The 55,662-nt window shown below is 36.1% G+C and carries 39 protein-coding genes and 2 tRNA genes (1 of these 41 only partly in view); 17 read left to right on the top strand and 24 right to left on the bottom strand.

Annotated elements, in window-relative coordinates; genetic code table 11:
• Positions 1-594: 594 nt before the first annotated feature.
• From ABD692_RS15785 to ABD692_RS15770, 4 genes are all read right to left on the bottom strand, one after another.
• Positions 595-668: transfer RNA gene (locus ABD692_RS15785), tRNA-Asp, on the bottom strand.
• Between the two features lie 197 nt (positions 669-865).
• Positions 866-939 (bottom strand) — tRNA-Asp (locus ABD692_RS15780).
• A 103-nt stretch (positions 940-1,042) separates the two neighbouring features.
• Positions 1,043-2,116 (bottom strand): peptide chain release factor 1, encoded by a 1,074-nt coding sequence (gene prfA / locus ABD692_RS15775; protein WP_344768480.1) that lies wholly within the window; start codon positions 2,114-2,116, stop codon positions 1,043-1,045.
• A 284-nt stretch (positions 2,117-2,400) separates the two neighbouring features.
• Positions 2,401-3,147 (bottom strand): UDP-2,3-diacylglucosamine diphosphatase, encoded by a 747-nt coding sequence (locus ABD692_RS15770; RefSeq protein ID WP_344768478.1) that lies wholly within the window; start codon positions 3,145-3,147, stop codon positions 2,401-2,403.
• Positions 3,148-3,360: 213 nt separating this feature from the next.
• On the opposite strand from ABD692_RS15770, the gene ABD692_RS15765 reads away from it, so the two are divergent.
• The 3 genes from ABD692_RS15765 (at position 3,361) to ABD692_RS15755 (ending at position 7,058) form a co-directional block, all read left to right on the top strand.
• A complete protein-coding gene (locus tag ABD692_RS15765) occupies positions 3,361-5,400 on the top strand; it encodes a prolyl oligopeptidase family serine peptidase (protein WP_344768476.1) in 2,040 nt (679 codons plus the stop codon).
• 276 nt (positions 5,401-5,676) lie between these two features.
• Positions 5,677-6,687: an NAD(P)/FAD-dependent oxidoreductase gene (locus ABD692_RS15760; protein WP_344768474.1), complete on the top strand. Its 1,011-nt coding sequence runs from the start codon at positions 5,677-5,679 to the stop codon at positions 6,685-6,687.
• A gap of 44 nt (positions 6,688-6,731) precedes the next feature.
• A complete protein-coding gene (locus tag ABD692_RS15755) occupies positions 6,732-7,058 on the top strand; it encodes a 2Fe-2S iron-sulfur cluster-binding protein (RefSeq protein ID WP_344768472.1) in 327 nt (108 codons plus the stop codon).
• Positions 7,059-7,358: 300 nt separating this feature from the next.
• On the opposite strand, the gene ABD692_RS15750 is transcribed toward ABD692_RS15755, so the two are convergent.
• The 5 genes from ABD692_RS15750 to ABD692_RS15730 form a co-directional block, all read right to left on the bottom strand.
• On the bottom strand, positions 7,359-9,965 hold the full coding sequence (locus tag ABD692_RS15750; protein WP_344768469.1) for a glycoside hydrolase family 2 protein: 2,607 nt from the start codon (positions 9,963-9,965) through the stop codon (positions 7,359-7,361).
• Between the two features lie 45 nt (positions 9,966-10,010).
• The gene (locus tag ABD692_RS15745) at positions 10,011-12,257 is read right to left on the bottom strand and encodes a GH92 family glycosyl hydrolase (RefSeq protein ID WP_344768467.1); all 2,247 of its coding nucleotides are present in this window, start codon (positions 12,255-12,257) and stop codon (positions 10,011-10,013) included.
• Positions 12,258-12,350: 93 nt separating this feature from the next.
• Positions 12,351-13,679: an alpha-L-fucosidase gene (locus ABD692_RS15740; RefSeq protein WP_344768465.1), complete on the bottom strand. Its 1,329-nt coding sequence runs from the start codon at positions 13,677-13,679 to the stop codon at positions 12,351-12,353.
• Positions 13,680-13,699: 20 nt separating this feature from the next.
• On the bottom strand, positions 13,700-15,391 hold the full coding sequence (locus tag ABD692_RS15735) for a S41 family peptidase (RefSeq protein WP_344768464.1): 1,692 nt from the start codon (positions 15,389-15,391) through the stop codon (positions 13,700-13,702).
• Positions 15,392-15,581: 190 nt separating this feature from the next.
• The gene (locus ABD692_RS15730) at positions 15,582-15,797 is read right to left on the bottom strand and encodes a hypothetical protein (protein WP_344768462.1); all 216 of its coding nucleotides are present in this window, start codon (positions 15,795-15,797) and stop codon (positions 15,582-15,584) included.
• A gap of 167 nt (positions 15,798-15,964) precedes the next feature.
• On the opposite strand from ABD692_RS15730, the gene ABD692_RS15725 reads away from it, so the two are divergent.
• Positions 15,965-16,567: a porin family protein gene (locus ABD692_RS15725; RefSeq protein WP_344768461.1), complete on the top strand. Its 603-nt coding sequence runs from the start codon at positions 15,965-15,967 to the stop codon at positions 16,565-16,567.
• A gap of 119 nt (positions 16,568-16,686) precedes the next feature.
• Entirely contained in the window at positions 16,687-19,116 is a 2,430-nt protein-coding gene (locus tag ABD692_RS15720; RefSeq protein WP_344768459.1) for a TonB-dependent receptor, read from the top strand.
• A gap of 1 nt (position 19,117) precedes the next feature.
• On the opposite strand, the gene ABD692_RS15715 is transcribed toward ABD692_RS15720, so the two are convergent.
• From ABD692_RS15715 to ABD692_RS15700, 4 genes are all read right to left on the bottom strand, one after another.
• The gene (locus ABD692_RS15715) at positions 19,118-21,508 is read right to left on the bottom strand and encodes a T9SS type B sorting domain-containing protein (protein WP_344768458.1); all 2,391 of its coding nucleotides are present in this window, start codon (positions 21,506-21,508) and stop codon (positions 19,118-19,120) included.
• A 102-nt stretch (positions 21,509-21,610) separates the two neighbouring features.
• Positions 21,611-22,426 (bottom strand): DUF4397 domain-containing protein, encoded by an 816-nt coding sequence (locus ABD692_RS15710; protein WP_344768456.1) that lies wholly within the window; start codon positions 22,424-22,426, stop codon positions 21,611-21,613.
• Between the two features lie 10 nt (positions 22,427-22,436).
• The gene (locus ABD692_RS15705; RefSeq protein ID WP_316754653.1) at positions 22,437-24,008 is read right to left on the bottom strand and encodes a RagB/SusD family nutrient uptake outer membrane protein; all 1,572 of its coding nucleotides are present in this window, start codon (positions 24,006-24,008) and stop codon (positions 22,437-22,439) included.
• An 11-nt stretch (positions 24,009-24,019) separates the two neighbouring features.
• Entirely contained in the window at positions 24,020-27,118 is a 3,099-nt protein-coding gene (locus ABD692_RS15700) for a SusC/RagA family TonB-linked outer membrane protein (RefSeq protein ID WP_316754655.1), read from the bottom strand.
• Positions 27,119-27,353: 235 nt separating this feature from the next.
• Between ABD692_RS15700 and ABD692_RS15695 the strand changes: the two genes are divergently transcribed.
• Complete coding sequence (locus ABD692_RS15695; RefSeq protein WP_316754658.1) at positions 27,354-28,100, top strand: DeoR/GlpR family DNA-binding transcription regulator; 747 nt, start codon at positions 27,354-27,356, stop codon at positions 28,098-28,100.
• A gap of 304 nt (positions 28,101-28,404) precedes the next feature.
• On the opposite strand, the gene ABD692_RS15690 is transcribed toward ABD692_RS15695, so the two are convergent.
• From ABD692_RS15690 to ABD692_RS15680, 3 genes are all read right to left on the bottom strand, one after another.
• The gene (locus tag ABD692_RS15690) at positions 28,405-29,709 is read right to left on the bottom strand and encodes a RagB/SusD family nutrient uptake outer membrane protein (RefSeq protein ID WP_344768452.1); all 1,305 of its coding nucleotides are present in this window, start codon (positions 29,707-29,709) and stop codon (positions 28,405-28,407) included.
• A gap of 19 nt (positions 29,710-29,728) precedes the next feature.
• Positions 29,729-32,866, bottom strand: a complete 3,138-nt coding sequence (locus ABD692_RS15685) for a SusC/RagA family TonB-linked outer membrane protein (RefSeq protein WP_344768450.1) — start codon at positions 32,864-32,866, stop codon at positions 29,729-29,731.
• A 66-nt stretch (positions 32,867-32,932) separates the two neighbouring features.
• Positions 32,933-34,129 (bottom strand): anhydro-N-acetylmuramic acid kinase, encoded by a 1,197-nt coding sequence (locus ABD692_RS15680; RefSeq protein ID WP_344768449.1) that lies wholly within the window; start codon positions 34,127-34,129, stop codon positions 32,933-32,935.
• A 155-nt stretch (positions 34,130-34,284) separates the two neighbouring features.
• Here ABD692_RS15680 and nagB point away from each other — a divergent pair, with 155 nt between their 5' ends.
• Together nagB and ABD692_RS15670 are read left to right on the top strand one after the other, a co-directional pair.
• The gene (nagB, locus tag ABD692_RS15675; protein ID WP_316754667.1) at positions 34,285-36,210 is read left to right on the top strand and encodes a glucosamine-6-phosphate deaminase; all 1,926 of its coding nucleotides are present in this window, start codon (positions 34,285-34,287) and stop codon (positions 36,208-36,210) included.
• A gap of 138 nt (positions 36,211-36,348) precedes the next feature.
• A complete protein-coding gene (locus ABD692_RS15670) occupies positions 36,349-37,491 on the top strand; it encodes an acyltransferase family protein (protein ID WP_344768446.1) in 1,143 nt (380 codons plus the stop codon).
• On the opposite strand, the gene ABD692_RS15665 is transcribed toward ABD692_RS15670, so the two are convergent.
• Positions 37,492-39,036 carry a glycoside hydrolase family 10-like protein gene (locus ABD692_RS15665; protein ID WP_344768444.1) on the bottom strand — a complete coding sequence of 515 codons (1,545 nt, stop codon included), beginning with the start codon at positions 39,034-39,036 and terminating at the stop codon, positions 37,492-37,494. It abuts the gene before it with no gap.
• A gap of 206 nt (positions 39,037-39,242) precedes the next feature.
• Between ABD692_RS15665 and ABD692_RS15660 the strand changes: the two genes are divergently transcribed.
• On the top strand, positions 39,243-40,145 hold the full coding sequence (locus ABD692_RS15660; RefSeq protein WP_316754674.1) for an oligosaccharide--protein glycosyltransferase subunit 2: 903 nt from the start codon (positions 39,243-39,245) through the stop codon (positions 40,143-40,145).
• A gap of 11 nt (positions 40,146-40,156) precedes the next feature.
• On the opposite strand, the gene ABD692_RS15655 is transcribed toward ABD692_RS15660, so the two are convergent.
• The 4 genes from ABD692_RS15655 to ABD692_RS15640 all read right to left on the bottom strand — a co-directional run bounded on the left by ABD692_RS15655 (position 40,157) and on the right by ABD692_RS15640 (position 45,985).
• On the bottom strand, positions 40,157-43,882 hold the full coding sequence (locus tag ABD692_RS15655; RefSeq protein WP_344768442.1) for a sensor histidine kinase: 3,726 nt from the start codon (positions 43,880-43,882) through the stop codon (positions 40,157-40,159).
• Between the two features lie 90 nt (positions 43,883-43,972).
• Positions 43,973-44,854, bottom strand: coding sequence for an ACP S-malonyltransferase (gene fabD, locus ABD692_RS15650; protein WP_344768440.1), 882 nt, complete (start codon positions 44,852-44,854; stop codon positions 43,973-43,975).
• Between the two features lie 85 nt (positions 44,855-44,939).
• Positions 44,940-45,563 (bottom strand): GTP cyclohydrolase I FolE, encoded by a 624-nt coding sequence (gene folE, locus ABD692_RS15645; protein WP_316754681.1) that lies wholly within the window; start codon positions 45,561-45,563, stop codon positions 44,940-44,942.
• Between the two features lie 11 nt (positions 45,564-45,574).
• On the bottom strand, positions 45,575-45,985 hold the full coding sequence (locus ABD692_RS15640; RefSeq protein ID WP_316754683.1) for a 6-pyruvoyl trahydropterin synthase family protein: 411 nt from the start codon (positions 45,983-45,985) through the stop codon (positions 45,575-45,577).
• A 133-nt stretch (positions 45,986-46,118) separates the two neighbouring features.
• Between ABD692_RS15640 and mqnB the strand changes: the two genes are divergently transcribed.
• Positions 46,119-46,742: a futalosine hydrolase gene (gene mqnB / locus ABD692_RS15635; protein WP_316754685.1), complete on the top strand. Its 624-nt coding sequence runs from the start codon at positions 46,119-46,121 to the stop codon at positions 46,740-46,742.
• A gap of 40 nt (positions 46,743-46,782) precedes the next feature.
• On the top strand, positions 46,783-47,610 hold the full coding sequence (locus ABD692_RS15630) for a menaquinone biosynthesis family protein (protein ID WP_344768436.1): 828 nt from the start codon (positions 46,783-46,785) through the stop codon (positions 47,608-47,610).
• Between the two features lie 17 nt (positions 47,611-47,627).
• Here ABD692_RS15630 and ABD692_RS15625 read toward each other — a convergent pair whose 3' ends face one another.
• From ABD692_RS15625 to ABD692_RS15615, 3 genes are all read right to left on the bottom strand, one after another.
• Positions 47,628-48,323, bottom strand: coding sequence for a response regulator transcription factor (locus ABD692_RS15625; protein ID WP_344768435.1), 696 nt, complete (start codon positions 48,321-48,323; stop codon positions 47,628-47,630).
• Positions 48,324-48,514: 191 nt separating this feature from the next.
• Positions 48,515-50,350 (bottom strand): sensor histidine kinase, encoded by a 1,836-nt coding sequence (locus ABD692_RS15620; protein ID WP_344768433.1) that lies wholly within the window; start codon positions 50,348-50,350, stop codon positions 48,515-48,517.
• Between the two features lie 250 nt (positions 50,351-50,600).
• A complete protein-coding gene (locus tag ABD692_RS15615) occupies positions 50,601-50,969 on the bottom strand; it encodes a DUF3127 domain-containing protein (RefSeq protein WP_316754691.1) in 369 nt (122 codons plus the stop codon).
• A gap of 70 nt (positions 50,970-51,039) precedes the next feature.
• On the opposite strand from ABD692_RS15615, the gene ABD692_RS15610 reads away from it, so the two are divergent.
• The 6 genes from ABD692_RS15610 to ABD692_RS15585 all read left to right on the top strand — a co-directional run.
• Complete coding sequence (locus tag ABD692_RS15610; RefSeq protein WP_316756812.1) at positions 51,040-52,218, top strand: THUMP domain-containing class I SAM-dependent RNA methyltransferase; 1,179 nt, start codon at positions 51,040-51,042, stop codon at positions 52,216-52,218.
• A gap of 316 nt (positions 52,219-52,534) precedes the next feature.
• Complete coding sequence (locus ABD692_RS15605; RefSeq protein ID WP_344768431.1) at positions 52,535-52,816, top strand: helix-turn-helix domain-containing protein; 282 nt, start codon at positions 52,535-52,537, stop codon at positions 52,814-52,816.
• Between the two features lie 77 nt (positions 52,817-52,893).
• On the top strand, positions 52,894-53,538 hold the full coding sequence (locus ABD692_RS15600; protein WP_344768429.1) for an HD domain-containing protein: 645 nt from the start codon (positions 52,894-52,896) through the stop codon (positions 53,536-53,538).
• A 102-nt stretch (positions 53,539-53,640) separates the two neighbouring features.
• Positions 53,641-54,168, top strand: coding sequence for a hypothetical protein (locus ABD692_RS15595; RefSeq protein ID WP_344768427.1), 528 nt, complete (start codon positions 53,641-53,643; stop codon positions 54,166-54,168).
• 89 nt (positions 54,169-54,257) lie between these two features.
• Entirely contained in the window at positions 54,258-55,517 is a 1,260-nt protein-coding gene (locus ABD692_RS15590; RefSeq protein WP_344768425.1) for a putative DNA modification/repair radical SAM protein, read from the top strand.
• An 18-nt stretch (positions 55,518-55,535) separates the two neighbouring features.
• On the top strand, positions 55,536-55,662 hold the start of the coding sequence (locus tag ABD692_RS15585) for a TIGR03915 family putative DNA repair protein (protein WP_344768423.1). It continues 638 nt past the right edge of the window; only the first 127 of its 765 coding nucleotides appear in the window; the start codon lies at positions 55,536-55,538; its stop codon lies beyond the right edge, outside the window.

The raw sequence follows: 55,662 nt of genomic DNA, 5'->3' as shown, positions 1-55,662 counted from the left end.
GTCCAAAATAATAATGTTGAACAAAATTAAATAAACTTCTCAACTCCCCAACTTTTTTGCTTGATCCTAGAGTACGGCTAATCGAAAGTTTCAGAAGCCTAGCGAAAATTTTGCCGAAACCTGGTTAATGTCGATGTATTTCAGGGAAAACAAAAAAGCCCAACTTTTCTCAAGTTAAGGTATTTGTTGTCCCAAACAAGGTCGCGAGCACTCGAACCCTTCCCCAATGATATTGGGGATGACAGGCAACATTATCACTCTAAACTATTTAATCGTGAAATTTTACTTTTTGAGGAGCCAATAGGTTGATAAACCTGAGCATGGCTATATTTTTTTAGCACCTTTTCTCTAATGAATCCACTTTTTTTTCCGAGCTTGCTTCTTCGAGATAAACAAAAATCCATAGCATTTTTAAACTGGGTATATTCGATTCTCCATTGTTATGTTGGATAAGTCTGTAGGGTGGATTTCAGTAAAGCCTTTATAAAAGATCCATCTTTTTCACTTTGAATAATATAAACATAGAAAGCCTTACAATAAAATTAAGCCAAAAAACAAAAAAGCCCTAACTTTTCCAAGTTAAGACTTCGTTTGCGGAATGGACGGGACTCGAACCCGCGACCTCCTGCGTGACAGGCAGGCATTCTAACCAGCTGAACTACCACTCCATTTGTTCTTCTTTAAAGTTAGAACCTCTTCCCCTTTCGGGATGGCAAATATAGATACTAATTTCAGTTTATCACTATTCTAAGCTAGATTTCCCCTTTTAAAACCGTAACCTACTGAATGTCATTCTAATTATTTTCATCAGAAAAGGCATTGAAACAAAAAAGCCTCAACTTTTTTCAAGTTAAGGCTTTTGTTGCGGAATGGACGGGACTCGAACCCGCGACCTCCTGCGTGACAGGCAGGCATTCTAACCAGCTGAACTACCACTCCTTTTGTTCTTCTTTAAAGTTAGAACCTCTTTCCTCTTTCGAGGTTGCAAATATAGAGACAATATCTTAATTCGCAAACTTTTTTTTCAAATAATTACAACACCTTAAGTTACAGCGCCTTCTTGCATCTTCTCAGCATTCTCTGCAAACTGAAGCCCATCAATAATTTCCTGAATCTCACCATCCATGATCGTTGGCAGGTTATACATTGTTAATCCGATGCGATGTTCGGTTACTCTTCCTTGCGGATAATTATAAGTTCTAATCTTAGCCGAACGATCTCCGGTAGATACCATCGTTTTACGTTTAGCTGCAATATCACCATTTTTCTTTTGCAATTCGATATCGTAAAGCTTACTACGCAACATCTCCATTGCAATAACCCGGTTACCCAATTGCGAACGCTCTTGCTGGCAAACTACAACTATCCCCGAAGGCTTGTGCGTAAGCTGAACCTTTGTTTCAACTTTGTTTACATTCTGTCCACCAGCACCACCTGAACGTGAAGTTTGTAATTCTATATCAGCTGGATTAATGTACAAATCAATCTCTTCTGCTTCTGGCAGTACCGCAACAGATGCTGCCGAAGTATGTACACGCCCTTGAGTTTCGGTATCTGGAACACGTTGCACACGATGCACGCCACTTTCGTATTTTAATTGACCATACACGTCATCTCCGCTAACTTTTAAAATTACCTCTTTATAACCACCAGCAGTTCCTTCAGTTACATCAACCGTTTCAACTTTCCATCCTTTGGTTTCAAAATAACGGGTGTACATGCGGTATAAATCGCCTGCAAATAGAGCTGCTTCATCGCCGCCAGTACCACCACGAATCTCAAATACAGCATTCTTAGCGTCTTCAGGATCTTTCGGAATCAACATCAAGCGAATGTTGCTTTCCATTTCTTCTTGTTGCTTTAACAACAAATCTAACTCCTCTTTTGCCATTTCACGCATTTCGGGGTCTTTCTCAGCCGCTAAAATTTCTTTATTGGCTTCAATATTACTCATCACATTTTTGTAGATTTTGTATTCATCTACAATTTTGCCTAAATCTTTATATTCTTTATTTAAAGCTGCAAACCTCTTCATATCCTGAATTACATCAGGATTACTTAATTGCTCCTCAACATCTTCCCAACGCAGCTTTATGGCCTCTAATTTATCTAACATAGTATAATCAAATTGAAATTCTTTACCATCTGAAAAATAACAAATAGATAAAGAAATGCAAAAATAAGTAAAAAAGCCGAATGCATAGGCAGATTAAAGAATTGGCTTATTAAAAGATCTTGAAAATGAAATGATTGTTGCTTTAACAATTAGTAAATTCTGATAATGACATGAAAAAATCAATACTTTATTCTCGAGATTCAAAAACTTAAGAAATCTAGTTCTAAGCCTATATTTTTTACATACCTCGGATGGTAAAAAATGATATAGTAATCGCGAAAAACTTATTCTGTATTAAAATATTCGAGTTTTAAATCAACCCCATCAAAAACAGCATAAGAACTGTAATTAAGCCACTCGCCTGTATTTACATAGCGACTACCATTACCTAAATCTAAATCGAGGGGTAAATGCCTGTGTCCATAAATAAAGTAATCGAAGTGTTCTTTTTGCAAAATTTCTCTTGAGTAAATAGCTAACCATTCATATTGATCACCAAAGAATACCTCCTCTGCGCCTTTTCTTTTTTTACTGTTTCCACTCCAGCCGTTAGCGATACTAATACCCAAATTTGGGTGCAATCGGGCAAAGAGCCATTGGCAAAGTTTACTTCTGAAAATTTTACGTAAAAACTTATATTTTCGATCGCCAGGTCCTAAACCATCACCATGATGAAGGTAAAATTTCTTCCCCGAACGTTCCATGATCATTTCATCGCTGATAATTTTCATCCCGATTTCTTCGGTAAAATAGTTGCGAACCCACATATCGTGGTTGCCTTTAAAGAAATAGATTTTTATTCCTGAATCGGCCATTTGTGCCAACTTCCCTTGCAATCGAATAAATCCCTTTGGGATTACCTTTTCGTATTCGAACCAGAAATCGAAAATATCGCCCATTAAAAATAGTTCGGCGCAATTAGGCTCAATGAAATTTAACCAATTTACAATCCGCTCTTCGCGAACACGACTATCAGCATAGTTGGGTGCGCCTAAATGAAAATCGGAAGCGAAATAAATATTTTTACTCATGTACAGTTTCAAAGGTAAAGGAAAAAGAGGAAAGCAGAAAAAGATTAAACCTGAAAGGCTAAAGTAATAAAGCCTAAACCAGTCTAGCCAAAGAGAAAAACATATATTAGTAAATAAATTGCCGAAATGAAAAAGCAAATCATATTAAGCTTCTTTGCTCTAAGTTTATTTGCCTTTGAGTAGGACAGAGAAAGCTCCAGAAAAACACTATTAATGATTTATCCAGAAACTAAAAAAGATTATACCACCGATAATTACTTTGGAACAAGAATTGCAGATCCATATCGCTGGTTAGAAAATGATACTTCAACAGAAACAAAAAATTGGGTTGACGAAGAAAACAAAATCACCCAAAACTACCTTGAGCAAATTCCATATCGAGAGGATATAAAAAATCGCTTAACCGAAATATGGAACTATCCTAAAGAAAGCGCACCATTTAAAGCTGGAGAATATTATTTCTTTACCAAAAATGATGGCTTGCAAAATCAAAGCGTTTGGTTTATAAAGAAAGGTTTGGAAGGTAAGGAAGAACTTTTTTTAGATCCTAATAAACTATCTGCTGATGGAACGGCATCGGTTTCCTTATTAGGCTTTTCACATGATAAAAAATACATTGCCTATTCGATAGCGCAATCGGGTTCTGATTGGAGCAATATTTACGTTATGGAAGTTGCCAGCAAAACAAAATTAGCCGACGAGTTAAAGTGGACGAAGTTCTCTGGCGCAGCCTGGAAAGGTGACGGCTTTTACTATAGTCGATATGATGAACCAACTAAGGGTATGGAACTTTCGGGCGCCAATAAGTTTCAAAAGGTTTACTTCCATAAGTTAGGCGAAGCACAAACCGCTGATAAATTAATTTTTGAAGATAATACAAATCCAAATTTATATTTTGGAGCTGATGTTACGGAAGACGAGCACTTTTTAGTTTTATATGCAAGTGCTGGCACTTCGGGCAATGCTTTATACTACCAGGATTTAACTAGCTTAAACAATAAGATCGAATCATTGGTTAAAGGTTTCGAAAACAACCACAGCGTAATTACTAACGATGGCGATAAGCTTTTAATCAACACCGATTTAAATGCACCAAATAAACAGGTGGTTTTGGTCGACCCAAAAAATTCGGACCCTAAAAATTGGCAGAAAATTATCCCCGAATCAAAACTTGCTTTAGAAGGTGCCAGTTCGGGTGGTGGATTTTTATGGGCTTCATATCTTAAAGATGCCAGCACCAATATTGTTCAGTTTGATTTGAGCGGTAATAAAATTAAAGATGTAAAGCTGCCAGATATCGGCACAGTTGGAGGTTTTGGTGGCTACAAAGACGATATAGAATTTTTCTACTCCTTTACAAACTTTATTACGCCAGGCACTAGCTATCGTTACGATATTAAACAAGGTGAATCTACGCTTTACAAAAAATCAGCATTAAAGTTTAACACCGATAACTACGAAACCAAACAGGTTTTTTATCCTTCGAAAGACGGAACAAAGGTGCCAATGTTTATGGTTTATAAAAAGGGCATTAAGCTTAATGGCGATAATCCTGTATTTTTATATGCTTATGGTGGTTTCCAGATTTCTTTAACACCAACCTTTAGTTTATCGAGGATGTTGTTTTTAGAACATGGAGGAATTTATGCACAGCCGAGTTTAAGGGGTGGGAGTGAATATGGTGAAGCTTGGCATAAAGCTGGAATGCTTGAAAAGAAACAAAATGTTTTTGATGATTTTATTGGTGCGGCAGAGTATCTAATCAAAGAGAAGTACACCAATCCCGACAAAATTGCGATATCTGGTGGTTCGAACGGAGGGCTGTTAGTAGGTGCCTGCATGACCCAAAGACCAGAACTTTTCAAAGTGGCTCTACCAGCTGTTGGCGTTTTGGATATGCTACGTTATCATAAGTTTACAGTAGGCTGGGGCTGGGCAGTAGAATACGGCACAAGCGATCAAAAAGATGACTTTGACTACCTGATAAAGTACTCACCATTACATAATATTAAAATAGGTGTAAACTATCCAGCTACTCTAATCACAACAGCCGATCACGATGACCGTGTTGTACCTGCACATTCGTTTAAATTTGCAGCAACTTTGCAAGAAAAATACAAAGGCGAAAACCCAATGTTAATCAGAATTGATAAAAAAGCGGGCCATGGGGCTGGAAAACCTACAAAGAAATTAATCGAGGAAGCCACAGATATTTGGAGTTTCGTATTCCAAAATTTAGAAATGAAATGGTAATCCATTAAGCACTTGTAGTTAGGAAAGATGAAGCGATTTATGGAGAGTAAGAAATAAAATATTTAGTGCACTAAAACGATGAATTAGATTATCCCACTAAACCCATAGACCAATTATAATTTGTTTTGAACACCTAAATTCCTTTAACTTTTGTTTTTACCTAAATTTAGGCATACAAAATACTGAATATAACAGTCTTACAAAATTATCTGGAATATTTCTAAATAAGGATATTGATAAAAGTTTATTTCGTAACTTTGCGTAAATTTTTTTTGAATGATCTCTACTGATATAGCCGTAATAGGCGCTGGTCCGGTTGGTTTATTTGCCATTTTTGAAGCCGGTTTATTAAAAATGCGTTGCCATTTAATTGATTACCTTCCTCAGGTTGGTGGTCAGCTTTCTGAAATTTATCCTAAGAAACCGATATACGATATTCCTGGTTATCCTTCTGTATTAGCACAGGAACTTATCGATAATTTAATGGAACAGGCAAAACCTTTCCATCCTACGTTTACCTTAGGCGAACGTATCGAAGGTTTGGAGAAACGTGGCGAAGCTGATTTCGTTCTAACTACAAACATGGGTACCATTATCGAAGCTAAGGTTGTGGTTATAGCAGGTGGTTTAGGTTGTTTCGAACCTCGTAAACCAGCTGTAGAAAATCTTGAAAACTTTGAGAACGGTAAAGGTGTAAACTACATGATTCTTGATCCAGAGAAATATCGTGATCAGAAAATGGTTATTGCTGGTGGTGGCGACTCTGCTTTAGACTGGACAATTTACCTAGCTGAAGTTTGTTCTGAATTAACATTGGTTCACAGAAGTGAAAGCTTTCGTGGCGCACCAGATTCAGTTTCTAAAGTTATGGCATTGGCCGAAAGCGGAAAAATTAACCTCGTTTTAAATAGTAATCTTCATGCTGTTCACGGTGGGGATAAACTTGAAAAAGTTGAAATCGTTCAAAACCGCACCATGGAAAAATCTCTGGTTGAAGCAGACCATTTAATACCTTTATTTGGTTTGAGTCCGAAGTTAGGGCCTATTGAAGATTGGAATTTAAATATCAGCAAAAGTGCTATTGAGGTAAATACCGATGATTATTCAACAAATATCCCAGGTATTTATGCAATTGGCGATATCAACACTTACACAAACAAATTAAAATTGATTCTTTGTGGTTTCCACGAGGCAGCCTTAATGAGTCATAGTGCTTATTCTTATATGAATCCTGGGGTTAAATACACAATGAAATATACAACTGTAAACGGAGTTTCTGAATTTTAAGCAATTACCTATATTTGCTAATAATATAAGTAGAGCACAATAAAATGGAGAACAACATTACAATATATATGCAAGAACCGGATGGTTCAGTTACCTCTCACGAAGCACCAACAGATATGGGCTTAAGTTTGATGGAGTTTTTAAAAGCATCTGAATATGATATTCTGGCTACTTGTGGCGGAATGGCATTATGTGCTACTTGTTGTGTTGATGTATTAGAAGGCGAAGAAAAGCTTAACGAAATGACTGATGATGAATATGCAATGTTAGATACTTTGCCTGATTTATTGCCAAACTCCCGTTTAGCCTGCCAGTTGCAGTTACATAATAATATGGATGGTTTAAAAGTGAAACTTCATGGTGTAAGCTAAGCTATAAAATATAAAATATTGAAAAGCGATACTTAAAACGGTATCGCTTTTTTTGTTTATATCTTCCGTTAGTCGAGATTTGCAATTCTCGAAGTGCCAAAAAAGCGGATTTGAAATCCGCGGATCCTAAGTCTGGACTACAAATCCCGACTAGCACAAACCAGTATCGCCTTTTTTGTTTTATATCGTCCGTTAGTCGAGATTTGCAATCTCGAATGCCGAAATGCGATTTGAAATCCGCGGATCCTAGTCTGGACTACAAATCCCGACTAGCACATACTAGCAATAACGAAGTAGGAGTTATCGAACTTCGATTTTCTTTCTTTCAACGTTCCAGCCATAAACTTCTACAGCTGTTTTCTGGCTTCCTGAATAATCGACTGTAATCGTTTTGCTTTCGCCTGGCAAGACACTAATATAGTTATCAGAGTAGAATGCGGGTAAGATCCGTTTGCCTGAAACTGCATCAACTAATGCGATACGGTTAAAAAATGCAACAGGATTATCTTTAGCGTTGCTAAGCGTAACAGCAATCTGCCCTTTTCTCTTTTCTGTAGCTTCTATAATGGGCACAACTGTTTTTATCTTTTGCAAGCCAGAATATCTGCCATCCTTACCAGGAAGCCAATATAAGTTTTCACTCAAAACATCTTGAGCTTCGTTTAAAATTTTTAGAGAAACAAAAACACCTTCCTTTTTATCCAATTTAATTAAGAAATCGTTTAAAGGAAAATATCTTCTAACCGATGATGGGCCTATTGAATTGAAAACCTGAGAATAAAAATGTTCCTTGCCATCCATATCATAAGCTTTAGCCTGAACCAGTAAATTATCACGTGTTGTAAATCCATTATTTACCACCGTAACCATACTATCAATCGGGTTCATCATTACGTGTAAAGGTTCGCTACCCTTTCTTAAACCATACAAACAAGCATTAGGATCTAAATAGTAATCGTACATCTGTCCACGCAAGGCCGTCCATGGGTTTTGAGTTTTCCAAATGATTGAACCCGTGTACCAATCCCACATTTTGTTAGAAAACCCTTCCATTAAAGCACGATATTGATCATAATTGACTAATTGTGCCTTCATAGCGAAATCTTTAACATCTTTCGCTTTTCCATACGGATTAATATGCTCATCATAGCCAATGTATTTATGATAATCCCAAACCGAATCTGGTTTCTCTTTAAACTGAGGAGCAAGCATATTTTCTGCAGGAATGAATTTCTCTAAAGATTCATAATCACCAACCCCAACAGAACCAACTTCTGAGTTATATGGAAAAGTTTTATCGCCCCAAAAGCTCCGAGGATTTTGGATTCCATAAGGTCCATCGCCATTACCACCAATGGTATTATAAGACATCTCATCGCTGTTAGAGAAATCGAAAAACATTCGGGTTCCATCTAAACGAGGTAGAATATCATTTTTTATTGGCTGCAAAATATCATCTGGCGGTGTAATTTCATTTCCTCCGCACCAAAAAGCTAAAGAAGCATGGTTACGGATCATTTTAACCTGATCTTCAATGGCAGTTAAAACCAAGGGATGATTATCCGGATATTTTCTTCTGGTCCATTGGTCGTCCTTTTTCATTGGATCTACCCAACGGCCATTGCAATCGCCACTAAACCAAAAATCCTGAAAAACCAATAAACCATATTGATCACAAGCCTTGTAAAACTCAGGTCTTTCGAGAATTGCCCCACCCCAAATCCGAATCAGATTCAGGTTCATATCCTTATGATAACGAACTTCTGCATCGTAACGGGCATCTGTAAAACGAAGCATCGCGTCAGAAATAATCCAGTTGCCACCTTTAATAAAAATCTTTTGTCCGTTTACATAAGCACCCATACTTTTGGTGTGCTCATTCCAAATATTATCAATCTGTCGAACACCAACTTTTAAAGTTTCCTGATCCAAGGTTTTAGCTGCGCAGATGAATTGAATTTTTAAATCGTAAAGATATTGTGCGCCATAACCATTTGGCCACCACAATTTTGGATTTAGTAAGGTAAAATCAGGAAAGCTGATTTCGCTTCTTTCACCCGCTTTAATGGTTACCGCTTTCTTTATAACTTGTCCATCTATGGCATATTGCAAAAACCCAGAAACAGTCTTAACACTTGGATTTTCAACTTCAACCGAAACTTTTATTGTTGCTGGTTTTTGCTTCCCTTCTGCCAAGCGCTTGCCTGGAACAAGGGTAACTACATGTGGATTTAAAATATTAATACTTTGCGTTTTCTCTATCGTTACCTTATCCCAAATACCTGTATTACGATCGCGAATAGGTTGAATCCAATCCCAACCCGCAGTATATTGCGTGGTTAAACCTCGTGCAATTGTACCATCGCCACCTTGCCCACCATTTGGATTTCCAACCACATCTGGCGGATGAACAATTACTGCTAAACGATTTTTACCATTAGCTGCAAGAAGTTTTGTAATGTTAAACTGCGAACGCAAATGCATCCCTTCTATAATCTGTGGATTAACCTTTTTACCATTTAAAAAAATATCAGCTTTATAATTTATACCTCTGAATTGCAACCAAACCTGTTCGTTACCGATTGCCTTTTCATCGAAATCCTTTACAAACCAATAAGTATAATAATCGTTTCCTGTTTTGTATATGTCTGCAATTTTTTCATTATTCATCCCATAAAATGGATCGGGAACTTTTTTATTATTCAATAATGTGGTCAGCACTGTTCCAGGAACAGTAGCATTCATCCAACTGCTAACGGCGAAACCTTTTTCTGAAATCTGTAACCCGTTTGCATTTACTTCTTTTACATTGGCGCAAAGCCAGCCAGAATTCAATTCATAACGCTGCTGCGATTTTGCCCAAAAAGCAGATAGTAAACAAAGAATAATAAAACTGATTTTTTTCATTTATTGAGATGATAAGATTGTAAATATTAAAAAACTATACATTTCCTATTTGCCCGAAACAGGTCTGTCTTCTGCTTTTACACCCCAGGTTTCAGAAGGTTTACTGCCCATAAAAATCTGAATATTTCCACCCGCCATAATGGTTTTGTGCAGTAAGAAAGATTTACTGTAAGGTTTACCATTTAATACAATTTTTTGGATGTACTTATTTTCAGCACTATTATCTACAACCTTTATATTGAATTTTTTACCAGCTCCGAGCTCTATTATTGCATCCTTAACCAAAGGTGTACCGAATACATAAGCTCCATTCGCAGGATTTACGGGATAAAAGCCCAATGAAGAAAAAACATACCACGCACTCATTTGACCAACGTCTTCATTACCACACAATCCATCGGGTTTCGCTGTGTAAAATTCATCATCAATTTTTCTGATTAAATCGGCTGTTTTCCACGGCTGACCAGCATAAGCATATAAGTATGGGATATGGTGTCCTGGTTCGTTTCCTTGAGCATAATTACCAATTAAACCTGAAATATCTGGAGAACTTGCCTCATTTAATCCAGAAGGAACGATAAATAAAGAATCTAATTTTTTTGTAAAAGGTTGATCACCACCAAATAATTTTATCAAACCTTCAACATCTTGAGGCACCAACCAGGTATACTGCCATGCATTACCCTCTGTGTAGTCATCTCCACGATGCTTAGCTGCAACAGGACTAAATGGAGTCCGCCATTTTCCATCTGATAGTTTGCCACGCATAAACTGAGAATCATGGTCAAAATATTCTTTGTACAATTGTGCTCTTTTGCTGAAATATTTATAATCTTCAGTTTTATTTAAAGCTTTTGCCATCATAGCAATACAATAATCATCAATTGCATATTCTAAAGCTTTGGCAACCGACTCTTCAACTTTATCAGTAGGAATATGTTTTAACTCCTGAATGTACTCTATGCCATTGGTTTTCTGCATAGCCGATTGTTTAACGGCCTCGTAAGCCAGGTTTACATCAAACCCACGATAACCTTTTAAATAGGCATCAACAATAACAGGAACAGCATGATAGCCAACCATAGTATTGGTTTCGCTTCCCATTAAATGCCAAACAGGCAATTTCCCCTGTTGTTTATATATTGCCAGCATGGTATTCACCACATCACTTACCTTATCCTGATGAATAATAGTAAACAATGGATTCGCAGCACGATAAGTATCCCAAAGGGAAAAAGTGGTTAGATTATTAAATGCTGCCTTTCTGTAAACCTTTTTATCTGATCCTAAATAATCTTTGTTTACATCATTATATAATGAAGGAGCAACCATGGTATGGTAAAGCGCCGTGTAGAAAATCTTTTTTGTTGTACCCGAAGCATCAATTTTTACTTTCGAAAGAGCTGCATTCCACTTTGAATCTGCAGCTTTTACTGTTGAAGAGAAGTCCCAACCAGGTAATTCTGTTTTTAGGTTTAGCAATGCATTCTCAATACTTACTGGCGATAAAGCAACTTTTATCTGTAATTTATCCCCAGAGATGGCAGCAAACTCAACTGCTGCCTTAAGCTTTTTACCCTTTAAATCTTTTCCAGATTTGACAACTGTACTATCGTACAATACCAGGTTTTTAACTGGTTGAGATAGTTTAATTACAAAAAACAAACGTTGATCGTTAGCCCAACCTTTTGAATTTCTATGTCCAACAATTGTAGTCGCATCAACTTGTTTTAACGAAGATTCTACAGCTTTATCCCAACCAATACCTTCAATTAAATCGATAATGATATGAGGATTTTTAGCGTTCTTTTCAAAAGTGTATTGATGAAAGCCAACGCGTTCAGTAGCGGTTAGTTCTGCTTTAATACCATATTTATCTAACAGAACACTGTAATAACCAGCTTTAGCTTTCTCATTTTGATGAGAGAATTTAGAAAGATAGCCTTCGCCATCAGCAGTTTTACCTTTTTCTACAATTAACTTTCCAGTAGCAGGCATTATAGAAATATCCCCCAAATCGCCAATACCCGTTCCGCTTAGATGTGTGTGGGCAAAACCAGTTATCGTATTACTAACATAATTATATCCACTACACCAATCCCAACCTTCCATAATATTATTTGGCCCTAACTGAACTGCTCCAAAAGGCACGTTGGCACCAACAAAAACGTGGCCGTGTTGAGCCGAACCAATTAATGGATCTACGTATTGAGTAAAATTAGTCTTCTGCTGCGCAAAGGTATTTACGCTCAAAACAACAAATAAAAAAAGAATTATTTTTTTGAACTGCATGATTATTATGGTTTAAGAAAAATAAAAAGGCAATTATACGTAAAACGTTTTACCTCTTTCTAACATATTCTTTATTTCAATTTAAAATTAACTTTATTTAGCAACTTCTAAAACGACAACGTTATCAATTTCTTCGTTGGCAAAACCCGTATAAACCTCAGTAAGCCCTTTTTTATGGATAAACTTAATTGGCGTTTTATCCTTTAATAAATAAGCTTTCGTAATTTTTTTATAGGGAAACTTATCGAAAGCCACAGAAGCATTTTTAGAATCTAAAATGTGGATATAAACTTTATTATCCTTTTGGGTTACACTTCCCCAAGGCTGAGGCTTTACAAAACCAGCTTTTGTATTATAAATGCTTTCGCCATAAAATTTCAACCATTCGCCCATAGAGGCAAGTCGATTTTGAAATTCGGGTTGAACTTTACCACTTGGCATTGGGCCTATATTGAGCAATAAATTAGCGCCTAAACTTGAGGCTTTAACCAGCATATTTACCAATTGTTTATTGGTTTTATAACTGGTATCGCTTAAGTTGTAACCCCATGATTTTGATATGGTTTCGCAAGTTTCTAAAGGCAATTTATCTGATGCGGTTTGAAAACTTAATCCCGATGCGTTTTCGCCAGGTAAATCTCTTTCGAACATTTGAAAATCCTCACCAGCAAACGGGGTTAAATGATGATTATTACCAATCATACATTGCGGTTGAAGCTTATGTATCAAGCCATAAATTTCATCATATTTCCAATCTATCCGCGACGAGCGATCTGCCTCACCTTCTGGTGCTGTTTGATCCCAGTGCCCATCGAACCAGATTCCACCTATTTCGCCATAATTTGTTAAAAGCTCGGTTAACTGGTTTTTCATAAATTGCAAATAACTTGCATAATCGCCCTTTCCTTTTCTTCCTGAATTTTGTCCTGTTCTTCCAGTTTCATGCGGAAAATCTTCTCTGCGCCAATCAAGCAAAGAATAATAAAAATAAAGTTGAATGCCTTGTTTATGACACTCATCAGCCACCATTTTTACAATATCCTTTTTATATGGCGTATTCATAATATTAAAATCCGAATACTTGGTATCCCACATACTAAATCCGTCGTGATGCCTGGTGATTAACGTAATGTATTTCATACCCGCATTTTTAGCCATACTTACATAAGCTGCTGCATCAAAATCAATCGGGTTAAAAAAATCTTTTAAATTGGTGTAATTATGAACCGTGAGTTTGCGGTCGTTCATTACCCATTCGCCACTTCCAGGAATACTAAAGGGGCCCCAGTGAATAAATAAGCCAAAACGGGCATTAGAAAACCATTCCCTTTGCTTTAAGTTGGATGCAGAAGGTTCATAGTTTTGAGCCTTCGCACTTAAACCTAATGATAGAAAAACAATGGCAATTAATAGATTTTTCATATTACGTGCTTAAAAATTTATTAATCTACAATGGTTGCTTCCTTTACAGGTTTACCAATTATTTTATAGCTTCCATCACCTTTTAAAATTGCCAGCATTTGAGTTTGGTTGGTAAAAAGTGTTTTAGCTGCAGCCAACTCCTTATCGTATTGAAAACTTTGCTCTATTCTGCCTTTTTCATAGAAATAGCGACTAACAATTTGGGTTTCGAGCACCTTTTTTATTTCCGCTTTGTGATTAGCCAAATCGGTTTTCTTTGCAGAAGTTAGCTTGTTCTTTAAATTTTCTAAATCGGCCATAACCTCTGCAGTTTTATTTTCTTTATCTGCTTCGTATCGCAATTCGGTAAGCAAACGCTCCGTTCTACTTTGATAACTTAAATCCTTATCTGCCAGCGATGCAGCAAAAGCATTATAATCGGCATCGGTAATTTGAAATGTTTTTGCTGATGCCAAGCTTGGTTTTTCCTTTTTATATCGATTTGCATAATTAAAAAACATACTTTTATTAAGCATGGTAATCGTAATCGGACTTAATTTTTGTGCATCAACAACCACATCAGGATAAACTCCGTTGCCACTATATACGTTTCTACCTGCCTTAGTTTGGAACATGGTTACCGTTGAATCGGCAAAACGCTCTGCAATACCATCAGAATTTTTATGTGCATAATCTAATTTTTGAATACATCTGCCCGATGGCGTATAGTATTTAGCTACGGTAACCTTAACTAAGCTGTTGTAAGGTAAATTAAAGGTTTGTTGTACTAAACCTTTACCATAACTACGCTGACCGATTACAATTGCTCGATCTAAATCCTGTAAGGAACCTGCTACAATTTCCGAAGCAGATGCCGAATTTCCATTAACCAAAACAACCAGCGGTACCGTTGGCGAAATTGGAGGAATTTGTGTTTTATAAGTAATGGTTTTCTCTACATTCTTACCTTTCTGCGTTACAACCAACTGATCTCGATCTACAAAAAGATTTACAATTTTTACGGCCTCCTGTAAAATTCCACCACCGTTATTTCTTAAATCGAGTACGATGCCTTTGGGGTTTTCTTTATTGATATTCACTAATGCATCCTTAACTTCTTGTCCTGAGTTTTCGAGAAACTTATCCAGTTTAATGTAACCTATACCATCACCAACCATGCCCGAATACGAAACATTTGGTTGTTTAATTTCCTCACGGGTTAATTTCTTGGCTATTTCTTTTCCATCTCTAATAATGGCTAAATCTACAACAGTACCTTTTGGACCACGTAACAACTGACTTATTTGTGCTCTGTCCTTACCTTTAATGTCAATATTGTTGATCTTTATTACCTGATCGCCTGCTTTAATTTCGGCTTTATTTGCTGGGTAGCCTTCACTTATTTCGCTTACAAATAGCTTACCCTCAATTAAAACCGTTCCTGCACCAATACCACCATATTGCGTGCTTACATATTTAAGTTTGTAATCTTCAATTTCCGATTCTGGAACATACTCAGTATATGGATCAAGGCTTTCCAACATCGCATCGATACCTGTCCTCATTAGTTCAGGCGCACTGGTTTCATCAACATAATTTATATTGATTTCTTTATACAGGGAAGCAAAAATATCGAGGTTTTTAGAAACCAGAAATAAATCCTCTTTAAAAGAAAAGGATACAGCAGCAATACTGAATACGGCTGCAACAATTGCATATTTAAATTTCTTCATTCCCTTATTTCTTGAAAACAAAATAGCACGATGAATTTATCGGCAACTATTTATATTGATTAGCAAAGTACAAAAGGTAAATGTACAAAAAGAGATAAAGATTAAAAACAGCTTATACGGCCAAAAGCATAAATTAATCGTTACTTTTTGAATAAGATTTTAAAACACGAAATAATAAAATAGAAAGAGATTAAAGTCTGTTGCCTTTAGTATCCGCAAGCGCCTTTTGTAGCGTAAACTCAACGTAGGTACGATCGCGTTTAACAAGTCGCATAATATCTTCAACCAATTTATCTTCGCCACCTGGCACAAATTCTAAAGGTTCATTAACAAGATCACGATACTTTCTAAAGAACTTAATCTTAACTTTTTCTGCGTTATCTTTTGTTAGTTGAAAATTTGCCATTTCTAAATTGATTTAATGCAAAAGTAAAAATATTTATGGCTGATGGGTAGCTTTTCCATGCATTTTTAAAAAAAGATTAAAAGCAGTTTACTTTAGCATGATAATTGTGTTAAAAGTGCGTTATAAACACTAAAGGAATAAAACTCACAAATTTAAACTCAAAAAAAATGAAAAAACTCATCTTCTCTATTGTTTTCCTATCGATCGGCTGGGCTACTGCTCAGGCTCAAACTTTCAATCTCGGGATTAAGGCGGGTGTAAACCTTGCTAAACTTAATGCTGATTTTGCAAGTGAAGAAAATCGTTTAGGCTACCAGGTTGGAGCTTGGGCACGTATTGGTGGCGCAAGTTTCTACGTACAACCAGAGGCCTACATTGGCAGCAAGGGCAATAAATTTATCAGCTTTACCAACAACAGCAATACTGAAGTTGCTGCTGAAGGAAAAGTGAAATTCACCACATTAGATATTCCTGTTTTACTAGGAACAAAGTTTGGTGCTAAAAATCTAAACTTCCGTATTATGGCAGGACCTGTTCTATCACTTGTTTTAGATGATAGCTCGACATTTAGTTCGGCTTACCAAGAAGCGACAGATTTTAGTAATTACAAAAACCAGGCTTTCGGTGTTCAGGCTGGCGCAGGTGTTGATGTAGGTAGTATCTCAGTTGATTTACGTTACGAAGCTGGTTTAACAAACATCAGTAAAAGTGAAAAATATACACAGAAACCGAACTTGTTCCAATTGAGTTTAGGATTTAAAATTTTGTAATAACACAGAATGAATAGTTCACAAAAGGCAGCCAAATGGCTGCCTTTTGTGGTTTTAAATAATTCGATGAGTTAATTAATAAATCATTATTTTTATTTCTCAACTAACATTCTACGCTCATGGAATCTTATTTTAAAACCACAGTTAAATTTCTAGTGATTATAGCTCTGCTGGTTACCGTTTCAACGACTAATGCTCAAGAAAACGTTATTTCAAAGTTATTGGTGTATAAAAAACTGTTAGAAAAAAATCAGGTAGAAAAAATTCACTTACACTTAAACCAACCATTTTATATGGCTTACGATACCGTTTGGTTCAAGGCTTATGTGGTTAATGCAAATCTAAATCGCCCATCCAACATCAGTAAAAACTTAAACATCGATCTAGTGGATCCTTCTGGAAATATTATCCGTCAAATCAAAAACAAACTCAGCTTTGGCTTATCAGACGGCTACATCAATCTCTCCGATTCATTAAAATCAGGTAACTATGTTTTAAGAGCTTATACTGATCAGATGAAAAGTTTTGGACAGGCTTATGAGTATCAAAAAAGTTTTCAGATTAAAGGTAAATCTGAAAAAGTTAATAAACCTTTAACAGGAAATAGTAGTTTTCAATTCTTTCCAGAAGGAGGGGATTTAGTTTCGGGATTAAAGACCAGAGTTGGTTTCAAAGCTACGGCTCCAAACGGACTTGCCATTGATGCAAAGGGGCAAATATCGGATGAAAAGGGAAAGCTAATCGGTACGATAAAAACCGATCATTTAGGAATGGGTAATTTTGAATTTACCCCAGAGGCAATGAGAAGATATCATGCTGAGATTACCTTTGCCGACGGCAAAACAAATAAGATAGAATTACCCTTACCTAAAACTACAGGCTACATACTCAACTTAAGCACAACAAAAGATAGTCTTCTTTTAAAAATTTCATGCTCGGCAGATGTTGTAAATAAGGGAACCTTAATATTAATTGGAGCACAAGATGGCGTAACCAGATACATCTCCAAGCCCGAAATGAAAAATTCAGCAATAAACATTTCGATTCCTGCTGATAAATTTTATTCGGGAATTGTTCAGTTTACTTTATTTGACACCGACAATCTTCCTGTTGCAGAACGATTAATTTTTGTCGATCACGAAGATGCCCTAAAAATTGAAACCGATGTTAAAAGCCTCTTTGCTAAAAAAGAGCTCGCCAAAATGAATATTATTTTAAAAAACCAGGATGATAAAAATGAAATTGGCAGCCTTTCGTTATCTGTTTACAACGCAACAGAATATCCAATAGAGGATGATGATGAGCCTTCGATTTTCTCCGAGTTATTACTTACTTCGGATTTAAAAGGGCTTATTGAAAAGCCTAACTATTATTTTAATAAGCCAGGAGACGAAAACAGGAAACAACAACTAGATAATCTGTTGATTACACAGGGCTGGAGAAAGTTTTCTTGGAAAAATGAACTGTCTAAAAAACTTCCTTTAGTAAATGAGCTGTATAATATAGAAAACGAATTAAAAGGAAATGTAATGCAAACAAATGGTAAACCTTACGCAAATGGAATGATCACCTTATTCCAATCAGGGCTAAGGCAAACCATACTTCAAACTAAAACAGATACGGCTGGTTATTTTAGTTTTAAAGATTTGAACCTGATTGACACCTCTAATTTTGTACTTTCGACGAACACCCAAAAGGAAAAGAAAAACTTAAAAATAACTGTTCTTGGTCTTGAAGTGCAACCCGTTTCCAATCGAAAATCAATTCCTTCTGGGCAAGATTTTTTAATCGAAGAATTAATTGCAACTCCAACAGAAAACAAACAACTTGATGCCTTATTCTACAAATCAAAGGGAATTAATCTCGATGAGGTAAATGTAGTGGCCAAGAAACCAGGACCAATAAAAGAATCGGCGAATTTGAATGGACCAGGCAGAGCAGATGTTATTGTGCTGGCAAAAGATTTGGAAACCACGCACGATGTAAGTACCTATCTATTAAACCATGTAAACGGGCTTAAAACTTTTCAAGGAAAAATTTATTCAAGAGAAATCCCAGATCCTGGGCAAGGAATTCCTCCTCCACCGCCGCCAATGATGGTCATTTTTGATGGAGTAGAGGTAGATCAGGAAAACTTTAATATTAGTGATATAAACCCCAATGATGTTGGAAGTATCGAAATCTTAAAAGGAACTTCGGCGGGGCTGTATAATACATCTGGAGGGGTAATTATCATTACAAGTAAAAGAGGCAGAGACCATTCAAACGATGCTTTGAGTAAAATAGCAAAGGGGATTTTTCCTATCTCTGTTTTAGGCTATCAAAAGTATAGAACCTTTTATTCGCCAGTTTACAATGCCGCCAATTTAAGCAATAAAGATTTCAGAAAAGCCGTTTATTGGAATCCCAATGTAATAACCTCGACTGAAAAAGCAACTGAACTTTCCTTTTTCAATTCTGATTACACTGGAAAATATAAGGTTGTGCTGGAAGGGATTAATGCCGATGGGCAAATTGGCCGCTCAGTTTATTATTATGAGGTTAAATAAATTATTTCACAATAGTTAAACTACCACTGAGTTTACCACAATCGGTTTTTAAATCAATCATATAATAATACACTCCAACCGATAATGGTTTACCATTTTTAGTACCATCAAAATCTTTAACATAACCTTTTGAATAATATATTTTATCGCCATTGCGATTAAAAACATAAAATTCAGCATCAGGATAATTGGAAGCCCCAATAATTTTCCAGGTATCATTTATACCATCGCCATTCGGTGTTATAGAATTCGGAATTTGCAGTGTTTTGTTTTCTAATTGTGTGAAATCAATAGTTTCTGTATTTACAGAGCATCCAAATTTATCGGTTATACTCAGAATATATTTCCCAGGCTTTGTTCCCTGAATATTCAGCCCTTGGTAAACGTTGTTACCATTTGCATCAAGCCAATTATAAATGTATGGCCCCGTACTTCCAATAACCTCAATAGCTGATGTGCTCACCGTTTTGCCATCACAACTTATAAATTGCTGCATCTTTGACACATTGATTATTGGCAATTCGGTTGATCCAACACTAAAAACCCCAACTACATTTGTACAATTATTCCCATTCGAGGCGGTTAAGGTATAGTTTCCTGGAAACACATCTGTTAAATTTTCTGTACGACTAACCTCGTTTCCTGCATTATCAGTCCAACTGAAAACAATTGGAGTTTGAGTTTCGTAAGCCAGTATACTTATTGAGCCATTTTTATTCCTACAGCTTGCTGGTTTGATGTCAACCATTTTTGCCTTGAAAATTAGATCTGTGTTCTTAACTGTATAATTGACTGAGATAGATTCGCAGCCTCCAGGTTGGCCTGCTTTTAAGTAATAAGTCCCCGCAGCGACATTCTTTAGGTCTTTATCATTACCCACCAGTTGGTTAGATGAATTATACCATTTAAAAACACTGGCATCAGTAATGCTTAAATTGGTTATGCTACCATTAGTAGCAGAGCAAAAAACATCAGTTATAATCTTATTAGCATCATTGATTAGGGCTTTAGAAAATGAAGAAGTTGCACCGTCGGCATTTGTTCCAGTACTGGTCAGTCCGCCAATAATCGGCCCGTTATATTGCCAGGTTCCATCCGCATTGGTTGGTATAGACGCAAGCCATACTTTGCCTTGGCAGTCAGGGCACTCATCATCGTAAAAAAGTTCGATAATTGAATTAGGAAGGTAGGTTCCAGTCGCAAAATTTGGGGTAATTACTCCAATTTTTGATTGAGTTATCAATTTATCAGGAGGAATATCCTTAAATTCTATGGCCGATTTGGTGTTGCAATAAATACTGTTTTTAAGAATACTAACTGGGTAAGAAAAATCTACCAAAATGGCAAGTTCATTATAAGCAATAGTATTTTGATCACTTAAACTCAAGCCACCAATAGTTCCAGCACCACAATTGTATAGTTCGATACCATATTTTGTATTTCCATAATTCTCTGCGTTTAATCCAGTACCAAGAACATTATGCCTTAAGATATATCTATTTTTAATGTTATCAAGCTTAATCCCCTTAAACTGGGCAGCAATATAATTATCTGCAATTGTAAGATTTACTGTTTCACCATTGGCAAAAATACCTGTCGATTGTATTGCGGGAAAAGTAGTTGTTTTGTTAATATTAAATCCAATCGTATTAAATGCAACATTAATATTTCCACTTAGGCCTCCCAATGAAACTGCATTTGAATTGGCGCTGATAATATTGCCAAAACTTGCATCTATACCTCCGATTGTTGAGTTTCGTAAGTAGCTTAAATCTATACCAACAAAATTACTTGCAGGGCTCTGGCCTGTTGCATCTAAACCAATAATATTTGAAGAAATGGTTATATCTTCCAGAATATTAATGGATGTTGGTGAAATAATCGAGGTATAATTTCCACCAAAACCATTACTTTTATTTGGTGCACCAATGATTACATGTGAAGCATTTTTCAAAAAAACACCAGCCTTTCTTTCATCGGCTGGAACACCAGTTTCGGATAGAAAATTACTAAAGTAAATTCCATAAATCTGAATATTGTCTACCCCATCGATAATAAAACCATTGTAAAAAGCCCCTGATGCACGAACCAGTCTAACTTTTATACTAGCGCTCCCTAATAATTGATTGGATTGAGTTGTGCCATCAATCGTAATGTTTGGGCTAAGCGCAGGTAGCTCTGAAGTAAGATTAATGGTTACATCGCCTGGAATGCTTGAGGGAATATTGAAATAGATAAAATCCATTGTTATATTTCCGTTCGCATTGGCATCTAAAATGGCTTGCCTTAAAGAGCCAGCACCTGTGCTTGAGTTATTAGCTACAGTGAAAACAGCTGCCTTGCTCCTTATGCAGAGGAAACATAAAATCAAGAAAACAAACCCAATTTTCATTTACTAAAAGACAGATGTAAAACAAGATACAAATATTTCAGAATTGCTTAAATACAAAAAAGTCCCGATTTGCATCGGGACTTTAAAACTTTTGCTAAGGCACTATTGATTAGATGTTGCATCAAGCAATGGCCTGTTTGTTGCCGTTGCCGAAGTAACTGTCATATCGCCTCTTGCGCCTACAGTAAGTGTTCGTCCACCTAAAAGGGCAACAACACCGTTAGTAGTTCCATTTCTGGAAATAATATTAGTAGCAGATGAAGGATATCTTACATAAAGTTCGTAACTACCAATCGGTACAGCAATAAACGCTGAACCTGTTTTGTAACCAATATTGGTTGCTACTACTGTTTCAGCCAATGTAACTGCATTTTTTATAATTAAATTCATACCCGAAGTTCCATTTGGAATTGCATTTACAAAACGAACATACGAAACCGTATTGCTTTCCGTTGAAGCAGGTAGTACATCTTCGATTACAAATGATTCAGCAGTTTTGGTTGTACTATTATATATACCGCTGGTGTAAAATGAATAGTATTTTCCATTTGTTAACGCTTGGCTCAATTCCGATATGGAAACATTTGGATTAGCGGTAGCTGTTGACGGGACAATACCATTAATTTTATAGGTACCTCCTGCAATAACACTGTAATTCGATGTAGGAAAAACAGCACCGTATCCAGTTCCTGCTGCATTTTCTGCACCTGTCGCACTTAAAATTCCTGATACTTTGGTGCCATTTGCGTAAAAGTTTACAGAAGGGGCTCCAGCTGCAAAATTGAAGTATTTTATTCTTGCATTGTTTGCAAGATCCAAAGGCACATCAATGGTCTGGATACTGTTGTCTTTCTTACATGAAAAACTAAAAACTGATGCTAACACAACCGTCAGCAGACCTATATATTTTATTTTCATAATGAGCTAATTAAGGTTGAATAATCCATGTTGGTTTAGTATGATAATCTGTCGCTAATCCGCCAATTACATTTAAAGCAGCACGGTTCCAAACATATTCAGAGTTATAACGTGGGCGAATTCTATAAGCTGGTTTTCCAGCATTATCCGAATACAAGGCAGTTGGAAAAACATAACCTAAATACACCTGCTTGCCTGTAACTGGATCAGCATCTGTGTAATGGTATCTTCTCATATCCATCCACGTTTCCAAATGCCCCCAACCCCACTGTGCAATATACTTTTGACACATAATTTGTGTAATAGTTAAATCTGCTGAAGTTAAAGGAATAATGGCAGTAGAACTCATGTATGCAGTTTTTTCTGCACTTGAAATTTGAGTCGGCGACTGATTATCCTCTATGTTTCTTGCATTTACAAAATCGATAGATGCAGAAACACCATTGGTATAAGCAGTTAAAGCAGTTGCTTTATCTCCTTTTTTAAATGCAGCCTCTGCTTTAATAAATTGTAACTGAGCATAAGTCATTACAGGTAATTTACATTTATCAGAAAAGATATAACGTCCCTGTGTATTTGCAGCTGGTGCGGCAATAGAAGCAATATTCCACAAATTATTTGGTAATTGACTAGCTGTAAAAGCGGCTGTCCCAGCACCAGTTACTATTCCTCTGTAAACACCATCTGGTGCAGGTGAAAGCATTCTGCTCATGCGTGGATCTACAACACCTGTAAACTGTGTTCCATTCATTAGGTTCACAATAAAAGGTGTTTGTCTGTAGGTTTGCATGTTACCCCTTGTTGGGCCTAAAAAGTTCCGGTCATCATTACCTGTAATGCCTGGATATGCCATTAATGCGTCATCAGCGTTGCTTGCAAAAGATTTATCAACCGCGGCAATTACATCATCAGGTTTATAGCCTGCCTTGTTACTATAATGGTTTAAGTTTAAGGCAAGCATTCCGTAAGCAAGCTTTGTCCATTTAGCACGATCACCTTTATAAAGTATATCTGTTTTACCTAAGAAAGCAGCATCAACTGCACCATCTGTCCTTGCCAAATTAGCAATCGCAGCCGTTAATAAGCGTTGTACTTCTTGATAAGCATATTCTTGTGTATCGTAATCGAACAAGTATTTCGTCGGATCTATGGCTTGTTTAACAATGATTTCTCCGTGAACATCCGTTAATGCTTGCCAGCCCCATGCTTTTAAAATTTGACCAACACCTAATAAATCCCAACGTTGCTCTGCTTCAGCTTTAGTGTTCATATCAACCAAATTCTGACCAAAACTCCAGTAAACGTCTCTCCAAAGCTCCGCTCCGTTGTCTGATGCAGGATCATATCCTTGTAAATCCCAGGTAGTACCTGCGCTTGTTGAAGTCCAGTTTTGCGTATACCTCCCAATAAAACGACCATCATATTGAGGTGCCGTAACCATCCAATGTATCATTGGAGATAGATATAAATTTGCCGTTACCGTTTGCGGTGCATTCGGATTGGTATTTACATCCAGATATTTTTTGCAACCACTAACAGAGAACAGAAGTCCTGTTAGTAATATTAAATATATTTTTTTCATAATCTTTTCTATTATAATCCAATCCTAATTCCAAAGTTTAAGCCAATTGGCATTGGGAAGTTCCCGTAATCAATACCAGAAGCACCAGAACCACCAACCGCAGCAGTATTACCATTAACAACAGGATCTAAACCTGTGTAATTTGTAATTAAGAATAGATCTGTTCCCGTAACAAACACACTCGCACTTTTAACGAAACTTTGTTTCTTAAGTAAGGTTTGCGGTAATCTGTAATTGAAAGTAACATCACGCAGTCTGATCCAGTTAATATCTTTCTCTATAAATAATTCCTCACTCGCTGTAGAATAAAACGTGTTTTGATAATAAGGAACAAAAGCAATATTATTAACTGTTGGATTTGCACTGTTTTCTTTACCATCCTGCAATACCCCTGGAATAATTCTTGGTGTCATTCTATCTACAGTATTTGTACTCAATCCTACCGTAGTTAAAAAGTGTTGAGTTGCATTTAAAACATCCCCGCCTTTTCTAATATCAAGTAAGAAAGATAGCGACATATTTTTATAAGTAAACGTGTTGGTTAAACCAATGGTAAAATCTGGCTGTCTATCATAACCACCTTCAAGAAATGTAGTAGAACGAACAGGAACTCCAGTAGTTGGATTAATTAATAATTGTCCTTGCTGGTTACGTAGGTAAAATAAACCCGTTAATGAGCGGGTCGAATTTCCTGGTGTGTTACCATTACGAACATTTGCATATAACCAGGTATCTGATACATAAGATTCAGGTAAAGCGTTTGGCAATGACAATACTCTGCCTTTGGCAGATTCGAAGTTAGCTAACACATCCCAATTAAAATCTTTTGTTTTAACAGGTGTTCCTCTTAAGGTTACCTCAAGACCTTCATTCCTGGTAGAACCACCGTTTAAATTTAACAGGATAAATCCAGTTGCATAACTGCTTCTGATATCATTTACGATCTGATCAGTTGTTTCTTTACGATAAACGGTAACATCTAATCCTAAACGGTTATTAAAGAATCCCAATTCCGTTCCAAATTCGTAAGATTTTGCAAATTCAGGTTTTAAACCAGGGTTTGGACCAGTAAAACCATAGCCGTAACCACCATTTGCAGTTGTTTTATTTTCTAATGTTGGTACATAAGCATATGGTCTTGCATCCTTACCAACGTTTGCATACGCCGCTCTTAATTTACCATAAGAAAAAACATTTTTTAGCCCTTTAAAAGCAGGCACATCAGTAAAAACAAAACTACCTTGAACTGAAGGATACCAGAAAGAATAGCGATCAATTGGGATGGTAGATGTACGGTCATTTCTGATGGTTCCTGTCAAGAATAGATAGTTTTTGTAATCGAAAGTTGCCCTACCAAAGAAACTTACCAGACGACGTTGAGTAATTGAAGTTCTAACTAATTTAGTCGCAACATTATTTAATGAGTTAAAGTTCGGATCTAAGAAACCTTCACCATAACCTGCATCAACATTCGATTTTAGGTTCTGTAAGGAATTACCTAAAGTTGCATCGAAAGATATATCTTTGGTAAGCTTTTGCTTATTAAAGTTGATTAAGTTTTGAAGATTAACATTCCTTGTAACATCATTTGCCACATCGATTGTACCACCACGACTAAATGCAGAAGCACTCTCAGGGTGACGAACAATTAAGTTTTGGTTGGTGTATGAATCTATACCAATATTTGTTTTAATATTTACCCAGCTAAATGGAGTAATCGTTAAACCTAAATTTGAAATGATTCTATTGGTTTTTGAATTGATGATGTTCTTATTTACATTAAAATAAGGGTTATCAATTTCTGCATTACCTGCAGAGCCAAAAGCTAATAACTTTCTGGTTCCAGCTGGCGTTAAATAATCACTAGCATCGTTGGTTTGAGGCCAAGCCAATAAACCCAATAATGGTCCAATACTACCTTTTAAAGGCTGATCATTTACCGAATAACTATAGTTCATTGATAAATCTGTTTTTAACCAGCTATTCACAATCCCTTGAGAAGCACCAGTCAAATTGATTCTTTGATAAGCTGAATTTGGAACTACACCACCCTGATCGGTATATGATGAAGATATACGATAATTTACTTTATCTGAACCACCTTCAAAAGATAAATTATGCTTTTGAGTAAATCCAGTCTGGAAAAAATCTTTAACATTGTCGTAAAATTGTGTTCCTGCTGGATAGGCTGGGCCAAAATACTGATAAACTCCGTTTAATACAGAAACTGATCCTGGAACACCAGAGCCACCCAATCCATATTGTTTCTGAATTTCAGGGTAATTTCTTGTCGTTTCTACACGGAAACTATTACTGTAATTTATTGCTCCAGCACCCGCTTTAGCTCTTTTGGTTGTAATTACGATAGCTCCATTTGCTGCATCAATACCATAAAGTGCTGCTGCCTCAGGACCTTTCAACACAACCAAACTCTCTATGTCTTCAGGGTTAATATCTGCCGAACGGTTGGTAAAATCCACACCTCTGTTGCTGAATGCAGTATTAGAGCTTGCATCAGATACAAATGCAGAAGTATTTAAGGTTTTATTATCAATGGGTAAACCATCCACTATCATTAATGGCTGATTACTTCCGCTGATTGAACTTACCCCACGAATTGTAATTGATGAGGACGCTCCAGGAACACCTGATGAACTGGTTACCTCAACCCCCGCAACCCGTCCTTGCAAAGCGTTTATAAAATTTTCACGTTGTGTTTCTGCAATTGCTGCTCCAGAAACAGTTTGCTGAGAAGTCCCCAGCTCACGTTTCTTAACAGTATTACCCAGTGCAGTAATTACAACTTCATCCAATCCTTTTGCATCTGATTGAAGTGAAACATTAATTGTGGTGTTGTTCCCAACACTTCTTTCTACGGTTGTATAACCAATATAAGAAAATGTTAGTACATCAGTTTTAGATGCTTTGATGGAATAATTACCATCAGCACCCGTTTGAGATACCAATGTGCCTCCTTTTATTTTAATGGAAACACCAGGTATAGGCCCGTCAGACGACGTAACCCGACCAGTAACGGTTATTTGCTGCGCAATGGCATGAGCCAGCAACAAAAACGTACCGATAAAAACTAAGAGTAGCTTTTTTTTCATAAACTGCCAGTAATGGTTAGTAAAAGTTTTGTTGTTTGTATAGTTAGTTAGCTAAAAAAAACACGCACAATAACGCACGTTTTTAATTATTTAGCTAATATGATAAATGTTTTTTATTAAATGAAACAATTTAACAAACTATTTACTAGTCTGAAACAAAATATAATTGCACAAAACCGCAAAAACACGCAAATAATTAAAATAATTTTTACATTAGCGTAAACCAATCACAACTATGCTGAAAAAAGAACGCCATGATTTTATCATGCGACAAATCAATCTGCACAATCGGGTGCTCACATCCGATTTAGTTCAATTGCTAAATGTTTCGGAAGATACCATCCGAAGAGACTTACAAGAACTTGTTGATCAGGGCCGTCTTTTTAAAGTGCATGGTGGTGCTTTATCGAAATCTTATCATTCATCGTTCGATGATAGCACGGTATATGCAAGAGATAGTAAAATTGTTATCGCAAAAAAAGCAACAAGCCTTATAAAAGATGGCATGGTTGTATTAACTGGTGGCGGAACAACCATCCTGGAGTTTGTAAAACAACTCCCAGAGAATCTGGAAGCCACTTTTTTTACGCTTAGTCCGCTTGTAGCAGTAGAACTGGCAAAATACAACAATATTGAAGTGATTTTAATAGGGGGACTTTTCTCTAAAACCTCTCAAATTACTTATGGTGGACATGTTATTGGTCAACTATCAGATATTAAAGTTGATTTATGCCTGATGGGAACAAGCGCAATTCATCCAGAAGAGGGATTAACAGACACCGACTGGGAAATTAATCAATTGAAAAAAGCGATGTTGGCTGCTTCAAAAAAATCAGCTGTGCTATGCATTTCAGAAAAACTCGACATTTCGTTGAGGTTAAAAGTTTGCCCTATTGAAAGTATTAGTTATCTCATCACAGAGTTAGATCAAAATGATGAAGCGCTTGCTGGTTATGGTGTAAAAAACATTAACATTCTTTAATCAGTAAACCTGGGGTTGATCATCGCTAATAAAACTGGCATCTATCTTCATAGATAAGCCCATTCATCTGGTGGTTATAGTGGGGGCTTGTTCCAAGTAAAAATAAGAACACTAAATAATAAGTCCGTCTTTTTACCGAAAAACATGGACTTGCTATAGACTTGACATGCACTTGATCCCCACAAAAATACCATCTAACAGGTTTGAGATTAGCTTAATAATTAAGCAAAACAAAGCTGGCTACTATTAAATAATGACAGGCAATAAAAACGAAGAGCGCTCGTATTAGGAGCGCTCTTGTTATTTAAAAAGGTGGATCTGCTGGTGTATTTGGGTTATTATCTCTTTCCTGGAAAGGATAAGGGAAAAAATTCCTTTTTCTATCCGTAAGTGGTTGATTAAACCTTCTCATATCTTCAAGTTTTAAACCCGACATATAGAGTTCTATACAGCGATTTTTATAAATAAGATCTAGCAGTTGTTGTTGTGTATATGTTCCTGTTAAGGCGGGCAAGGCAGCTCCAACTCCGAATGGATCCGCAGCCGCAGTTTTAGTAACAACCTTATTAAGTTCTGTTAATGCACTACTCAAATTCGGTGTAGCCTGACGAGCATAAGCCTCTGCTTTAATTAAAGTAATCTCACCAGGTAAATAAATTGGAAAAGGGGTTGAAACAGCCGCCCCAAAACCATTGATACGTACAGTTGGCGCTGTTGTAGCAGTTGTAGTGTAAAAACCAACACGCTTATCTGCTGCATCTGGAATATTAACACCTGTTAAGCCCAAATTTGCATCCGTTGGTTGAAACACGTTATTTGTTGATGTTGATATTTCAAAAATCGGATTAAGGGTTATGGCATCGAAATTAAAAGATGATTTTTTGGTTAAATCAACCAGGTTTGCGGCAGTTAAAGCCAGCGTAAAGTTTCCAGCAAATAACGCATATCTTGCTTTTAAGGCATATAGCGTATTCGTGATATCAATCCCTGCAGGAATTTGTGCTAAAAATGTTGCACTCATTGGATTAGCAGCAATAACTGCAAGTGCATTATCGATAACACCAATTGCCTTATTAAAACCCTCTACACGTGTTACAAAAGAAACATTAGCCCCAATTGAAGACGGAACCTTTTCCCAATATTGAGACATATTGCCAATAGCCATTGCCTTAAAAATACTCGAATAAGCAATTAAACCAGCAGCATAATTTTTGTCCGCTAAAAGTGCCGAGTTAACAATTACATTATCCGCATCGTAAACAATTTTATTTGCATTTGTCCATAAGTTTAGTAAAATGGAATTTGTTCCATCAACAGCGCTACCTCCTGTACTTAATTGCAATTCTGGAATATTTCCAGAATTACGTAAAAGCACTTCATTGGTTACAAATCCATTTGCTGTAATCGAGTTAAAAAGTAAGCCAGGTCTGCTAACCGTATAAACCCTTTGCAAACCAACCGACACACCCGTTAAACCTTTTGATGATGCCAAAACATCGGCAGCAATTGCCCCATTAGGGTCTTTATATTCTTTTTTGCATGAATACAGCACAGACGAGGCTGCAATCATTACCATAAAAGAGAAATATTTTGTTTTGATAATTTCCATAACGATTAATTTTTAAGAATTAAAATTTAGCCTGTAAACCCAAAGAAAATGTGCGAGGAATTGGCACCGAACCAAAATCGATATTTCTTAAAATAGTTGATTGCCCTCCAGAGTTTAACTCTGGATCGTAACCTTTGTAATTATCCCAGCTAATTAAATTTCTGCCACTAACGTTAACCGTTAGGTCTTTTACAAATGAAACTTTACCTAAATTATAGCTCAATGAAATTTCTCTTAATTTAACAAAAGAGCCATCGTCTATCCGCCATTCCTCGGTTGCATAAACACCAGCAATGTAACCTCTTGGTAATTGACCTAAATCTTCTTGTTCTGCAACTTTACCGTTTCCAACACCTTGTCTGGTACGCCAATCTGCGTTCCAAACTTCACCGCCGTGTACAGCATCCAGCTGAATGTGTAAGCTTAGCTTTTTGTAAGTAAAATCATTTACAAAAGATGCTGTATAATCTGGATTTGGATCGCCAAGAACCTTACGTAAAGTTGTACCACTTGGTAAGCCATTAGCATCACGCTGAACCGTGTACGAAGTAGAGGATGTTTGTACACCTCGCTCCAATTGTGGAATGCCTGCTGCGTTTGTCAATAAGCTTCCATCCGCATTGCGGGCAAAGAAAGTACCGTAAAAAACACCAATTGGTTGTCCATCGATAATGGCTACTGGAGCACCTGGGTTAGTTGAAAGCAATCTTAAACCGCCAGTACCAACGGCCTTATTTCTATTGCGGTTAAAAATTACAGTTGTGTTCCAGCTGAAATCTTTAGTTTTTAATGGCACACCACTAACCATTAACTCGAAACCACGGTTACGAATTGAGCCTGCATTATCTAGTAAGCTAGAGAAACCAGTTGTTGGCGCAACCACCACTGGGATTAATAAATCCTTCACATTTTTATTGTACCAGCTAAATGTTAAGCTTAAACGGTTATTAAAAAAACCCATATCGGTACCGACTTCTAATTCTTTTTGGCGCTCTGGCTTAACATTTGTGTTAGCCAACTGCCCACTCGAAACAAGAGAAATTTTTCCTACATAAGAACTTGAAGTATATTCATTATAACGATCGTATGGACCAATACCAGTTAAATTACCCGATTCGCCATAGGCAGCTCTAACTTTAAAGGCATTCCACCAAGAACTAACGCCAAAATCCTTCCAATAATCTGCAGATGATGGCACGTAACTGATATTCCCCTTTAAATAATATTGAGTACGGTTATCTTCACCAAAAACAGTAGATTGATCTACACGTACTGCTCCTGTTACGAATAAATGATCCTTGTATTTGAAGTTTTGTTGCAAATATGCACCAGAAATAGAAAATTCTGATCGTCTATCATTGTTTGGCAAAATTGAACTTGCACCATTAACTGTTTCTACAAAAGGCGCTAAACCTCTACCATTAAGTAAGCTGTATAAATCTTTTTGATACTGATATGAGCCACCTAATTGTGTAGTAGAACTTAAAAGCGACGTTAATTTAGCATCGTAAGTAAAGTTTAGCTCATTGTTAAACAAAGTTGTAGTTGCATTTGCAGCACTAGCATAACCATTAAGTGATGGATCTAAAGTAGCACCACCACCATAAAAGCCTGTACTTACATTGTAGGCAAATGGCGGTATAAATGTTGTACCATTCTGAATGGTATTATCAACACCCATTGTATAATCTACCGTTAAGTTCTTAACAGGATTTAGCTTTAAACCTGTGTTCGCAATGATGCGATTAGAAAACTGACGTTGCTTAATATCTTCAATAACAGAAACTGGGTTAACACGACCTCGCTCACCAACAGCTAGTAAATTACCCAGCGCATCTCTTGCAAAAATATCGTGGAAGTTACCAATTATGGTTACTGAGTTCATTGGCGAAAAGAATGAATTTCCATCAGGTTTTTCATTTGCGTCGCTATGTACGTAATTGAAGCCTGCTGTCATTCTAGCCCAGTTGTTAATTTTCTGATCTAAATTTGCTCTGAAATTATATCTGGTAAAATCGGTATTTTTTATAATACCCTGATTTTTGAAATAACCCGCCGAAGTATAAAATTTTGTATTATCGTTACCTCCAGATACAGAAACCGAATTATCAGTTCCAACACCTGTTTGAAAAATATAGTCTTGATAATTATAACGTGTTACTGGAGTTGTATTGGTTAATAACACTGCAGGATTACCAACCGTTTGAATAATATCTTGAGTAAAATCGTTAACAGAACCACCAAATTTAAGTGGCGCTTGGTTAACCTCTATTTGTTTTCTAAGTTCGCTAATGGTTAAGCTTGTATTGAAACTTACCTGCGTTTCTCCGGTCTTTCCTCTTTTAGTAAAAATTTGAATTACGCCCGCGTTTGCTCTTGAACCGTAAATAGCTGCCGCAGCTGCGCCATTTAAAATCTCAATGTGGTCAATATCTGATGGACTAATATCAACCATTCTATTTTGCCCAATAGAGCCGACAAAATTATTACCATCATAATTTCCAGAGGTATTGGTTACTCTGGTCGTAGAATTGTTTGCAATAACACCATCAATAATGTAAAGTGGCTCAGAAGAAGAATAAACAGAACTAATACCTCTTAACCTTACCGACATGCCTCCAGCAGGGTCACCATTGTTTTGACTAATTTGAGCTCCAGGAGTTTTACCTTGCAAAGAAGATAAAACATTACCACTTGGTGCTTTATTTAAATCATCACCTTTAACTGTACTCACATAACTACCAAGTTGTTTTCTTGTTGTTCCTTGCGATGTACCTGTTACAATTACTTCATCCAAACCAACAGCATCACCAGTTAAAGCGCCGTTTAATTGCACCTGATCACTACTGCCCAAATCAACTGTTTGGGTTAATGTTTTATAGCCAACATAAGAAATTTGTATCTGATATTTGCCTGCCGATAAATCTACAGCAAAACTGTAACTTCCATTGGCCGTTGTGCTGGTTGTTAAACTCGTATTTAAAATTTTGACAACAGCTCCAGGAATTGGATCTTTTGTTGCGCCTTCTGTTACTTTTCCAGTAATGTTATACCGTTTATTTTGTGCGCTTGCTATTCCTGTAAACAATAGCAACAGAAGTGGAATCATCAAAATTGCAAAAAATCTTGATGACCATTTGAGGTAAATTTTTTCCATAAAATTAGGATTTAGTGAAGATTAGATAAAAACAAATTTAGTAAAATCCCCAACAAACAAAATATTTTATTCAGGAAGGCTAATCTTACCCATGCAAATAGACGGTACACCTTGTCTCTCACCAAAGTTTATTTGGCCTCCGCAAAGCGTTTCATTTGCAAGCACAGCAAAAAGAACAGCTTCCTTAGCATCTGGATGTATATTTAAATCGCTGGTTGTTGAAAAAATACAATTCGGCAATTTTGATTTTAATAAACGAACAAGCAAGGGATTATGCATCCCACCTCCACTCATAAATATGTAGGCGGATGCATCATTTCCAAAGCATTTTTTAATTGCATTTGAAATTGTTTCTGCCGAGAAATGACACAAAGTTGCCATCACATTTTCTTTTTCTATGTTTTCTGTTGATGATTTTTTTTGGGCGTTTACCAGATAATCAAGATTAAATAATTCAGGACCCGTGGTTTTAGGAAAGCCAACTTCAAAAAAATCACAATCGAGCAATGTAGATAACAGCTCCTTGTTTAGTTCGCCAGCTAGAGCAGTTGTGGCGTTTTTATCGTAAAACTGATTATAATGTTGTTGCATATACTGGTCCATTAAGGTATTGCCTGGGCCAACATCAGTAGAAAAAATTTCATTGGCATTTAAAGAACCTGGCAAGTAAGTAAAATTAGCAATGCCCCCAATATTTAACATTACACGATCTTCATCTTGTTTAGAAAACATTAAAAAATCGCCATAAACAGCTAATGGTGCGCCTTCACCACCTGCCGCCAAATGCTTTTGCCTGAAATCAGAAAGTGTGATAATTCCTGTTTTAACTGCAATATGATCACCATCGCCAATTTGCAAGGTTCCGTTTGGATATTCATCCATTTTGTGCAAAGATTTTGGTGCATGAAAAATAGTCTGTCCGTGGCTGGCAATAAAATCAACATCTTCATTTTTATAACCCCATTCGCTCAGTGCTTCATTTATCAATGCTGCATGAACATTGGCAATGTGTTCATTCATTAAGCAAACTAATTGTAAATCGACTTGTCTTTTGGAAAATACTGCTTTTATTTTTGCTCTAAAGTCATCAGAAAAATCACCTGTTTTAAATTCTAAAACCTCAATATTTGTTTTTATCCCACTTCCTGTTACACTGCAAAGTGCAATATCTAAACCATCCATAGAGGTGCCGCTCATTAAACCAATAATTAAGCGTTTTGCTTTATTTGCTTTAGTATATAGTTTTTCTATCTGAGGGTTCATAAGTGAGTGATTTTTAATCAAAACAATCAAACGTTTGTTTTGGGCTTTAACCTAATTTTTGATAAATAGTTGCAATAAAAGTAAATAACCTTTGTTAAAATCGGGCATAACTAGTTATATTTACTGCTCCGTACATCATAATCCATACAAAAAAAATGGCAAGATTAAATCTACTGGAGGAAACGCGCTTCGAGAAACTCCCTGTGAGCGTGTTTGAAAATCCAAAAATTGCTTCTGTTAATGTTGCGCAACGCATTGCAGCTCTTATCAAGACAAAACAAGCAAACAACACACCTGCCGTACTGGGCTTAGCAACAGGTGTTACCCCAATTGCAGTTTACGCCGAACTGGTTAGACTGCACAAAGAAGAGGGTTTAAGTTTTAAAAACGTAATTACTTTCAACCTGGATGAGTACTATCCAATGCAGCCAAATGCGGCGCAAAGTTACGTTACCTTTATGAACGAAAACCTTTTCGATCATATCGATATCGACAAGAACAATGTACACATTCCAGATGGAACGTTGGCATTGGAAGACATTCCTGCATTCTGCTTAGATTACGAAAAGAAGATTGGAGATTTAGGCGGCCTGGACATTCAAATTTTAGGTATTGGTCGTACTGGTCACATTGGTTTTAACGAACCAGGTTCTGCTCCAAATTCTGGAACACGTTTAGTTACACTTGATGATTTAACAAGACGAGATGCAGCCCGCGATTTTGGTGGAAAAACTTTTGTACCAACAAAAGCTATTACCATGGGTATTGGCACGATCTTCAAAGCAAGAGAAATTATCTTAATGGCCTGGAGCCGTAAAAAGGCTTCGATTATCAAAAAGGCAGTTGAGGGCGAAATCTCTGGGGATGTTCCTGCAACTTACCTTCAATTATCAGATAATGTTGAGTTTATTCTCGATGCACCTGCCGCATCAGGATTAACCCGCTTTAATACACCTTGGCTGGTTAAGGATTGCATCTGGACCGAAGATTTTATTCGTAAAGCGGTAATCTGGTTAGCAAACACACTAAAAAAACCAGTTTTAAAATTAACTGAAGACGATTACAATAATAATGGTATGGCACAGCTGGCAACCGAAAAAGGACCAGTTTACAATATCAATATCCACATTTTTAACAAATTACAACACACCATAACAGGTTGGCCAGGTGGCAAACCAAATGCCGATGATTCTCAACGTCCTGAAAGGGCAGAGCCTGCTAAAAAACGGGTAATTATTTTCTCTCCACATCCTGATGATGATGTAATTTCAATGGGGGGCACCTTTATCCGCCTGGTAGATCAGAAGCACGACGTTCACGTTGCTTATCAAACATCTGGAAATACCGCTGTTTGGGATGATGATGCTTTACGATTTGTAGAATTTAATGTAGATTTTACAGAAAAAATGGGAATGGATAATTCACACCTAAAAGATCTTTATCAAAAGATGAGAACTTTTATGGAGCAGAAAAAACCAAACCAGGTAGATACGCCAGAGATTCAAACGGTAAAAGGATTGATTAGAAAAGGTGAAGCAATTGCTGGTGCTCGTTATTGTGGTTTAGATGATGACCATATTCACTTCCAGGCGCTTCCTTTTTACGAAAGCGGAAAGAATCAAAAAAACCCTGTTACGAATGCTGATATCGACTTAACAGTTGAGTTATTGCAAAAAGTAAAACCTCATCAGGTTTTTGCAGCTGGCGATTTTGAAGATCCACACGGCACTCATATTGTATGTTTCAACATTATATTAGCGGCGCTTAATCGCTTGCGTAAAACTGAAAGTTGGGCACAAGATTGCTGGTTATGGATGTATCGCGGTGCATGGCAAGAGTTTGACACACATGAAATCGAAATGGCCGTTCCAATTAGCCCGCAAGAGCTGGAGCGTAAAAAATATGCTATTTTCAAACACCAAAGTCAAAAAGATAGAGCTGTTTTCCCAGGCGATGATGCTAGAGAATTCTGGCAAAGGGCTGAAGACAGAAATCGTGAAACAGCTATGGCCTACGATGAACTTGGTTTAGCAGAATATGAAGCAATGGAAGCCTTTGTTCGCTGGAAATTTGAGGATTAAAAACTACAGTTTATAAATAAGGAAATCCTGCTTTGTTAATTCAAAGCAGGATTTTTTGTTTCCTTCTACCACATCGAATTATTTCTCATTATAAAAACAATATTCTAAATTAGTTCCTCAAACTAATCCATCCTGATAATGACCCAGCCTAAACAACGATTACTCTCTTTAGATTTTTTAAGGGGTTTAACAGTAGCCGCCATGATTTTAGTTAACAATCCTGGTAGCTGGGGCCATATTTATGCACCTTTAGAGCACGCAGAATGGAATGGCTGCACACCAACCGACTTAGTTTTTCCTTTTTTTCTTTGGATAGTAGGTGTATCCATTGCATTTGCAATGAGTAGCAGTAAAGCAGATCCATCAACACATAAAAAAACAATTATTAAGGCCATAAAACGGGGTTTAATATTATACTTTTTGGGGTTTTTCCTTGCTATTTTTGGAAAGCTGATTAACGATCCTGCTCATGCCTTACAAACTGTAAGGTTATTAGGGGTTTTGCAAAGAATTGGAATCGTTTTTATAATCAGTAGTATTATCTTTTTAAAGGCAACTCAAAAAACAATATTTAAAACCCTCATTCTAATCCTTTTTATTTACTGGATATTAATGACATTGGTTCCTGTGCCTGGAGTTGGTTATCCGAATATGGAAAAAGAAACCAACCTTGCCGCCTGGATTGATAGAGGCGTATTAACGGAAGCACATACCTGGGCATCATCAAAAACCTGGGATCCAGAAGGTGTTTTAAGCACTTTACCTGCAGTTGGAACTTGCCTTTTTGGTATTTTAGTTGGGGTATGGATGCGAAGAAAAGACGTAGATAATGCCACTAAAGTGGCCTGGTTATTTAGCGCTGGTATTGCTACAATCGTTTTAGGTTTACTTTGGGATCTACAGTTTCCGATCAATAAATCCCTATGGACAAGTTCTTACGTTTTGTATGCTGGTGGCCTGGCTTCAGCTGCATTAGCGCTCTGCTATTGGATTATTGATGTTCAGGGTTATAAAAAATTCACTACACCATTTGTTGTTTATGGCGTAAATGCGATAACCGTTTTTTTCCTTGCGGGATTAATGCCAAGATTGCTCAATTTAATTCAGGTAACAAAACCTGATGGGAATAAAACGGGCATACTGGTTCGCTTTTACGAAACCTGTTATACACCGTTTTTTTCGCCAATAAACGCATCGTTAGTTTGGGCAATAACCTATGTACTTGGTTTCTATATTTTACTTTACTTTATGTACAAAAAGAACATCATCATTAAGGTGTAATTACTCCTTTGCTAAAGGAATTTCTACACCAACAGGGCCACTAGGTTCGCTTTCATTTTTCAAGCGATCTAATGCGGTAACTAAATAACTGTATCGTCTTCCACTTTCAACTGATGTATCGATAAAAGAAAGAAAATCTTCAAAGCTAATTTTTAGGATGTTTTTAGGATCTAATACGGATATCTTTTCTCCTTCTGCAAATCGGTAAATAACAAAGCCTGAAGCAGTTTCTCCGTCTTTAGCTTTCAAAGGCATCAGCCATTTCAAATGCACCCCATCTTTCTTGGCATCGGCAGTTAAAGCTTGCGGTTCATTTGGGGGCGTTTCATCAAGCCAGGGCATTTGTGGTGGCAAAGCTGGGTATTTATATAAATCTGTTCTTAGCGAATCGGCAACTGATCTGGCGACTGTACTTAAAGATTTGGATGAGAAAAATACACTTCCCTGAACCCGATTATTATCCCTTAATGTTCTGATTTGATTCGGAATTTCAGAAAGATTTCTCCATGCCATTTCTGCTTTCGAATTGACTAAATAAGCACCATGACCGATGTAAACATGTCTTCCGTATGCGTTATTACCCCACCAATCTAACAATACGCCAAATGGTGCAACTTTTCTGGTAAATGTGAAATAAATCTGTGGATTGATATAATCTACCCAACCCTCTCTTACCCATTTTCGGCTATCGGCATAAAGCTCGGCATAATTAGATAGCCCGCTACTGGCCGAACCTTCTGCATCTTCATATTTATTACGCCAAATACCAAATGGACTGATTCCGAACTTAACATATTTCTTATAATGATGGATACTATCATCAACCATTTTAATTAAAAGATCCACGTTATTACGTCGCCAATCTTTTATATTCGAGATGTTATTCGGGTTTTTATAAAAGGTATCACCATCGTTTATTTTTTGTCCTGCAATTGGGTAAGGATAGAAATAATCGTCAAAATGTATTCCATCTACATCATAATTTTTTACTACGTCCAAAATAACCTGAGTAATGTATTCTCTAACCTCTGGAATACCAGGATCGAATTGTTTTTTCCCGCCGTAGGTAAAAAACCATTCTGGGTGTTTTTTAGTAATGTGATCGGCGCTTAAAGGTGTTACACTATTCATACTTGCCCGATAGGGATTAAACCAGGCGTGTAATTCCATTCCTCTAAAATGTGCCTCTTTTATCGCGAATGCTAACGGATCGTAACCATCAGCAGGAGCAATGCCTTGTTTACCCATCAACCACTGGCTCCATGGTTCGCGAGATTTAGCATAAAAAGCATCGGCGGCTGGCCTTACTTGTAACAATATTGCGTTAATCCCTTGACTTTTGTGGCGCTCTAGAATCCCAATTAGTTCCTGTTTTTGCTGATCAACGGTTAAACCAGCTCTTGAAGGCCAGTCTATATTCGATAAAGTAGCTATCCAGACACCTCTAAACTCTCTTTTTGGTGCAATTTTTGTTAATGATTGAGCATTTAATATAAAAGGTAGTATTGTTAAAAATAAAAGTGCGTATAGAAAGTTTTTAAGCATTATTTCTGTTAGTTATTTTATTAGAAATGTTAATCTGTTTAAATTATAATACAATTTGAACATTAGCAATTAAACGATTTTTTTTAAAAACTCATATATGTTTATTAAAAATTTTAATTTGCGCCGCATTTACTCATACCTGATTGTTACCATTTACCTGTGAAGACATAAGTATATTAAACTGAAACGAAAGAGCATTATTAAAAATGGAATCACAAAACGTTAATAAAGGCGATAGAAATAAAATTTACTTCCTTATCATTGTTATCGCAGCATTAATTGGTACAAACGGATATTTATTTTTCAAAGATAAGCAACAAGGCGAAAGGCTGGTAACGGTAAGCACCGAAAAAGATAAACTTAGGCTAGAGGTAGAAAAAATTGAAGTAGAACTAGATAAGGTTAACGCACTTAACCTTGATTTAAATGACAAGCTGCTTGACGAGCAGAAACTAGCGAGAGAAAAAATAGCAGAATTAAAGCTCGCACTCGAAAAAGGACAAATTACCCAGGATGAGCTAGACAAAGCACAAACACAAATAAATGAGTTAAAGGTTTTTATTAAAAATTATAACGATCAAATTATCCAGCTCCAAAAAGAAAATATTTTTTTAAAAACAGCGAGAGATAGCCTTGAAAATTCAGTTAAAAACGCTAACGATAAGGCAAATAATTTAGCTGCCGAAAACTCTAACTTAAATGCAAAAGTAAAAGTGGCCGCAGCATTAAAAGTTCAAAATGCTGAAATTATTGCCTTTAGAACAAAATCTAGTGGCAAGAAGATTGAAGTAACCAAATCATCTACAGCAGAAAAATTAAGCATTCGTTTCAACGTTACTCCAAACGAACTTGCAGAAAAAGGGCATCATAATGTATTTTTGAGAGTTTTCGATCCTGCTGGAAATCTTTTGGCAAATGAAAACAATCGTTTCGAAGCCGACGGACAGGAAATGCAATTTACCCACTCTGTTTTTATAAATTACAATAACGACAATAGTACCTTCACAATTGATTGGGCTAACCCTAAACCTTATATTAAAGGCATTTACACTGTTATTCTCTACACAGACGGCACAACAATGGGCAAAGCCCAACTGGAGTTAAGATAAACTTCATCCATTTAAACTAAAGGGAAATTCAAATAGAAAGTTGTTCCTTTTCCTATTACCGATAAGAAACTGATATTGCCGCCAGCATTTTCAATTGCTTGTTTAACAAAAGCTAAACCTAAACCTGTGCCCGAAGTTTTGGTTGTAAAATTTGGAACAAATATTTTATCGTGTAAAATCGCAGGAATACCTTTACCGTTATCGGCAATTTCTATGTAGGCATTTCGGTTATCGTTATAAACCAAGATATTTATAATGCACTGCCCGTCTCCGTCATTTGCTTCTATAGCATTTTTAAACAAGTTGTTAAAAGTACGCAACAACTGATCACGATCGGCTTCAATATAAATGTTAATTTCAGATTTGTTATTAACTGTTATATCTACATTTTCAGCGCTTTTAAAAACCTCTCTTGCTTGCTCTATAATAGCCAAAACTGGTGTTTGCTCTAGCTTGGTATCGGGCATTTTAGCAAAGTTAGAAAACTCGGAAGCAATTTTAGATAGGCTATCAATCTGCTCGATAAAAGACTTGCTAAACTTATTAAATTTCAGCTCAAAATTTGGGTCTTTCTCTTTCCACGATTTCTCTAATAACTGAACGCCTAATTTAAGCGGTGTTAATGGATTTTTAATTTCGTGGGCTACTTGTTTAGCCATTTCTCTCCAGGCATTCTCACGTTCCGATTGAGCGAGTTTAGTGGCACTATCCTCGAGTGCTGCAATCATGCTGTTGTATTCTTTGATAAGAGAACCGATCTCATCGTGTCTACGCCAAACTATTGGTTCATTTCTTTGTCCGATTTTTGTACGACTGAAGCTTTCTTGTAAAAAAGTTAAAGGATTGGTAATTTGATTAGCCAGGAACACTGCAAGCACACCAATTGCAACAAAAACCAACGCATAAAGGTTGATTAAGTTACTTACAAAAAGAGCGATTTTATCTTTATACTCATCCTCGTTAGAATAATTAGGCAAACCTATATAAGCTATGGTTCTATTTTGTGCATTTCTAATAGGCGCATAAGCCGCAGCATAAGTCAGGTTACCAATCTTTTCTTCCTGATTTATAAATTCCGAACGTTGAAGTCCATTTAGATTCAAATAAGCTTTTGCACCCATTTTTCGCCCTATAATTTTAAAATTATAAAGTTTAGGATAGGTGGTCATTATTACATTGCCTTTAGTATCATACAGGGTCAAATCGGCATTATTAACATCAGCAAAATTATTAAAATCGGCTATTGAATTTTCATCAGCACTTATTTTTCCATTATTAAAAATTTGCTTCTCAAAGTTCTGCTGTACCTTTCTAATCTTGTCTTTAATCAAAACATCCTGTTGGCCTCTGTATTCGTTGTTCATGTACAAATAAGTTGTCCAGCCGACTACTAATAAGGTAGCGACAACTGTTAATACAATCGAAACCTGAATACGGGTTTTGTAAAGGATTTTGTTCGCATTAATCATTAATGAACGGTTAATACTAAACCATCCCACCCGATCATCATCGAGATTTTTAATGAGCCAAACTAAACCATAAAGAATAATACAGAATATAATAAACACTAAAAAAAAGAAGGAAAGTGCTGCTAAACGTTCTACATACCCAACCTTTTCTTTACTTATTACAACCATTTTATTGGGCGTAGGTTTAAAAACAAGGTGGCTGTAGCGCAACACATCATCGCTTGTGGTTACAAAATCATCTAACTTACCTTTAAAAATGCTCCCGTTTAAAGGATACGTGTAAGCACCAGACTGGTTAAGTAATTTGTTATTATTGTATAAGGCAATTGAATATCCTTTAAACTCTTCATCCTTACCGTATTTTTGCTCAGCCAAAAGATCGGGCAAACGGTTATTGTAGTTATAAGGCTTAGATCGAAGCTCTATGATCAAGGTTCCTAACAGGTTATTATCTTTTAAAACGGGTACTATACCAAAATAATCCTGGTAGCCAAAAGTGTTATTAATTTGATAAAAAAAGTTAGAAGCTTCGATTTTAATTGAGCCCGATTCAACTAACTTTTTATACTTTTCAATAGGCGCAGCACCCAAATTATTTAATGCCGTTTCGAATTTATTGTAATCATAGATATTATAATCGTAGCGGTTTAAATAACCATCCAAATAGCCACGAATGTGGTTCTTTAATGTAGCAAAATTTGCTGTTCCCTTGGTAAAGTATTTTACTAAAAATTCATCTTCGAGCAGTTGTCGTTCTAATTTACCCAAGGCAATAATTGCATTTGGATCTTCTGATGACTGTACTTTTCTTGCTAACAACTCCCGTTCGCTACGCTCTTTAATATCTTTATACTTGATATATTTAATGGAAGTATTGAAAGCAAGACAGAAAAACAGAATCGCCAATAAGCCAACAGAAAAGTGTTTCTCGTTTAAGTAAGATAGCCTGGCAATGATAAATAGAGCCAACGCGTAAACAATAAAGAAAGCAGTAAAATCATTTACAAGCCGATAGGCAAAAACACCAGCAAAGCCAATTAAAAATAGAATTAGTCGCTCCTTATTGGTTACATTTAATTGTTTGCTAACTTGGATCGAAACTATGGTAATGATATAAATCTGAAACCAGACCAAACACAAAATCACTATACTTACCCAGCTATTACCACTAAGTTTTAAAATATTGATGATATCGAAATTGATTTTAGAATTGTTTATCAACCCAAAAAACAAATCATCAACAAAAAATGCTATAATACCTACATGTGCAAGTAAAAGAGCATGAATTAAAATGCCTAACCATTTGCTTTCACTTACCCACTTACCAAACTTATATTGCTCCTTATGGTTGTAAACAAATAATAGCCACCAGGTTCCAGCAACAACGTTCATTAATAAATCGCCCAAAGAGGGTATTAAATCGCTATTTGCATAAATTTTAGGGTCGAATAATTCTAAAGGGAAATGATGATTGAACCACCCATACTTAACATCTGTTAATCTACCGATAAGAAAAAAAGCAAGAAACAACAGGCTTCCAAAAACTAAATATCCTTTACGGGCAATTAAAGAACATAGCGAATTAAAGAACATACAGATGCAAAGAATGCCAGCAACAAAAAGCCACAACTGCGTCTGCGAATAATAATCGTCGGCATAACCTGGTTTAACCTTTAATCCAAAAAGAAAAGTATTATCGCGACTTCTAATTGAGTATACATCTTTATCATTATAAGATGACAGGGTTATAATTTTTGAGTCGGATAAAAGCCCATCCATATCATTCTTGAAATATTTATTTTCAGGAACAGCATATTGAGATTGAATAGAAATTAAAAATATCAGCGTAAAATCGCCATCAGTTTTTTTAACAACCTCATACCATCCGTTAGAAAAAAACAACACAGAGCTGCCTTCTTTAATCGATGATGGATTGATATCAGAAATCTTGATTGTACTCCAGAACTTTAAAACATTATTTTGAAAAGTTTGAAGATTAATACCATTTTTTCGATAAAACTCAAGAAAATCTAAGCTTTTTTGAGCGTTCTCTCCAAAATGTTTTGCCTGTGCAATCTGCTCTTTATCTGAAAGGAAATTATTTACAATATCTTCCTTTACTAGAAGATTTTCCTGAACTTTCTTAGCATCACGTTCTAAAAGTTCATCTTTTGTTGTAAACCGACTTAATGAGAGGGAGGTTGCAATGAGACAGCAACCCAAAACAAGCAATAGAAATCTTATTTTTACACCAAAGCTCAATTTCATCGATTTTGATAAAGATATTAAATATTGATAAAAAACAACGCCATAAACAAAGCTGTTTATGGCGTTGAAACTAATTATTTTTTAGGATATTTAAGCAACATTTGCGCTACCAGTTGTAACCTCGCGACTTACTTTTTTAACTAAACCCTGCAAAACATTTCCTGGTCCAACTTCTATAAATTCTGTAGCACCACCTGCCAACATATTCTCAACGGTTTGTGTCCAACGTACAGCACCTGTTAATTGTTTGATTAAGTTTTCTTTTATCTGTGCTGGATCTGTATATGGTTTTGCATCAACATTTTGATACACAGGACAAATTGGCGCCGAAATATTAGTCGATTCGATTGCAGCTTGTAATTCTATTTTAGCTGGCTCCATTAACGGAGAGTGGAATGCACCACCAACATTTAGCTTTAAAGCTCTTTTTGCACCTGCTTCTGTTAGTTTGGCACATGCTAAATCAATCCCTTCTATACTACCAGAAATAACCAACTGACCAGGGCAATTGTAATTTGCAGGCACAACAACTGCGTCAATTTCTGCGCAGATTTTTTCTACCACATCATCAGCCAAGCCTAAAATTGCTGCCATTGTAGAAGGTTGTGCTTCGCAAGCTTTTTGCATTGCATTTGCACGGGCAATCACAAGTCGTAATCCATCTTCAAAGCTTAATGCATTTGCCGAAACCAATGCCGAGAACTCGCCCAAAGAGTGGCCAGCAACCATATCAGGTTTAAAATTATCGCCTAAAACATTGGCTAAAATAACCGAATGCAAAAAAATTGCTGGTTGTGTTACATTAGTTTGTTTTAACTCTTCATCAGTTCCAGCGAACATAATATCACTTATACGGAAACCAATAATCTCGTTTGCTTTTTCAAATAATTCTGCTGCTTGTGGGTTCTCGTAAAGATCTTTACCCATGCCTACAAATTGTGCTCCCTGTCCAGGAAAAATATATGCTTTCATATTCTTTAAATCTCCTTAAGGAGAAATTAAATGTTTAGTTAATATTATTAATTACAGTTTCAAAATGCCTTTTAGGCTTTGCAGATTAATCCAAACTTGCGGTTATTAATCTTAAAAATTCTGATCTTGTTTTATCGTTACTTAAAAATGTACCCGTAAAAGCCGAGGTTGTAGTAACCGAATTTTGTTTTTGCACACCACGCATCGCCATGCATAAGTGCCTGCATTCCATTACTACAGCAACGCCCATCGGACTTAAAGTATTCTGGATGCAATCTCTAATTTCATTGGTTAAACGCTCCTGAACTTGCAGTCTACGAGCAAATGCATCAACCACACGAGGGATTTTACTTAAGCCAACGATATGACCGTTAGGGATATACGCAATATGCACTTTACCAAAAAATGGAAGCATGTGGTGTTCGCACATAGAATATACTTCGATATCTTTAACTACAACCATTTGGCTATAGTCTTCTTCGAACATTGCCGATTTTAAAATCTCATCAGGTTTTAAATCGTAGCCATGTGTTAAATATTGCAAAGCTTTCGCAACGCGTTCGGGTGTTTTTATTAATCCTTCACGTTCTGGGTCTTCACCTAACTGACTTAAAATATCTTTATAATGGGTAGCTACGGCCTCAATTTTATCTTCGTTGTAACGATCTATCTTTGAATAACCGCTTGTATATTCTTCTTTATTGCTCATTAATATAGGTTTTAACCAAAGTATTCAACATAGTTATTCTCAGTTTCGTAGATTTTAACGCAATGTAAAACTGCACCACTTTCAGCAATCGGAGCTAAAAGTTGTTCCCAAACGGCGATTGCTAAATTCTCTGTCGAAGCCAGTTTACCTTTCATAAAATCTACATCAAGATTTAAGTTTCTATGGTCAACCTTGTCTACAACATAAGTATTCATTACATCTTTTAGCCATTTCAAATCCACTAAGAAACCTGTTTCAGGATTAATTTCGCCTTTAACAGTTACATATAACCAATAGTTGTGTCCGTGCCAGTTCGGATTTGCGCACTTACCGTAAACTTCTGTATTTTTATCATCATCCCAATCGGTTCGGGCCAGCTTATGCGCTGCATTAAATGATGCTTTTCTTGTTATATAAATCATTATAAAAAAATAAAGTACAAATATACGTATTACCTTGAAAGGCTGATGATAATTATGGAAGATGTAATACCAATGATGAACTTAGCCGTTTAATATACGGAACTTTCGATGTGCTTTCTTTAACTTTAAACCCATGAAAACATTAGTTGTTGCTGCTACCAAAGCCGAGTTAACATTCCTGTATCAACATTTTAGTTTACAGGAAGGCGATTTCATCGAAGATAAAAACTTTGATGTTTTAATTACAGGCGTTGGAATGGTTGCCACAGCTTTCTCTTTGGGCAAACACTTATCTCCGAAGTATAACTTGGTTTTAAACTTAGGCATTGCAGGAAGCTTTGATAGATTAGTAGAGCTAGGTAAAGTGGTTAACATTACTGAAGATACTTTTGCCGAACTTGGTGCAGAAGATGGGGAAAATTTTATTGCCATTACCGATCTAGGCTTTGGAGAGAATACTTATAAGAGCAATAGCACCATAAATACAGGTTTGCCAAAAGTTTCGGGCGTTACGGTAAATCGGGTTAGCGGTAACGACAAAAACATTAAAAATTTAATTAAACGGCTAAATCCAACTACAGAAAGTATGGAAGGTGCTGCCATATTATATGCCTGCCATTATGAAAAAATAAATTGTTTGCAAATACGAAGCATATCCAACTATGTTGAGCCACGCAATAAAGATAATTGGAAAATTGGTTTAGCAATAAAAAACCTAAACGATTGGGCAATCTCTTTTCTTACAGATATGAATTGATTATGACGAAGTAATTTATCAAAGCCCTTAATTTTGGAGTATGAAACTTACACTTGGTTTTTCTCCCTGCCCAAACGATACTTTTATTTTCGATGCGTTAATTCACAACAAAATTGACACTGAAGGCTTAGAATTTGAGGTTGTTTTTGATGATGTAGAAACATTAAATCAAAAAGCGTTACGAGGTGAATTAGATATCACAAAACTAAGTTTTCATGCATTTGCTTATGTAGCTAATAAATATGCTTTGCTTGATGCTGGTAGCGCATTAGGGTTCGGTGTTGGGCCATTGCTAATTAGCAAAAACCAATTTCAAGGCGAACTTAATGCCGATTTAAAGGTTGGTATCCCTGGAAAATATACTACAGCGAATTTCCTTTTAGGCATTGCTTACCCACATTTGCAGAACAAAGAAATAATGGTTTTCTCGGAAATTGAAGCGGCGTTGATTGATGAAAAAATTGATCTGGGCCTAATCATCCACGAGAATCGTTTTACTTATCAGGATAAGGGATTGAATAAAATTGTTGATTTGGGCGATTATTGGGAAAAACTGACGGGCTGCGCTATTCCCTTAGGTGGAATTGTAATTAACAGAAATTTAGATCGCGAAATTCAATTAAAAGTAAACCGCTTGGTTCGTCAATCGGTAGAATATGCATTTGCACATCCAAAATCGTGTATTGAGTTTATTCGCGAACACGCACAAGAAATGGATGAGGCTGTAATGTACAAGCACATAGAGCTTTATGTAAATAAATACAGTATTAATTTAGGGCAAGAAGGCCGAAAAGCAATTGATACTTTATTTACCCTTGCGCAGGAAAGAAATTTAATTCCTGCGGTTCAACAAAATTTGTATGTTTAAATAGTGATTTTCGAAGTTTAGCTTACCAAAAGTTTGTAGCCTTTTCCGTGTACGTTAATAATTTCAACCTGAGAATCGCCTCTTAAATATTTACGAAGTTTGCTCAAAAACACATCCATACTGCGCCCGTTAAAATAATTATCATCGTGCCAAATGGTAAGCAAAGCTTCTTCTCTGGTTAAAACAGCATTTTTCTTTAAACACAATAAGCGTAATAGTTCTGCTTCTTTTGTTGATAATTTTTGAATCTGATCTTCATTGGTAATAATTTGCGTCGTGTAATCAAAATTATATTTACCAATGGTGAATAAACTTTCCTCAGCCTCATCGCCATTATTCGATTTATTTGCCACGCGTTTAAACATCGCATTTATACGTAGTAAAAGTTCTTCAATACGAAATGGTTTTGTGATATAATCGTCGCCACCTAAATCATAGGCCGCAGATTTATCTTCGAGCATAGTTTTAGCTGTTGCAAAAATAATTGGCACCTGTCCGTTTACCTTTCTAATATCCTTACCTAAAGTAAATCCGTCTTTTTTAGGCATCATTACATCTAAAATACATAGGTCGAAGCTTTGCTTGTTAAATGTCCTTAAACCATCTTCGCCATCAGTACATAAAACAACATCGAACTTGCCCTTTAACTGTAAGTAATCTTGCAATAATAACCCTAGATTCGGATCGTCTTCTACCAGAAGTATTTTTTTCATTTTTTTTAGTTTATTCGTGTAAACGCTCTTTTCACTAAAAACGCTACCACTTAAGGTTTGATTCAGATTTTGCATCAGGGTTTAATTTAAGTTGGATATACTTAATATTAAGCCATATTAGTTAAATTATCCCTGCTATTACTCAATGTATCGATAAAGCCCCGCTTTGTACCGATAATTGATTTGTATGTTTATAAAGGTAAAGATATTTCGAAAGTAGTTCCCTTATCTTTTTCGCTCCTTACCTTAATTGTTCCATTCTGTTTTTTGATGATATCCTGTACATAATTCAGCCCAAGGCCAAAGCCTTTAACATCGTGTAAGTTACCAGTTGGTACTCTGTAAAACTGGTCGAAAATTCTTTTCGAATGCTCCTTAGTCATACCAATACCTTTATCAGAAATATCTATAATTAAATTTTTACCCGAATTTTTGGTAGTAATGGTTATTTCTGGCGAATCATTACTGTACTTATTTGCATTATCAATTAAATTATACAACACATTCGAAAGATGAAGTTCATCACCGAAAACGACTGCATTTTCTGCATCGGTATTTACAGTTAAAATTGCATTTTTCTTTTGAAGCTGCAGGCTCATGCTATCCAAAACGATCACAATCAAATCGTTCATATCAACCTCTGCATTTTCCATTTTTAGCTCGCCTTTTTCTAAACGTGCAATACTCAAAACTCTTTCTATATGACTGCCGAGCCTAACATTTTCATCATAAATAATATTTGCAAGGCGTTTTAAACGCGATTTATCTTCGGTAACCTCTGGGTCTTTAAGCGCCTCGCTTGCAATCATTATAGTCGCAACGGGTGTTTTAAACTCATGCGTCATGTTATTAATGAAATCTGTTTTCATTTCAGAGATTTTTTTCTGCTTTAATATCGCATAAAGCGTATAACTGAATATAAAAACGAGTACAAGCAAAAGCCCAACCGAAGAAGCCAAAGTAGCACTCAAATTGCCAATAATAGCCGAGTTTTTATCTGGGAAACTAACTTCTAACATCCCTGGATCTCGAAATAAATCATTGTTAAAAAGTTCGGTACGATAAGTATTACTGGGTAAAAATGCAAAATTAGGGTTCGATGCTTGCAAAAACAGCACGGAATCTTTTTCTGTAAGTTTAACCTGAAAGTTATAGTCTTGGGTGATATTATGATTTAAAAATTCCTTCTTTAATCTTTTATTTAAAGAGCCAAAATTAATACGTTCTAATATTGGTGTTTTTTCTTCGGATATTTCTCTGGCAACATCTTCCAGCATTTTATACCTCGAATATTCTGTCGGAACCTTGCCTAAAGCCGCAATCTGTATCTCAAGTTTTCGCTTTGCGATAGCATCTTCGCGTTTAAATTTCTTTTCTAAATCATCAGAAATTTTTGGCAACCCAAGCAATAATGGCTTACCTGTTTTCGATTCAAACACCTGGTACCTTATCGTATCTGGCAAATTTTGAGATGTTCTGAAGTTAAAAGTTTTTGTATCAGGCGAAAACAATTTAGAACGCATACTATAGCCTTTTATAACCAGGCTTTTAATGTCTACAACAGCGTCCATTTGCATATCTAACCGAGCAGACCCAAGCCCTGGTTTATCCAGGCTTGAAAGCGATGCATACTCTTTTTCGGTAATTACTTTTGGTGCCGAATAAGAGGTACGAATTAAACTATCTTGCTGGTTAAGATAATTTTCTATCTGATTTTCGCGTTCAGACTCTCTAAGCTCTGCAGCCTGAGCATATTGTTGCTTTAAATCTTTAATATCGAGCAAGCGCTGTCTAACATCCTGGCTTCTCTTTATTTTATTCTCTGCATCCTTTCTGGTAATTCGGTCTGCAGCACTAAGGCGTTGAATTTTATTAACAACAGATGTTAAAGTTTGATTTACCTGCTCATCAAAAAGTTGCGATTTTAGATTATAAGCTTCCCGTATGTAATACAATTGCATTACAAAAACGCCAAGCAAAGCTACCGTCATTAATACGGTAATAAACCAAAAACTTTTTTTCTTCATTAAACCCTCTTTGTCGGTTTTATTTAAATGAAACGACGATTAAAAAATTACGAATCAATATCTAAAAAACGAACTGATTGTAAAAATACTTAATAAGCCCTTGACACGTATGCTTTTAACATATTTTAACACGCAAAACACAAAGTGATTACAAAGCTTTTGTGTTGTTTTAAAGTTTTTAGTTAAAAAAAATGCCAGAGCAAAAGCCCTGGCATTTATCAAAATTGTTTACTTAAAAAAGATTCTTTATTTAGAAAGGCAAATCATCGTCTTCACCTGGTGCATTGCTTACATCAGCTGGTGCTGCATAAGCAGGAGTAGCTGCCGCTGTTGCTCCAGCCGCAATAGCATTGATTCTCCAGATTACCAAACTGTTAAAATATGATGTTTTTCCTGTTTTATCTGTCCAAGGACGGCCACGTAAATTAAAGAAAACTTCAACCTCATCGCCTGCTTTAAAACTATCTAATAATCCCGCTTTATCTTGTAATGCCTCAAAACGGATATATTCCGGATATGTTGGATTTTCTGCGTATTCTATTATTAAATCACGTTTTTTAAACGTTTCACTTACTTGTTGTGTGGCACCTACTTCGTGTACTTTTCCTTTAATTTCCATAACTAATACTAATATTGTACTCTAAACATCAAATCTCAATAATTTTATTGATAACTTCGCATATATTATGATGCAAGTTTTCCACAATAAAAGCAAGGTAATTATTACCTGCAACAAACGTCTTTCTCCATATTTACAAGATGAAGTTACGGCTCTGGGTTATACGATTGAAAGAGCGTTTGCTACAGGCGTTGAGTTAAATATCACCCTTACAGAGTGTATTAAGCTAAATTTAAACTTGCGCTGTGCCAGTCAGATTTTGTATTCGATTAAAAGTTTTAAGGCTGTTACGCCAGACGATTTATACAATGAAATTTCGGCTATTGAATGGGAAGAATTGATTGATTTTACGGGTTATTTTTCTGTAACTTCTAATGTTGATAACCCAAACATTACTACTCCGCTTTTTGCTAATCTAAAGGTTAAAGATGCAATTGTAGATCGTTTAAAAGAGAAAAAAGGCATTCGCCCAAATTCTGGTTCAGATGCAAATAAAACGGTTGTTCATTTATACTGGAAAGATGCAGAAGCTGATGTTTTTATGGATACATCGGGCGAAACTTTAGCCAAACACGGTTATCGCAAAATACCTGGCAAAGCACCAATGTTAGAGGCATTGGCTTCTGGTGTTATATATGCAACCAAATGGGATAAAAAATCGCCTTTTATAAACCCAATGTGTGGTTCTGGAACATTGGCAATCGAAGCTGCCTTAATTGCTACTAATCGTGCGCCAGGTTTATATCGCATGAATTATGGTTTTATGCATATTATGGGCTATAATGAGGAAGAGTTTTTCGCTGAAAGAAGGATTTTAAAAGATCAGGTAATTAAAAATATCGACTTAAAAATTGTTGCTTCCGATTTATCTGAAGATGCAGTTGAGGTTACACGTAGAAACGCAAAAACTGCAGGTGTTGATACTTTAATTGATTTTCAGGTTTGTGATTTCGAAATTACACCTGTTCCTGAAGGCGAAGCTGGCGTAGTCGTTTTTAACCCAGAATACGGCGAACGGTTAGGTGTTCACAGCAAATTAGAGCTTACCTATAAACGTATGGGTGATTTCATGAAAAAAGATTGCAAAGGTTATACTGGTTATATTTTTACAGGAAATCCTGATTTAGCAAAGAAAATTGGATTAAAGGCATCACAAAAAGTAGAATTCTACAACGGAAAATTAGATTGCCGTTTATTAGAATATGAGTTATATGATGGAAGTCGCAGAGCGCCTCTTGTTGAAAATTAGGCAACAACCATCACTCTTATCAAAGTAAAATATTACCACGGGAACTCAGATTCTCGTGGTAAATTATGTTTCTACAATTTGTAAGTCTTAGTATATAGGCACAGTATATTCGGCAGCATATTAAAAACCCATTCGATTGAGCAAATAAAGTATTTGAAAAATGATAAATCATTCTTTTTATTCATTCTTTTCCAATTTAATATTTGCTTTATTCATTCCTAAACCCCTATTTAGAGTAAAAATTACGCCTATTGAAATCCTTTGTTGAACAATTTGCGTACTTATTGGTATTAGTATATAAAAAATATCGTTACCTATGGAAGATCTATTGGCTTTAAAGACGAAGAATGTAGCCCGAAACATTAGAAAAATTAGAGAATATAGAGATTACACTCAAGATTATCTGGCCGCGAAATTAAAGATTTCGCAAAATGCATATAGTAAAATTGAACTCGGTTATAGTAAACTTACTATAGAGCGTTTGTTTCAAGTTGCAGAAATTTTAGATGTAGAAGCAACTCAACTACTTACGCTCGATCATGTAGAATTAATAAAAAGTATTTCTTCTGAGGAGAAAAAAACTAGCACAGTTAGTTAGTTTGTTATTTTCTTAAAAGCAAAATCAATTTCTTTTTACTGTATTTATTTCTGATACCTTTGAAGAAATTAGACCTCATGAATAATACAGTAAATTCGACTATAGATTTTGTTAAGCAAACCTTAGAAAATGCTGAAGCAGGCCACGATTGGTTTCACATCGAACGAGTTTATAAAACAGCAATAAACATTAACGAGGTTGAAAAGGGCAATACTTTGGTTGTTGCTTTGGCTGCGCTTTTACATGATATTGCCGATCCTAAGTTTAACAACGGTGACGAGGAATTAGGACCTTCTATTGCCGAAGATTTTTTAAAATCGATTGCAGTGGAGGAGGACATAGTTTCTCATATAAAACTGATTATTCAAAATATGTCTTTTAAAAATAGTTTTGATGAGGTAGGTTTTACATCAATGGAAATGCAAATAGTACAAGATGCTGATCGGTTAGATGCTATAGGCGCAATTGGTATAGCCAGGGCTTTTACTTATGGAGGCTTTAAAAACCGTGTTTTATATAATCCAGCTATAAAACCCGAGCAGCATTTAACTAAAGAGAGCTACAAAAATACAAGCGCACCAACTATTAATCATTTCTACGAAAAACTATTGCTGTTAAAAGATATGATGAATACTGAAGCAGGAAAAGCTATAGCCTTAGAGCGCCATAATTTTATGCTTCAGTATCTTGAACACTTTTACAAAGAGTGGGAAGGAAACTAAACCCCTAAAAGGAGTAGGGTATTTATACCCTCCATAAAATACCCAAAAAGGGGTATTTTATTCAAGTGGTCAAGGTGTTACATTTATTAAAAAATTAACACCATGCAAACTTTCAATCTAAATTATCATAAAAACACCATCTTGTTGATTTCGATGATTGCTGTTCCAGTACTTATCGCTGGTGTAACCTTATTAATTTTACTTAGCCTACCATCGCACTTACCAGAATTTGTATTTATCACCATAATTGTAATCTCCGTTTTAATTATGGTTGCAACATTAAGATGGTTAATTAACAATGTTATTATCGTGCCATGCCAGGCAACCATTAGCCACGAAGGCATTTTTTTTACTTTAGAGAAAAAAAGCTTGCTGTATCAAACAAAGGAATTTTTCTCTGGATGGGAAAATGTAACGAGTATATCCGAAATATTTTGTTCAAAAACAGGTAGAAATTTCCATCGTATAACTTTTAGCAACCCAAGTATCACGGCTAACTTCAGTGCCATAAAATATAATGAATTAGAAGCTGATAAATTTTTTAATGACTTGAGTTATTATCAAGATACATACATGATCACTCATCCAAAAACACAAAAAAAAGTTTTTCAAAACTGGGCGCAAGGTTAAATTTATTCTTATAAAGAATAGGAATTAACACTTTTAATTACTAATATTTTTAGTTTTTTAAACTATCTTTGTTAGTAAACAGTCGTCCTATGTCTTTTGATAGAATTCGTGAAAAGTTAAATATTTTGGCCGATGCTGCCAAATATGATGTATCCTGCTCATCAAGTGGCGGAACAAGAAAAAATGATAGTAAAGGCCTGGGAGATAGTCATTCTTCAGGCATTTGCCATACATATACCGAAGATGGGCGATGTGTTTCATTGCTTAAAATTCTCCTAACCAATCATTGCATTTACGATTGCCTGTTTTGCGTTTCGCGAAAAAGCAATGATGTAAAACGTGCTGCTTTTACGGTTGATGAGGTTGTCGAACTGACTATGAATTTCTATCGCAGAAATTATATAGAAGGTTTATTTTTAAGCTCGGGAATTTTTAAAAATGCCGATTTTACCATGGAACGTTTACTCTTGGTTTGCAAAAAGCTTCGCCTGGAACAAAATTATAATGGCTACATTCATTTAAAAACCATCCCTGGGGCAAGTGATGAATTAATTAAAGAAGCTGGCCTTTATGCTGATAGAATGAGCATTAATTTGGAAATGCCAACAGAAGTTGGGCTTAAACTCCTAGCGCCTGAAAAAAGCCATGCCGATGTAATTAAACCTTTAGATTTTGTGAACAAACAAATGATTCAGCTTCGCGATGAAAAGAAACTAATTAAACATGTGCCTAAATTTGTACCAGCTGGGCAAAGTACACAGATGGTAATCGGGGCAACTCCAGAAAGCGATAAAGATATTATGTACACCGCTAATGCTTTCTATAAAAATTTCGCTCTAAAAAGGGTTTATTATTCTGGCTACGTTCCAATTAGTAATGATACAAGGATGCCAATTTTGGGTACGCAGCCACCGCTTTTAAGAGAAAACAGGTTGTACCAAACCGATTGGTTAATGCGGTTTTATGGCTTTAAGGTTCAGGAAATTTTAAATGATGCAAACCCAAATTTGGATGTAGATATTGATCCAAAACTGAGTTGGGCAATACGAAATATGCAACATTTTCCTATTGATATAAATACAGCAGATTACAAGATGATTTTACGCATTCCTGGTATTGGGGTTATGTCTGCACAAAAAATTGTTAAGGCACGGAAATTTGGTAAACTGAGAATCGATCAGCTAAAAAAAATTGGTGTAGCTTATAACCGAGCTAAACATTTTATTACTTGCGTGGATAGTCCTTATCAGATGAGAGATTATCAAGGCACGCAGATTAAGGCTTTTATTTTAGCTGAAAGCCAGAGTAAATACTTAAAAACGGATAGCAATCAAATGATTTTATTTTAAATTATTAGTAGGCTTACAATGACCTATATTTTCGATGGATCACTTCCTGGACTTTTAACTGCTGTGTTCGAATGGTTTGAACGTAAACCAGGAAAAGTAATGCTTAAATCCATCGATATTTTTCAGCCTGAAGCATTTGCTGAAA

The organism is Pedobacter ginsengiterrae (assembly GCF_039537385.1).
GTDB lineage: Bacteria > Bacteroidota > Bacteroidia > Sphingobacteriales > Sphingobacteriaceae > Pedobacter > Pedobacter ginsengiterrae.
The sequence above is the reverse complement of the archived record's forward strand: the minus strand, read 5'-3'. Positions and strand labels throughout refer to the sequence as shown.

Bases quoted from the DNA above. Each gene is read 5' to 3' on its own strand.
- prfA (WP_344768480.1), bottom strand. From the start codon at position 2,116: ATGTTAGATAAATTAGAGGCCATAAAGCTGCGTTGGGAAGATGTTGAG.
- ABD692_RS15770 (WP_344768478.1), bottom strand. From the start codon at position 3,147: ATGAGTAAAAATATTTATTTCGCTTCCGATTTTCATTTAGGCGCACCC.
- ABD692_RS15765 (WP_344768476.1), top strand. From the start codon at position 3,361: ATGATTTATCCAGAAACTAAAAAAGATTATACCACCGATAATTACTTT.
- ABD692_RS15760 (WP_344768474.1), top strand. From the start codon at position 5,677: ATGATCTCTACTGATATAGCCGTAATAGGCGCTGGTCCGGTTGGTTTA.
- ABD692_RS15755 (WP_344768472.1), top strand. From the start codon at position 6,732: ATGGAGAACAACATTACAATATATATGCAAGAACCGGATGGTTCAGTT.
- ABD692_RS15750 (WP_344768469.1), bottom strand. From the start codon at position 9,965: ATGAAAAAAATCAGTTTTATTATTCTTTGTTTACTATCTGCTTTTTGG.
- ABD692_RS15745 (WP_344768467.1), bottom strand. From the start codon at position 12,257: ATGCAGTTCAAAAAAATAATTCTTTTTTTATTTGTTGTTTTGAGCGTA.
- ABD692_RS15740 (WP_344768465.1), bottom strand. From the start codon at position 13,679: ATGAAAAATCTATTAATTGCCATTGTTTTTCTATCATTAGGTTTAAGT.
- ABD692_RS15735 (WP_344768464.1), bottom strand. From the start codon at position 15,391: ATGAAGAAATTTAAATATGCAATTGTTGCAGCCGTATTCAGTATTGCT.
- ABD692_RS15730 (WP_344768462.1), bottom strand. From the start codon at position 15,797: ATGGCAAATTTTCAACTAACAAAAGATAACGCAGAAAAAGTTAAGATT.
- ABD692_RS15725 (WP_344768461.1), top strand. From the start codon at position 15,965: ATGAAAAAACTCATCTTCTCTATTGTTTTCCTATCGATCGGCTGGGCT.
- ABD692_RS15720 (WP_344768459.1), top strand. From the start codon at position 16,687: ATGGAATCTTATTTTAAAACCACAGTTAAATTTCTAGTGATTATAGCT.
- ABD692_RS15715 (WP_344768458.1), bottom strand. From the start codon at position 21,508: ATGAAAATTGGGTTTGTTTTCTTGATTTTATGTTTCCTCTGCATAAGG.
- ABD692_RS15710 (WP_344768456.1), bottom strand. From the start codon at position 22,426: ATGAAAATAAAATATATAGGTCTGCTGACGGTTGTGTTAGCATCAGTT.
- ABD692_RS15705 (WP_316754653.1), bottom strand. From the start codon at position 24,008: ATGAAAAAAATATATTTAATATTACTAACAGGACTTCTGTTCTCTGTT.
- ABD692_RS15700 (WP_316754655.1), bottom strand. From the start codon at position 27,118: ATGAAAAAAAAGCTACTCTTAGTTTTTATCGGTACGTTTTTGTTGCTG.
- ABD692_RS15695 (WP_316754658.1), top strand. From the start codon at position 27,354: ATGCTGAAAAAAGAACGCCATGATTTTATCATGCGACAAATCAATCTG.
- ABD692_RS15690 (WP_344768452.1), bottom strand. From the start codon at position 29,709: ATGGAAATTATCAAAACAAAATATTTCTCTTTTATGGTAATGATTGCA.
- ABD692_RS15685 (WP_344768450.1), bottom strand. From the start codon at position 32,866: ATGGAAAAAATTTACCTCAAATGGTCATCAAGATTTTTTGCAATTTTG.
- ABD692_RS15680 (WP_344768449.1), bottom strand. From the start codon at position 34,129: ATGAACCCTCAGATAGAAAAACTATATACTAAAGCAAATAAAGCAAAA.
- nagB (WP_316754667.1), top strand. From the start codon at position 34,285: ATGGCAAGATTAAATCTACTGGAGGAAACGCGCTTCGAGAAACTCCCT.
- ABD692_RS15670 (WP_344768446.1), top strand. From the start codon at position 36,349: ATGACCCAGCCTAAACAACGATTACTCTCTTTAGATTTTTTAAGGGGT.
- ABD692_RS15665 (WP_344768444.1), bottom strand. From the start codon at position 39,036: ATGCTTAAAAACTTTCTATACGCACTTTTATTTTTAACAATACTACCT.
- ABD692_RS15660 (WP_316754674.1), top strand. From the start codon at position 39,243: ATGGAATCACAAAACGTTAATAAAGGCGATAGAAATAAAATTTACTTC.
- ABD692_RS15655 (WP_344768442.1), bottom strand. From the start codon at position 43,882: ATGAAATTGAGCTTTGGTGTAAAAATAAGATTTCTATTGCTTGTTTTG.
- fabD (WP_344768440.1), bottom strand. From the start codon at position 44,854: ATGAAAGCATATATTTTTCCTGGACAGGGAGCACAATTTGTAGGCATG.
- folE (WP_316754681.1), bottom strand. From the start codon at position 45,563: ATGAGCAATAAAGAAGAATATACAAGCGGTTATTCAAAGATAGATCGT.
- ABD692_RS15640 (WP_316754683.1), bottom strand. From the start codon at position 45,985: ATGATTTATATAACAAGAAAAGCATCATTTAATGCAGCGCATAAGCTG.
- mqnB (WP_316754685.1), top strand. From the start codon at position 46,119: ATGAAAACATTAGTTGTTGCTGCTACCAAAGCCGAGTTAACATTCCTG.
- ABD692_RS15630 (WP_344768436.1), top strand. From the start codon at position 46,783: ATGAAACTTACACTTGGTTTTTCTCCCTGCCCAAACGATACTTTTATT.
- ABD692_RS15625 (WP_344768435.1), bottom strand. From the start codon at position 48,323: ATGAAAAAAATACTTCTGGTAGAAGACGATCCGAATCTAGGGTTATTA.
- ABD692_RS15620 (WP_344768433.1), bottom strand. From the start codon at position 50,350: ATGAAGAAAAAAAGTTTTTGGTTTATTACCGTATTAATGACGGTAGCT.
- ABD692_RS15615 (WP_316754691.1), bottom strand. From the start codon at position 50,969: ATGGAAATTAAAGGAAAAGTACACGAAGTAGGTGCCACACAACAAGTA.
- ABD692_RS15610 (WP_316756812.1), top strand. From the start codon at position 51,040: ATGCAAGTTTTCCACAATAAAAGCAAGGTAATTATTACCTGCAACAAA.
- ABD692_RS15605 (WP_344768431.1), top strand. From the start codon at position 52,535: ATGGAAGATCTATTGGCTTTAAAGACGAAGAATGTAGCCCGAAACATT.
- ABD692_RS15600 (WP_344768429.1), top strand. From the start codon at position 52,894: ATGAATAATACAGTAAATTCGACTATAGATTTTGTTAAGCAAACCTTA.
- ABD692_RS15595 (WP_344768427.1), top strand. From the start codon at position 53,641: ATGCAAACTTTCAATCTAAATTATCATAAAAACACCATCTTGTTGATT.
- ABD692_RS15590 (WP_344768425.1), top strand. From the start codon at position 54,258: ATGTCTTTTGATAGAATTCGTGAAAAGTTAAATATTTTGGCCGATGCT.